This is a genomic window from [Actinomadura] parvosata subsp. kistnae, assembly GCF_900323885.1.
Classification (GTDB): Bacteria; Actinomycetota; Actinomycetes; order Streptosporangiales; family Streptosporangiaceae; genus Nonomuraea; species Nonomuraea composti.
On sequence record NZ_OOHJ01000015.1, the window covers coordinates 115344 to 173014 of the forward strand.

The window sequence follows — 57671 nt, forward strand, 5'->3', positions numbered from 1 at the left end:
CGCCGATCCCCGTTGAGCGCCGCGTTGACGGCCTCCTCCGGTGTGCCGAGCCGGTCCTTCAGCTCCAGGATAATGCGCTGCGCCCCCTTCTGCCCGATCCCCGGCACCTGCGTGAGCGCCTTGACGTCGCCGGAGGTCACCGCGACCCGGAGCGTGTTGGGCGTGTGCACCGCCAGCATCGCCAGGGCCAGCTTGGGGCCTACGCCGCTGGCGGTCTGCAGGAGCTCGAAGACGGCGCGCTCGTCCTCGGTGGCGAAGCCGTACAGGGTGAGTGACTCCTCGCGCACCACCAGCGACGTGGCCAGGCGGGCGTCCTCGCCCATCCTCAGCGTCGCCAGGGTGCCGGGGGTGCAGTGGGTGAGGATGCCGACGCCGCCCACCTCGATCACGGCTCCGTCCGGCGCTATCGCCGTCACCTTGCCCGCCACCGACGCAATCACAGCCGTCCTCCTGTCACTGACCCCACCACGATCCAGCTTCCATCACCGGCTCCTGTTCATAGCGCACTCCACGCCCCGAAGCCCACTCACGACGCGCCGCACCCCACGATCCGCCTCCCGCACCACCACGACCGCGGCCCAAGCCCTGTCCCGGGTCGTGGCCACGCACCACACCAAGCCGCGCCCTGCCACGCCGTGCCGGAGCGCGCCCTGCCGGACCGCGCCGTGCCGCGCCGCGCCCTGCCACGCCGCGCCCTGCCGAGGGTGCCGTGCCCTGCCGCGCTCCAGCAAAGCGTGCTCCGGCGAACCGGGGTGCCACGTCTTCCGGCCCGCAGCGCACGCCAACGGCGCGCGGATAGCGGCAGCACACCTGGCCGTGGCACGCGCATGACCCTGGCACGCACATGGCGACAGCGCGCGTGCGCAGCGCAGGTGACCGCACTTCGCGCCCTGGCCTTGGCGCAGGCGACGGCAGCTCGCGTAACCGCAGCACAGGTGGCCGCAGCACGCGCATGGCCGTGGCGCGCACGTGGCTGCGGCGCACGTGGCGGCAATGTGCATGGCGACAGCGCGGGCGTCCGTGGCATGCGTGGGCCTCGCGCACGTGGCCCTCGCGCACGTGGCCCTCGCGCACATGGCCGTGGCATACGTGGCCCGCAGTGTGCGTGGGCTTGCGTGCGGGCGCGGCGTGGGGTGAGAGGCCACGGGAGGTCATCGGGTGGGGTTTCGGCGGGTGGCGCGGGACAGGGCCTGGGAGAGGCGGTGCTGGGCGCCGCCGCGCCACACGTGGCAGATGGCCAGGGCGAGGGCGTCGGCGGCGTCGGCGGGCTTGGGCATCTCGGCGAGCCGCAGCAGGCGGGTGACCATGGTGCCGACCTGTTTCTTGTCGGCGGTGCCGCTGCCGGTGATGGCGGCCTTGACCTCCGACGGCGTGTGCAGGGCCACGGGCAGGCCGCGGCGGGCCGCGCAGAGGATCGCGATGCCGGCCGCCTGCGCGGTGCCCATGACCGTGCGGACGTTGTGCTGGCTGAAGACCCGCTCCACCGCCACCGCGTCGGGACGTATCTCGTCGAGCCAGCGTTCGATGCCGGCCTCGATGCCGACGAGCCGGGCCCCGAGCTCCTCGTCGGCCCCGGTGCGCACCACTCCGACAGCCACGAGGCTCAGTGGTGCGCCCGGGCGCCCCTCGACCGCGCCGACGCCGCATCGGGTCAGCCCTGGATCGACGCCCATCACCCGCACCGGCCCCGCCCTTCCGTCGCCGAACATCTGTTCGGCATGAGACTTTACTCCGGCGAGGGTGGGCGCGCAGCGGGCCGCGAAGATCCGGCGAGCGTCCGGCGAGGTCAGAAGTAGTCGAGCATGTACGGCTTGGCGGCGAAGGCGGCGTCGAGTGCCTGGTCGTATCCGTCATGTCCGGTCATGAGGCCGGCGAGGCGGAGGGTGCGGGTGGGGATTCCGGCGTAGAGGGCGGAGAATCCGTTCACTGAGAGCGTGACGCCGGGCTGCTCGACGGGCGTCGCGGCGCCCGATCCGCCGGAGATGTCCAGCCGCCACGTGCCTCCGCCCCTGATCGGGTCGTCCACGGTCACGACGGCCTCGCAGGTCACGTGCGAGGGGAAGCCGCGCCGGGCCACGGCGGTGGCCACGTCCAGCACGCGGAACATCCAGCGCACCTGCTGGACCTGCTCCTTCGTCCGCTCGCGCAGCAGCCACAGCACCGGGTCGTCCGGCGCCACGGAGGCGACGACCTCGCGGGCGATCGTGGACGCGCTGCCGACCAGGGACCACAGGGCCCGCAGGGTCTCGGGGGAGGCGGCGACGATGTTCTCGACCTCCATGGCGTCGCCCTTCCACCGGTAGACGGCATAGCCGTCGTCGGCGAGGTAGAGGAAGTCGTCCTCGTTGGCGAGCCACAGGTTCCAGGTGTCCTCGTCCCAGGAGATGGCCCCGCTCGACCGGGCCGCGCCGTGCGCGCGGTGCAGGACGGCCATCAGCTCGGCCGCGTCGCCCGGCCCCATTCGGCGCAGCTTGACCGGCGCCGCCGGCCGGATCCCGCGCAGCGACTCGGCCGGCAGGCGCACGTTGTACTGGGCCCCGGCGTGCTCGTAGCCGACCCCGCGGTAGATGGCGGTGGTGGCCGGGAAGAGCGCGGAGACGGCGTCGCCGAGCTCGGCGGCGCGGTTGACGACCGCGCGCATGATCGTGGTGCCGACGCCGAGCCCGCGGTCCTCCGGGTTCACGGTGACGCCCGCGACCCCGGCCATCGGCTGCGGCTTGCCGTGCCACCACTGCGTGAACCTGCGCAGACGCGCCGCCGCGGCCAGCCGCGTGCCGTCGAACGCCCCCAGGTAACGCCCCTCCCCCAGCGCCGGGAGGACGGCCTTGCGCCACCTCTCCCTGTCGTCGGCCGACAGCGGGCCGAACGAGCGCTTACGCAGGTCAAGGACGTCGTCGAGATCTTCGGGAGTCAGGTCGCGTATTTCCACAAGCCGTCACCCTACGCAGCCGATGTGCGGGCGTGCGAGCGGTTTGTCTGGATCGCGAGCCGGTCGAGGTAGAGGAGCTGCGCGGCCACGAGAGCGGCCAGCGCGACGGCGACCACGACCAGCGGCGTGGCGGCGCCCAGGTCGGGCGCGGTCCCGTCGTAGCCGCTGAGCTGCTGCACCTGCGCGACCGGCGCGGTGAACATGCCCGGCTTCTGGATGACCAGCAGCGGCCAGAGCAGGTCGTGGGCGTTCACGAGGGTGACGGCGCCGGCCAGGATGCCCGCCATGGGCAGGGACGGCAGGAACACGCCGCCGAAGAAGTCGCCGTCCGCCCGTTCGGCCAGGCCCTTGCACAGGAGCGTGAGCACCAACAGCGCCGGGACGCTCACCAGCAGCGGCGGGATGAGCGCGGGGAAGGAGTCGATGAGGCCGAGGTTGTGGACGTTCTGCCAGTTCGCGACGGTCAGCGGGCCGGCGCCGACGAACAGCCAGGGGGCGAACGGCAGCAGCAGCCACTCGCTGGCGCGGCCGAGCGGGCGCAGGCCGCCGATGCCGAGCGCCGCCAGGTAGGCCACGCCGACCGACACGACCGCTCCGGTGATCGCGGGCGCCCAGGTGGTGAGCTGGGTGGTGAAGCTCCCGGCGGGGGTGGAGGGGGGTGAGGCGAGCACGCCGTCCATCCAGGGCCAGGCGAGGACGAGGGCGATCGCGATGACGACCACGAGCGCCCCGACGCTGGCCGCCACCCTCCCGGGGGCGGGCGCGGGGCCGATGAGGTTCCGTCGGGCATCGGGGACGGGGTGCGGGGCGTCAGGGTGATGCGCAGGCGCGCCGTCACCGCGACGACCGTGGCGACGATCCCCAGCACGCCGAGGATCACCCCCGTGAGGGCCGCCACGGACGCCCCAGGCCCGAACTGGGCCTGCCGGAAGGCGAAGTCGTACTGCAGCCCCGCCAGCGTCTCTGTGGCCCGCTGAGGGCCTCCCTTGGTGAGCACCAGGCCGAGCGAGAACGTCTGGAGCCCCACGGCGACCACGGCGAGCGCGACGAGCACCCCGACGACCAGCGTCGCGGGCCCGGGCGTGCCTCCGCGCAGGGCGGGCAGGAACGCGATCACGGCCAGCGCGCACACCACCCCGAACGTGCCGGCCGCGACGATCAGCCGCATCGTCCCCGGGGCGGTGCCGGGCTCGGTCAGCCCTTCGGCCAGCGTGGCCAGGCCCGACGCGTTCGGCATGAGGCCGCGCAGCCAGGCGCCGGCGACCGCCACCGGCGAGAAGACGACGACGGCGAGGGAGAGCGCGATCCGGCCCGCGCGGCGCGGCCACGTGCCCGCCCGGTCCAGCGCCAGCGCGAGCAGCGGCCCCACCACCACGGCCACCAGCAGCGGGATCACAGTGAGCGAGAGCGTGAACCCGAGCGCCTGCCAGAACCCGCTGTCGCCCAGCAGCTTGCCGTAGTTCGCCATCCCCACGTAGGTGCTCTCCCGCAGGACGCCGCCGCTCTGGAAGCTGAGCCAGATCGTCTGGGCGGTCGGCAGCACCAGGGTGATGAGCGCGCCGAGCAGCGCGGGCACGGCCAGGAGCCAGCCGAGGGCGGGCGGGACGACGAAAGCCTGAGGAGGGGTGGGGGAAGTCACGTCGCCAGACCCTACGCTGCCCCGGCCCCTCGCGCACGCCACGAAACGCGTTGCGCGGAAGTGGCCGTCATATGCCCGGATGTGCGGCGATGCCGGGATGAGCACCTTCACTACGGGCATGAGCGCCCTTCACAGAGGGCGAGCACGACCACAGAGGCGAGCACGACGGAGGGCCCGGCGCCGGCCGGGCCCTTCGCGTGATCCGCGTCCGTACGGGCTAGTCGAGCGCCGCCAGCACCTCGTCGGAGACGTCGAAGTTGGCGAAGACGTTCTGGACGTCGTCGCTGTCCTCCAGCGCGTCGATGAGGCGGAACACCTTCTTGGCGCCCTCCTCGTCGAGCGGCACGCTCATCGTCGGCAGGAAGCTGGACTCCGCCGAGTCGTAGTCGATGCCGGCGTCCTGCAGCGCCTTGCGCACCGGCACCAGGTCGCCGGCCTCGGAGACGACCTCGAAGGTGTCGCCCAGGTCGTTGACCTCCTCGGCGCCCGCGTCGAGCACGGCCATCAGCACGGTGTCCTCGTCGAGCCCGTCGGTCTTGGGCACGATCACGACGCCCTTGCGGTTGAACATGTACGAGACGGACCCGGGGTCGGCCAGCGAGCCGCCGTTGCGGGTGAGGGCGACGCGCACCTCGGAGGCGGCGCGGTTGCGGTTGTCGGTCAGGCACTCGATGAGCACCGCGACACCGCCGGGCGCGTAACCCTCGTACATGATCGTCTGCCAGTCGGCGCCGCCCGCCTCCAGGCCACCGCCACGCTTGCGCGCCCGCTCGATGTTGTCGTTGGGCACGGAGTTCTTCTTCGCCTTGAAGATGGCGTCGAAGAGGGTGGGGTTGGCGTCCGGGTCAGGGCCACCGGTCCGGGCCGCCACTTCGATGTTCTTGATGAGCTTGGCGAACAGCTTGCCGCGCTTGGCGTCGAGCGCGGCCTTCTTGTGCTTCGTCGTCGCCCATTTGGAGTGGCCGGACATTACCTAGAGCTCCCTCACCATGTCTACGAAGTAACGGTGCACGCGTACGTCCCCGGTGAGCTCGGGATGGAACGACGTAGCGAGCAACGGCCCTTGACGGACCGCGACGATCCTATCCCCAGGCTCGCACCTGCCCAGCACTTCGACGTCCGCGCCGATGGATTCGACCCAGGGAGCCCGGATGAAGACCGCGTGCACCCGCTCCCCCGCGAAGTCGAGATCCGACTCGAAGGAGTCGACCTGGCGGCCGAACGCGTTGCGCCTGACCACCATGTCGATGCCGCCGATGGTCTGCTGCCCGGCGATGCCGTCCTCGATCCGGTCGGCCAGCATGATCATGCCGGCGCACGAGCCGTAGGCGGGCATGCCCTCCTTGACGCGCAGGCGCAGCGGCTGCAGCATGTCGAAGGTCTCGGCGAGCTTCCACATCGTGGTCGACTCGCCGCCGGGGATGACCAGGGCGTCGACCGCGTCCAGCTCGGCGGGGCGGCGTACGGCGGTGGCCGTGGCGCCTGCCTCCTGGAGCATGCGCACATGCTCGCGCACGTCTCCTTGAAGGGCGAGCACACCGATCGCGGGCACAGTCGATCCTTTCGTCCGGGTGTACGGGTTCCGAACATTCAACACCAGGAGGGCCGGACATCTTCCGGCCGGGGGACCGTCTCCGGGCGGAACGCCGCAGGCGGTGCACGCCTACAGGGCCATCTCGGCGTGGACGGGTTTGTGGTCCGACAGGGTGACGCCGCGGTCCACGTGGCAGCGCCGCACGCTGCCCTTGGGGGCGAAGAGGTAGTCGAGCTTCTTGCCCTCCCTGGTCCAGCCTCCGGTACGCCGCGCGCCCCGCTGGCCACACTCCTCGTACACGCGGTAGAAGGGGGCCACGGCGCGGCGGCCGGCGGCGCCGCCGTACCCGCTGTCGGGGGGTGAGACGTTGAGGTCGCCGCCGACGACGCTGCGGTAGCCCGGTTCGGCGGAGATCTCCAGCAGGCGTTCGAGCTGTTTGGTCCGGTACGGGGCGCCCGGCTGCCGGTCGTCGTAGGACGTGCCCGCGGACAGATGGGTGCCGCAGGCGCGGACCTTCCTGGCGGGCAGGTTCGCGCAGACGGCGGCGCGCCTGACGTACCAGGGCGGGGCGGGCAGCTCGTGGACCTCGAAGGCGACCCGCTCGCCCGCCACCGCGACCGCGACGCTCTGCGCGCCGCGCGGGCGGCCGAGCAGGTCGGGGTGGCAGGCGTACGGCTTGCCGTCGTGCGTGGTCAGGCCCCAGGAGGCGATCGACCAGGGCCTGCCCGTGTGCTGTTCGAGCCAGAGCTCCAGGGTGCCCGCCGCGCCCGTGCAGAACTCCTGGAGGAAGAGCACGTCGGTGCGGCGGGTGAGTGCCTGCCTGCCGATCTGCTCGGCCAGCTCGGCGGGGCCGGCCCGGTAGAGGCGGCACGCGGAGTTGGTGCCGGCGCAGACGTTCCAGGTCATCACGGACAGGGTCGCCCTCGCGGCCGGGTGCGGCTGCTGCGGTGCGGGCAGCATGCTCAGGCTCGCCAGGAGCAGCAGGACATGTCCCCACATGGTGGGACATGTTGTCACATGGTGGCTGCTGCCTGGGCGGTGTCGTGCACGACGTGATCCGCGTCAACGCGCGACAGGCTGCGCAGGTGGTGACGGCGGGCGTACAGGATGATCATGCCGACCGCGCAGCAGAGCGCCCCCAGCACGTACGGCACCGCCACCCCCACCTCCTCGCCCAGCTTCGTCGCGACGAACGGAGCCAGCGCGCCGCCCATCCAGCGCACGAAGTTGTAGCCCGCCGAGGCGACCGGCCGGGGAGCGTCGGAGACCTCCATGGCCGACTCGGTGAACACCGTGTTGTTCAGGCCGATCGGGATGCCGGACAGGATCGTGAACACGATGATCCCCGCGTGCCCCGACAGCGCGATGCCGATCTGGAAGACGGCCAGCAGGGCCAGCGCCAGGTGCAGCACGTTCACCGAGCCGATCCTGCGCTGCAGCGGCGGCGCCGCGAACACCGACGACAGCGCCACGCAGACGCCCCAGCCGAAGAAGACGGCGCCGATGCCGTACGCGGACATGCCGAGGATGAACGGCGTGAACGCCAGCACCGTGAAGAACGCGAAGTTGTAGAACAGCGCCGTGAACGCCGTCGTGGACAGGCCCCGTGCGCCAGCGCCCTGATGGGGGCGCTCAGGCGGGTCTTCCGCGCCGGCTTCGGCGTGGCCCTGAGCATCGTGGCGATCAGCACGAAGCCGACGGCCATGAGCGTGGCGGTGCCGAAGAACGGGGCCCGCCAGTTCCAGTCACCCAGCAGCGCGCCCACCAGCGGGCCCAGGGAGATGCCGAGGCCGAGCGCGGCCTCGTACAGGATGATCGCCGACTCCGCGCCCCCGCTGGCCGCACCCACGATCACGGCCAGGGCGGTGGCCACGAACAACGCGTTCCCCAGCCCCCAGCCCGCGCGGAACCCGACGAGCTCCGCGACGCTGCCGGACGTGCCGGCCAGCGCCGCGAACACGACGACCAGCACCAGCCCCATCAGGAGCGTGCGCTTGCCGCCGATCCGGCTCGACACCCAGCCGGTGATCAGCATGGCCACGGCGGTGACCAGGAAATAGCTGGTGAACAGCAGGGAGACCTGACTGGGGGTGGCCTTCAGACCCTGGGCGATGGACGGGAGGATGGGATCGACCAGCCCGATGCCCATGAAGGCCACGACCGCGGCGAACGCGGTGGCCCAGACGGACACGGGCTGGCGGAGGATTCCGCCGCCGGTTTGCATGTTGCTCCTTCTCCTACAGGCTCTCTTTATGAGCGGCCGAGCTTCGCCAGCACGGGCAGGGCGGCCGCGAGCGTGGCGCGCTCGTCCTCGGTGAGCGCCTCCAGCTCACGCGTGAGATGGGCGACCCTGGCCTGCCGTACGGCCCGCAGCCGGTCACGGCCCTCGACGGTGAGCTCGACCGTCCTGACGCGCGCGTCGGCCGGATCCGAGCCCCGCGCCACCAGGCCCGCGTCCTCCAGGCGGTTGATCTGGACGGTCATGGTGGGCAGCTGCACGGCATGCTCCTCCGCCAGCTCCGTCATCCGCCGCGGCCCCGCCTCCAGCGAGCCCAGGACGCCGTACTGCTGGCTGGTGACGGGCTGGCCGGCGACGGTGCGCCTGAGCAGGAGGACCAGGTGCCTGAGCACCGCCGAGACCTGCTCGGCCAGGTGGGTGGGATCGTCCCTCATACTTAGCCCAACTAACTTAGCCTGACTAATATTCCCCTCTTGCCGAAGCACGGAAGCCTGCGCCACCGACGCGACGGGCCGGCAATCGACCACACAGGAGAAGGGGCGCGGGAGGAGGCCGGGCGCCTGGGACAGGGCGCTGCGGGACGCGGCACGGGGCGCAGCGGGCATGAGGGCGAGCACGCAGAGCGGGGCGCAGGGCGGAGGGTGCAGCGCGGGGCGCGGGGCACAGGGCGCGGGGCGCGGGGCGCGGGGAAGCGTGGGCACGCACAGGAGGTGAGGCGTGCCCACGCTGGTCCGCCCTCCGCGAGCAGCCGAAATGCGGAGGAAAGGCGGAAGGAGAGGCGGAAGGAAAGGCGGACGAACCGGACGCCCCCTACGGCCGCTCGGTCTCCAGCCGCACCGTCTCCTCCACGGTCATGGCCCCCCGGCTGCGCAACGTCGGGTCCAACGGCCTCAGGTACGTCTGCTGCACCCCCGGCACCCGATCTTCGATGACGAACGTGGCCCGGGTGTAGACCGATCCCCCAGGCGTCTGCACCTGGGGCACGACCTTGAAGTCGGCCGACATCTGCGAGCGCTCGATCTTCGTCAGCACGTATCCCCGCTGGTTGTTGTAGAACTTCAGGTGCGGGTTGATGGCCAGGAACGGGTGGGATGCCGGGTCGGAGTCGGCGCCGTTGCCGCCGGTGGAGATCGACGTGGCGACCAGTTCGGAGCCGACGGTGGGCCCGGTGGGGTCGTCGTAGTCGAGTTTGAGGTCGCTGGCCCAGTGGGCGTGGACGTCGCCGGTGAGGACGACGGGGTTGCGGACCTGCGCGTCGATCCAGCCTTGGGTGATGCGGCGGCGGGAGGCGACGTAGCCGTCCCAGGCGTCCTGGGAGGTGACCTTGGCGGGGCCTTCGTTGTTGTCGCGCTGGGCGAAGAAGACCTGCTGGCCGAGGATGTCCCATTGGGCGCGGGAGTGGCGGAAGCCGTGCAGGAGCCATTCCTCCTGGGCGGCGCCGGTGATGGAGCGGGCGGGGTCGACGGCGGCGGGGCAGTCGCGGTAGCCGTCGCCGCAACCCTGGTCGTCGCGGTACTGGCGGGTGTCGAGCATGTGGAAGGTGGCCAGGCGGCCCCAGCGGATGCGCCGGTAGAGCTGCATGTCGATGCCGCGCGGGATGGAGGTGCGGCGCAGCGGCATGTTCTCGTAGTAGGCGCGGAAGGCGGCCTCGCGCCTGCTGAGGAAGTTCGGCTGGGGGATCTCCGGCTTTTCGGGCACCTCGTCGGCCCAGTTGTTGTCGAGCTCGTGGTCGTCCCACACGACGAGCCAGGGGGCGGCGGCGTGCGCGGCCTGGAGGTCGGGGTCGGCCTTGTACTGGGCGTGGCGCTGGCGGTAGTTGGCGAGGGTCTCGGTCTCGGGGCCTTCGTGGTGGCGGACGTTGCCGCCGGGGATGGTGTAGCTGTTCTTGGTGTATTCGTACTGGTAGTCGCCGAGGTGCAGCACGAGGTCGGGGTGCTCTTCGGCCAGGCGGCGGTACGAGGTGAAGTAGCCGTGCTCGTACTGGGCGCAGGAGACGAAGGCCATGGCGAGGGCGCCGCCGTAGGAGAGGGGGTGCGGCGCGGTGCGGGCGCGGCCGAGCGGCGAGACGTACGGGCCGACGCGGAAGCGGTACCAGTATTCGCGGTCGGAGCCGAGCCCCTGCACCTCGACGTGGACGCTGTGTCCCCATTCGGGGGCGGCGACGGTGGCGCCGGCGCGCACGACGCGGCGGGCGCGTTCGTCGGCGTAGATCTGCCACTGCACGGTGAAGGGCCGCTGCGGCATGCCGCCGAAGCCGTCCTCGGCGAGGGGCTGCTGGGCCAGTCTGGTCCAGATGACGAAGCCCTCGCTGTCGGGGTCGCCGCAGGCGACGCCGAGCGTGAAGGGGTCGGTGGTCAGGCCGCGCGAGGCGAGGCTCTGGGCGCTCTCGGCCTCAGGAGAGGGGTCGGCGTGCGCGGCACCCGCGGGGATCGCCGCGGCGGCGCCCGCGGTTAAGCCGGTGACGAGGAAGTGCCTGCGGTTCAGCTTGGACACGGGTGGCTCCCGGGACGATCAAGGGGGCGAGCAGAGGAAGATCAGGGGACGAGGGCTGCCCCGTAGCTTGACTGAGCATCATGACCACCCGGTGAACTCCACACAACACCAAAAAGGCGACATCCTTCGCGGATGCCGCCTTATCTGGCAATTTTCATCGTCAGCCCCCGCCGGGCCCTACCGGCCCGCCAGGGGTGATCGTCTCACGCGTCCAGCGCGATGACCTGCAACGACGCGCCCGGTTACCAGCCGCGCTCGGCCAGCCGGTGCGGCTGCGGGATCTCGTCGACGTTGATGCCGACCATGGCCTCGCCCAGGCCGCGCGAGACCTTGGCGATGACGTCGGGGTCGTCGTAGAACGTGGTGGCCTTGACGATGGCCGCGGCCCGCTTGGCCGGGTCGCCCGACTTGAAGATGCCCGAGCCCACGAACACGCCCTCGGCGCCGAGCTGCATCATCATCGCGGCGTCGGCGGGGGTGGCGATGCCGCCCGCGGTGAACAGCACGACCGGCAGCTTGCCGGTCTTGGCGACCTCGGCGACCAGCTCGTACGGGGCCTGAAGCTCCTTGGCGGCGACGTAGAGCTCGTCCTCGGGCAGCGAGGTGAGCCGCTTGATCTCGGCCCGGATGGTGCGCATGTGGGTGACGGCGTTGGAGACGTCGCCGGTGCCGGCCTCGCCCTTGGAGCGGATCATGGCCGCGCCCTCGGTGATGCGGCGCAGGGCCTCGCCGAGGTTGGTGGCGCCGCACACGAACGGCACGGTGAACTGCCACTTGTCGATGTGGTTGGCGTAGTCGGCCGGGGTGAGCACCTCCGACTCGTCGACGTAGTCGACGCCGAGCGACTGCAGCACCTTGGCCTCGACGAAGTGGCCGATGCGGGCCTTGGCCATGACGGGGATCGAGACGGCGTTGATGATGCCGTCGATCATGTCGGGGTCGCTCATGCGCGACACGCCGCCCTGGGCGCGGATGTCGGCGGGCACGCGCTCGAGGGCCATGACGGCCACCGCTCCGGCGTCCTCAGCGATCTTGGCCTGCTCGGGGGTGACGACGTCCATGATGACGCCGCCCTTGAGCATCTCGGCCATGCCGCGCTTGACGCGCGCGGTTCCGGTGACGGGGGTGCTTTCTGGCGTGCTGGTCGACACGGTCATCCTCACGGGCTCTCACGGCGATTCTGTAGGTCTTTCAAGCCCATCGTAGGTCCTGGAGGACCCCTCCCCCGACATGCCAAGATGTCAGGATTCGGCCACCGAGTTCTACGGAATGACAGGCTTGCGGCTGGCGAGGGCGACCCAGACCTGGCCGGGGGCGAAGTTCATCGGCTCGCCGCTCTCAGTGGTGAACGTCGTGCCGCTCTCCTCCGATTCCCGCTCCCACCGCGCCTTGAAAGCTTTACCGTCGCGCAGCACGATCGCCGAGCCCTTGCCGGTGGTGTGGACCAGCGGCGTGTAGCTCTGGTTCTTGTCGTGGAACTCCGAGCGCTCGGTCTTGGTGTACTGGACCACTATGGTCGGGGCGCCGAGCTGGCCGCCCTCGGCGGCCATGTCCTTCTTGCCGTCCTGCCAGATGAGCCACTGCTTCTTCTCCTCCGACCAGGCGAAGGTGAAGCGGGCGGCAGGCCACTTGACGGTGTACGACTTCTTGTCCACCCCGCCCTCGGCCGGGGCGTCGCCGAAGGTGAAGCCGATGTCCTTGGCCTTGGTCGCCTTGGGGGCCTTGGCCAGGAGCTGCTTGGTGTTGGCGAACAGGTTGTAGGGGGCGAAGCGGCCGGGCTGGCGGAAGTACGCGCCGGGGTTGCGGGTGTCGCCCACGTCGAACAGCGACGCCTGGGCGATGAACGGCAGCATCTTGGTCTGCGCGCCCGAGTACGAGAAGGCGGGCTTGCCGAACATCGGCGCGATGTGCAGGTCGGAGATGCGCGCGCTGCGCACGGGCCCCACCTTCGGCGGCAGCTTGGAGGAGAAGATCGCCATGAGCCGGGTCAGCCCGGCCTCGACCTGCTCGATGTAGACGATGTCGGCGCTCTTGAGCCCGAGCTGGGGCTTGCCGGCCGCGGTGTTCTCGATCTTCACGGCCAGTACGGGCTTCAGCGCGTCGTACGGCTTGCCGGTGAACGGGTGGGCCTTGACCTCTTCCTGCTCCTCGCTGGGCGCCGCCGTGGCGGACGGCGCGGGCGCCTGGCCGGCCGCGGGATCGTCCGAGGAACAGGCCGCCACCGGCAGCAGCACGGCCGCTCCGGCCAGGTAGACCGAGATCATCCGGGGTAGCCGCACGTGTAACTCTCCTCGCTTCAGCCCGAAAAACGGGATGAAGCTTACTGGCTTCCCCAAATCAGGTCATTCAGTTGCCATAGCTGCGGGCGGATTGTCATCAATCTCGAAGAATTGCGGGTATTCGGTGTGCCCGGCCAGGCGCAGCGTCCTGGCGAGCCAGCGGTCCTGCGCCGCCCGCGTCACCGCGACCGCGTTGTTGAAGAAGCGGCGCGAGTAGACCACCTTGGCCACCGCCGCGTCGAGCTCCTCCAGCAGCTCACGGCCGCCGGGCGACTCCGCCAGCTTCTCCCTGAACCGCTCCTGGTCCACCACCGCGCGCAGCGTGCGCGACAGGTCGCTCTCGGCGTGCTCGCGCTCCTCGGGGCCGGCCGACCTGGCCTCGTGCGCCGCCGCGGCCAGCACCAGGGACGTGGCCGGGTCGAGCAGCCGCGAGCCGGCCAGCTCCAGCACGACCGCGCGGCGCCGCATCAGCGCCGCGTCCAGCGACTCCTGGGCCAGCTCAAGGCGGATGTGCAGGCGGTCCAGCCGCCCGGCCCGCCAGGAGATGTAGACGGCCGTGAGCACGACCACGATGCCCACGATCAGCACGATCATGGTGGATGTCACAGATCTTCCTCCACGCGCCCCGCGCCGCTCGTGGTGACGGTCTCGTAGACGCGCACGACGTCGCGCGCCACCGTCGACCAGTCGTACTTGCGCACCGCGACCAGCGCCTCGGCGGCCAGCTTGGCGCGCCGCTCGGGCGCGTCGAGCAGCGCGGCGGCCTCGCGCGCCAGCGAGGCGGGGTCGCGGTTGGCGAACAGCGCGCCCGCCTGCCCGTCGCCCAGCACCTTGCGGAACGCCGGGATGTCGCTGGCCAGCACCGTCGCCCCGGACGCCATCGCCTCGGCCAGCACGATGCCGAAGCTCTCGCCCCTGGTGTTGGGCGCCACGAACACGTCGACGGAGTGGTAGGCGCGGATCTTGTCGGCCTCGCTGACCATGCCCAGCACGGTCACGCGGTCGCGGAACTCCTTGGGCACCTTGTCGTAGACGTCCTTCTCGTCGCCGGGCCCGGCGATGAGCAGCTTCACGTCGGGCCGCTCGGCCGCCAGCGTGCGGAAGGCGTCGAGCAGGATCGGCAGCCCCTTGCGCTCTTCGTCCATGCGGCCGAGGAAGCCGAGCGTGGAGCCGTCGGGGCCCCATCCGTCGAGCGGCTCGGCCTCGGTGTAGCGGGCGACGGTGACGCCGTTGGGGATGAGCACGGTGTCGCCGCCGAACTGCTCGACCAGGCTCTTGCGGGCCGCGTCGGAGACCGCGATGCGGCCGCTGAGCTTCTCCAGCGCGCTGCGCAGCAGCGGCTCGGCCACCGCGATGGCGCGCGAGCGGGTGAACGAGGCGTGGAAGGTGGCCACGATCGGCCCCTTGGCGGCCCAGCAGGCCAGCACGCCCAGGCTCGGGATCAGCGGCTCGTGGATGTGCAGCACGTCGAAGTCGCCCGTACGGACCCAGCGCCGCACCCGCGCGGCCGACAGGAACCCGAACGACATCCGGGCCACCGACCCGTTGTACGGCACGGGGATCGCCCGCCCGGCGCCGGTCACGTACGGGGGAAGCTCCTCGTCGTCGGCCGCGGGCGCGATGACCGACACGTCGTGGCCCTGCGCCATCAGGGCCTGGGCCAGGTCGTCGATGTGCTGCTTGACGCCGCCGGGGACGTCCCACGCGTACGGGCAGACGATGCCGACCCTCATCGGGGCTCCAGGTCGTCGAGCCAGAGCCGCTGCAGCATGTGCCAGTCTTCGGGGTGCTCGGAGATGCCCTTCTCGAACACGTCGGCCAGGCCCTGCGCCACGGCGGCGACCTTCTCCTGCCGGCTGCCCTCGGCGGGGACGGGCAGCTCGGGGTGGATGTGGATGCCCCAGTCGTCGCCGACGAAGTAGACGGTGGCGGGCAGCAGCGCCGCCCCGGTCTGGACGGCGAGCAGCGGCGGCCCGGCGGGGTATTTGGTGGTGGCGCCGAAGAAGGTGACCTCGATGCCGCTCTTGGTCAGGTCGCGCTCGGCGGGCAGGCAGACGACGCCGCCCTTGCGCACCCGGCTGGCCAGGGTGCCGAAGTTGTGGCCGTCGCCGCCGGTGAGCGGCAGCACCTCCATGCCGAGCCCTTCGCGGAAGGCGACGTACCGGCGGAACAGCGACTCGGGCTTGAGCCGCTCGGCGACGGTGGTGAACGGGTGGCCCACGCCCACCAGCCAGGCCCCCGCCTGGTCCCAGTTGCCCATGTGCGGCAGCGCTAACACCACGCCCCGGCCGGCGGCCACGTTGTCGTGGACGTGCTCGGCCCCGATGACGTGGGTGCGGCGGACGATCTCGCCGCGGTCCATGGACGGCAGCCGGAAGATCTCGTGGAAGTAGCGGAAGTAGGAGCGCATCCCGGCCCTGCTCAGCTCGCGCAGCTCGGGGCTGTCGGCGGGCAGCCCGGTCACCCTGGCGAGGTTGGACTCCAGCCTGCGCACGGACTTGCCGCGCCGGCTCCAGACCCGGTCGGCCAGGAAGCGGAAGACCGCCGCCGTCGGGCGCTGGGGCAGCAGCGGCACCAGCGTCCAGCCCGCCGCGAACCCGGCCGCCACGACCCGGTCACCGATGGACACCTTTTCGCTCATCGCTCCCTCGTCTGTGTCTGCTGGTACACGGCCACCACGCGCTGGCCGACGGTGATCAGGCTGGCCACCGCGAGCAGCCACATGCCCGCGGGCAGGATGTACGGCACGCCGAGCCCCGAGAAGCAGGCGGCGACGAGTGCCACCACCAGCCGCTCCGGCCGTTCGGCCAGCCCGACGTCGGCCGTCAGCCCGAGCCCTTCGGCCCTGGCCTTGGCGTAGGAGACCACGGCGCCCGCAATCAGGCACACCAGCGTCACGGCGGCCATCAGGGTGTCGTGGACGGAGATGAAGTACATGATCAGGCCGGCGAAGATGGCGGCGTCGGCGACCCGGTCGAGCGTGGAGTCGAGGAAGGCCCCCAGGTGCTGCCCCCCTTCCCGCCGAGCCGGGCCACCACGCCGTCGAGCAGGTCGAACAGCACGAAGACGGTGATCACGAGTGCCCCCCAGGTGAGGTGCCCCAGGGGGAAGAAGAGCAGGGCGGACACGACGGTGCCGAGGGTGCCGACCGCCGTGACGGCGTTCGGGCCGATCCCGCGGCCGACGAGGGCCCTGCCCAGCGGGGTGAGTATCCGGGTCATGGCCGGGCGCAGGAGTTTGAGCATCGCCGTCCGATCGTAGGCCATGGCGAGCCTGACAACTTTCTTTGCCCCGCCCCCCTTGTGATATCCGCCACACGGGTATTTGGTGAACACACCGCGTCCATGCGGTTGACAGCACCCTCCGCGCGGGCGCGGCGTCGAACGACAACCGACGACGCGGGAGGCCGATGTGGCGGAAAGAAACTCTGGTGGCGCCGTAGGAGCCGCGGGCAGGGCACCCGCGGCCGACAGGGCGGATGCGATACGCAATGTCGTGCTTGTCGGCCACTCGGGAGCGGGTAAGACGACCCTCGTCGAGCAGCTGCTTGCCGCGACGGGCACCATTCAGCGCCCGGGACGGGTGGAGGACGGCAACACGGTCAGCGACTTCGACGAGGTGGAGGTCCGGCAGCAACGCTCGGTCAACCTCGCCGTCGCGCCACTCGTGCACAACGGCATCAAGATCAACCTTCTCGACACCCCCGGCTACGCCGACTTCGTGGGCGACCTGCGCGCGGGGCTGCGCGCGGCGGACGCGGCGCTGTTCGTGGTGTCGGCCTCCGACGGGGTGGACGGCCTGACGCGGATGCTCTGGGAGGAGTGCGCGCAGGTCGGCATGCCGCGCGCGGTCGTGATCACCAAGATCGACCATCAGCGGGCGGACTTCGACGAGGTGCTCGCCACCTGCCAGGACGTCTTCGGCGACGGCGTCGCGCCGCTCTATCTCCCGGTGATCACCAACGGTCACGTGAACGGGCTGATCGGGCTGCTGACGCAGAAGTTCTACAACTACGCCACGGGCGCGCGCACGGAGAAGGATCCGGGCGCCGAGTACGAGGCGCAGATCGAGGAGCACCGCGGCACGCTGATCGAGGGCATCATCCAGGAGAGCGAGGACGAGTCGCTCATGGAGCGCTACCTCGAGGGCGAGCCGATCGACACGAAGGTGCTCATCGACGACCTGGAGAAGGCCGTCGCGCGCGGCAGCTTCTACCCGGTGCTGTGCAGCGGTCTCGGGGTGGGCGCGCAGGAGCTGCTGGAGCTGATCACGCAGGGCTTCCCGTCCCCGCTCGAACATCCCATGCCCGAGATCACCGACCTGTCCGGCAAGCCGGTCAAGGGCATCACGTGCGATCCGGAAGGGCCGCTCGTGGCCGAGGTCGTCAAGACCACCAGCGACCCGTACGTGGGCCGCATCAGCCTCGTCCGCGTCTTCTCCGGCACCCTGCGCCCCGACATGACCGTGCACGTCTCGGGGCACGGCCTGGCCGAGCGCGGGCATGAGGACCACGACGTGGACGAGCGCATCGGCACGCTGACCTGCCCGCTGGGCAAGCAGCAGCGCAACATCGCCAAGGGCTCCGCGGGCGACATCGTGGCGGTGGCCAAGCTGTCGCGCGCCGAGACCGGCGACACGCTGTCGGAGGTGGAGCGCCCGCTGCTGATGACGTCGTGGACGATGCCCGACCCGCTGCTGCCCGTGGCGATCAGGGCCAAGTCCAAGGCCGACGAGGACAAACTGTCGCAGGCGCTCGGCCGGCTCGTGGCCGAGGACCCGACGCTGCGGCTGGAGAACAACGCCGAGACCCGTCAGCTCGTCCTGTGGTGCATGGGCGAGGCGCACACCGACGTGCTCCTCGACCGCCTGGCCAAGCGGCACGGCGTGGAGGTCGAGCGGATCGAGCTGCGGGTGCCGCTGCGCGAGACGTTCGGCGGCAAGTGCCAGGCGATGGGCCGCAACGTCAAGCAGACCGGCGGCCACGGCCAGTACGCCATCTGCCACCTGGAGGTCGAGCCGCTGCCGTCCGGCGGCGGGTTCGAGTTCGTGGACAAGATCGTGGGCGGCGTGGTGCCGCGGCAGTTCATCCCGTCGGTGGAGAAGGGCGTGCGGGCCCAGATGGAGCGGGGCGTCGTCGCCGGCTATCCGATGGTGGACGTGCGGGTCACCCTGTACGACGGCAAGGCGCACTCCGTCGACTCCTCCGACATGGCCTTCCAGATCGCGGGGCAGCTCGCGCTCAAGGAGGCGGCCTCGAAGGTCCCGACCCTGCTGCTGGAGCCCGTGGACGAGCTGTCGGTGCTGGTGGCCGACGACTACGTCGGGTCGGTGATGTCCGACCTGTCGTCGCGGCGCGGGCGGGTGCTGGGCACCGAGCCGGTCGGCACGGGCCGCACCCTGGTCAAGGCCGAGGTGCCGGAGCTGGAGATCACGCGGTACGCGATCGACCTGCGGTCCATGTCACACGGCACGGGCACGTTCACCAGGACGTTCCTGCGCTACGAGCCGCTCCCGCCGAACCTCGCGAGCAAGGTGGCGGCCGAGGATTGAGGCCCCGTGGAAGAGCCGGGAGGGATTCGTCCCTCCCGGCCCACTTGTACGCATATATAACAAAAGTGTTGCGACTTGATTTCGGTTTCTCGTCCCGAGCATGCCGGAGCGGGTGTCACACTGGGTGGCACTATGCGAACTGGACGCCCACTCCTGGCCGCTGCCGCTCTGGCCGTCGCCACCACGACGGCCGCCTACGTCTTCGGCCCCGAGAGCCCCGCAGCGAGCGAGAAGAAGACGACCGTCGCCGCGCCCCCCGCCGCGGCCTGCAAGGCCGATGCCCGCTACCCCAAGCGTGAGCTGCGCGGGGTGTGGATCGCCACGACCCAGAACATCGACTGGCCCACCAAGGCGGGGCAGAGCGCCGACAGGCAGAAGGCCGACTACGTCAAGATCCTCGACAGCGCCGCGAAGCGGAATCTCAACGCGGTGTTCGTCCAGGTCAGGCCCGCCTCCGACGCTCTCTACAAGAGCTCGCTGGAGCCCTGGTCGCAGTATCTGACCGGCACCGCGGGCAAGGACCCGGGCTGGGACCCGCTGCCGTTCCTCATCGACGAGGCGCACAAGCGCGGCATGGAGTTTCACGCCTGGTTCAACCCCTACCGCGCCTCCTACGGCGACAGCACCGCCGCGCTGCCGGCCGGCCACCCGGCCCGCCGGCACCCCGACTGGACCGTCAAGTACGGCGGCCGCCTCTACTACAATCCCGGCCTGCCGGCCGTGCGCGAGCACGTGACCAAGGTCATCACCGACGTCGTCGACCGCTACGACGTCGACGGCGTGCACTTCGACGACTACTTCTACCCCTACCCGGTGGCGGGGGCGAAGTTCGACGACACCGCCGCCTTCCGCAAGTACGGCAAGGGCGAGAAGCTGGCCCAGTGGCGGCGCGGCAACGTCAACAAGCTCGTCGCGCAGGTCGACAAGGCCGTCCACGCGGCGAAGCAGCACGTCAAGTTCGGCATCAGCCCGTTCGGCATCTGGCGCAACAAGGCGCAAGACCCGACCGGCTCCAGCACGTCGGGCATGTCCGCGTACGACTCGATCTACGCCGACGCCCGCGCCTGGATCAAGGCGGGCACCGTCGACTACGTCCTGCCGCAGCTCTACTGGCCGCGCGGCCACAAGCTGGCCGACTACACCACGCTGGTGCGCTGGTGGTCCGACGAGGTCAAGGGCAGCGACGTGCAGCTCTACATCGGCCAGGGCCTCTACCGGGTCGGCGCCAAGGACGACAAGGCGTGGCTCAAGGCCGGCGAGATGGCCGGGCAGGTGGGCGTCAACCGCGCGAGCAAGCAGGTCGACGGCGCCGTCTACTTCAGCGCCAAGAACCTGATGGCCAACCCGCTCGGCTCGATGGACCGCGTCAGCAAGAGCTACTACAGCCGTCCGGCGCTGCTGCCGCTGAACGACTCGCTCGGCGGCTCGGCCCCGGCCGCGCCCGGCGGCGCCAAGGCCGACGGGTCCCGGCTGTCGTGGCAGCCGTCGGAAGGCGCCCGGTCCTACGCCGTGTACCAGGTGCCCAAGTCCGGCAAGGACTGCCACACCACCGACGCCCGCAACCTGGTGGCCGTGGTGAGCGAGCCGTCCTACACGGCGAAGTCGGCGGGCACGTACCTGGTCACCTCGCTCGACCGCCTGCACCACGAGAGCAAGGCCGTGAAGGTGAAGGTGGACTGAGGTCGGGCGGAAAGGCCGGTCGGAATCGACCGGCCTTTCCGCATTTTTCGGGCCATGCTGGATCTCATGCGGTTGATCCACCTTCTGTCCTCCGCCGTCGTGACCGTGCTCCTGCTGGCCTGGGTCGGCCTCCCGGGCGAGCACGTCACCACCACGCTCGCGAAACCCTCCTGGCCCTGGCGCCCGGACGGGCTGGGAACGCCGGCCATCGACGTCGTCGGCAAGGTCCCCTTCGCCGCCGAGGTCTTCGGCGACGTGGCGGTGGTCCCCCGGTACGGCCCGCGCGTGGGCCTGGCCGCCGCGCGGGTCACCGACGGGTCCCCGGTCTGGCGGTACGAGAACGCCTGGAGCGACGACAGCGTGGGGCACGTGCGGGTGGACGATCGCCGCATCGCCGCCGTCTGGCGCGACGGCCGGGTCACCCTGCTCGACGTGCCGGACGGCCGCGTAGTCTGGCGGGCCGACCTGCCCGACGGGCCCTACCACCAGGCCAACCGGGCCTACGACGAGGAGTGGGGCGCGGCCTGGGAGCTGTCCCTGGCCGCGGACGGCTCCGTCCCGATCGTGGTGGTGGCGCACGAGGGGCGGATCGACGCGGTGGACGGCCGCACGGGGGCGATCCGGTGGTCGTACCCGCCGCGCGGGTCCGCGGCGTGCTTCGACGGCGCCCGCGGCGAGGGCGAGGTCGTGATGGTCTTCCAGCGTTGCCCCGGGCCGACGCCCCACGTCATGCTCGACGCCGGCGACGGGCGGCCGCGGTGGCGCTTCGACGGCGGGGAGTGGTACCACGCGCGGGCGCTCGGCGCCGGCCGCCTGGCGTGGGTGGACGGATCCGGCGGCCTCAACGTCAGCCGGGCCGCGGACGGGCGGCTCCTCTGGCGCGTCCCGTCGGCCGGGCTGAAGGACAACCCGTACGGGACCGACATGGGGGTGTCGGCCGAGCTCGTGACCGTGGTCGCGGACCGCCGGGTGACCGCCTACCGGATCGCCGACGGCGCCGTCGCCTGGCGGCGCGACCGGGTGGGCGGTGACTCCGCCGTGCTGACGGACGGCACGTACACCTACGTCGCCGAGGACGCGACGACGCTGCTCAAGCTCGACGCCCGCACCGGACGGGTCGTCGACCGCCACCGCTTCGCGGCCGACATCACCCTGGAGTGGCTGCGGGGCGGCCTGGCGGGCATCAACGTGGGCGTCGGCGACGACGTGCTGGTCGGCTGATCTCCCCGCCTCCGCGAACGCACCGGCCGCTGCTTCAGCGTTCGCAGGCGCGCCACGCCCGGCCCAACGCGGCCACCGCCTGGTCGGTGAGGTCGGGCGGCAGGGCGAAGCTGAGGCGCAGCCGGTCGCGGTGGCGGCCGTCCGGGGAGAACAGGGAGCCGGGCGCGACCGCCACCCCGTGCTCGCGGGCCGCCACCGCGAACCGGTCGGTGTCCGTGCCGGGCAGCCGCGCCCACACCGACAGGCCGCCCGCCGGCCGCTCCCACGCCCACTCGGGCAGGTGGGCCGACAGCGCGGCCAGGCAGTGCTCCCTGCGCCGGGCCAGCTCGGCCAGCCATGGCTCGACGGGGTTGCGTTCGAGCAGGTCGGCGGCGAGCCGCTGGGCGACGGCGCTGGTGGCGAGGTCGGCGTCCACCTTGGCCTCGGTCAGGCGGGCCAGCAGCGGCTCCGGCGCGCTCACCCAGCCCACCCGCAGCCCGCCCCACAGCACCTTCGACAGGGAGCCGACGGTGACGGTGCCGTGCGGGTGCGCCAGGGCCAGCGGCCCGGGCGGCGGCGCGCCGTCGAACACCAGGTCCGCCAGCGTCCGGTCCTCCACCACGGTCACGTCCGCGTCCCTGGCCAGCTCGGCGACGTGCCGCAGCGGCGACACCGTGCCCGTCGGGTTGTCGACGCAGGAGGCGTACACGGCGGCGGGCCGGTGCCGGGCGATCGCCTCCTCCACGGCGGCGGGGACGGTCAGGTCCACGGGCACCGCGTGCGCCCCCGCCCGCCGGAACGCGCTCAGCGCGCCGCCGTAGGCCGGATCGCCCACCAGCACGCGGTCTCCGGCGCGCAGCAGCACGCGGGCGGCCAGGTCGATGCCCTGCTGCGCCCCGGCGGTGACGAGGATCCGCCCGGGGCCGGCGATCCCCGAGGTGCCGGTCGCCAGCAGGGCCCGCAGCCGGGGGTCGCCCATGGCGTCGTACCCGTGCCCGCTCGGGGCCCGCAGCAGGTCGGCCGGGTCGATCGGGGGCAGCACCAGGTGCGAGGGGTCGGGGACCACGGAGGTGGACAGGTCCGCGCCGACGGCCCCCGCCTGGAGGAGGCCGCCGAACGAGGGCGTGCCGAGCACGTACGTGCCGCTGCCGTGCCGCCGCTCGCACAGCCCCTCCTCGCACAGGGCGTTGAACGCCGCCGCGACCGTCCCCCTGCTGACCCCGACCGCCTGGGCCAGGTCGCGCTCGGACGGCAGGCGGGTGCCGGGGCTGATGAGGCCCGTCTGGGCGAGGTCGGCGAGCGCGCCGGCCAGCCGCCGGCTGGGCGGACCCTGGTGGAGGCGCAGGCGGTCGCGGACGAGCGTGACGAGGGTGTCTTCCCTTCCCATAGCCACCATTATCCCGATACTGTGCCACTTACCGCGCAATTGGCCCAATCTAATGTCGCTGAGCCGGGCCACTGGAGGAAGGAGTGCGGGTGGAGGAGTCCAAGTTCATCTGGATGGACGGCGAGCTCGTGCCGTGGGGCGAGGCCCGGGTGCACGTGCTGTCGCACGCCCTGCACTACGGCACCGCCGTCCTCGAGGGCACCAGGGCGTACGAGACGGCGCGGGGGCCGGCCGTGTTCCGGCTCGACGACCACCTGCGGCGGCTCATGGCCAGCGCCAGGATCATCGGGCTGGCGATGCCGTACCCGGTGGAGGAGCTGCGCGAGGCGACGCTGCGCACGGTCGCCGCGAACGGCCGGCCGTCCTGCTACATCCGCCACCTCGCGCACCGCGGCTACGGCGAGATGGGCATCGCCGCGCGCGGCTGCCCGACCAGCGTGTCCATCGCCACCTGGGAGTGGGGCGCGCTGCTCGGCTCCGGCGTGCGGCTGATGACCAGCTCCTGGCGGCGCAACGACCAGACGGTCGTGCCCACCGCCGCCAAGGCCACCGGCCCGTACCTGAACTCGGTGCTGGCCAAGCAGGAAGCGCTCGACGCCGGCTACGACGAGGCCGTGCTGCTGAACGCGGCCGGCTACGTCAGCGAGTGCACGGGGGCGAACCTGTTCGTCGTCCGCGACGGGGTGCTCGCCACGCCGCCCGACAGCGCGGGCGCGCTGGCCGGGCTCACGCAGGACACCGTGGAGCGGCTGGCCGCCGACCTCGGCCTACCCGCCGTCAGGCGCGAGCTGATGCGCTCCGACCTGTACGCCGCCGACGAGGTCTTCCTGTGCGGTACGGCCGCCGGGATCGTGCACGTGTCGTCGGTCGACCGGCGGGAGCTCGGCGAGGGCCCCGGCCCGGTGACGGCCAGGCTGAGCGACGCCTACGACGCCGTCGTGCACGGCCGGGACGACCGTTACCAGCACTGGCTCACCCCGGTGGCCGCCTGAGAGCACCGCCGGGCGGCGAAAGACGGCTTCCCGCACCCTCCGCACATGAGAGGGTAGTCGCGTCTGGTGGCGCCGGAGCATGACCTTGCACTACCCCGCTCGGCCGTGCCACAGGAACGCTGCGATCACGGGAGGTCATCGGAGTGAGGCGCGCGCTGGTCGTGCTGGCCGTGCTGGTCGGTCAGGCGATACTGGGTCACGCCCTGTTCATCGGCCCCGCCTCGGCGGGGTCCGCGCGGGCGGAGGGGCGGGTGGCGCTGCTCGGGGTGCCCGGCCTGCACTGGAACGACCTGACCCCGTCCGACACGCCCAACCTGTGGGCCCTGGCCAGGTCCAGCGCGATCGGCTCCCTGTCGGTCCGCACGGTCGGCAACGTGACCTGCCCCTACGACGGCTGGCTCACCGTGTCGGCGGGCACGCGGTCGGCGGCCGGCTACGCGTGCGGCGCGCCGCCACGGCCGGAGCAGCGCGGCGCGGGCGCCGTCATCCCCGACTACCGCTACCTCATCGACGTCGCGGGCCAGCGCACCGCGGGCACCCTGGGCGAGACGCTGAAGGCGGCCGGGCGGTGCTCGATCGCGATCGGCCCCGGCGCGGCGCTGGCGCTGGCCGACCAGCAGGGCGCGGTGGCGCGCTACCACGCCTCGCCGCTCCAGGTGAAGACGGCCGATCTGGAGCAGTGCCCGATGGTCGCGATGGACGTGGACGACCTCGTCCAGCCGTACCTGGCGGGCGAGCCCGACCGGCTGCCCAAGGTGCCGGAGAAGCTGCCCGCCGCCGAGCGCCGCGACGCGCTGCGGCTGGCCGACACCAAGGCCGGCGCGCTGCTGTCGGTGCTGCCCGCCGGCACCACCGTGCTGCTGGCGGGCCTGGCCGACCACGGCTCCGTGCCGCACCTGCGGGTGGTGGCGCTGCGCGAGCCGGGCGCCGAGGGCCGGGTGCTGGGCGCCGCCTCCACGCGCAGGGACGACATCTCCATCCTGACCGACCTGACCGCCACCGTGCTCGACAAGCTGGGCGTGGCGGTGCCGAGCACGGTCGTGGGCGCGCCGCTGCGGCTGGGCGAGCGGGCCGCCACGTTCGAGGCGCTGGTCGAGCGGCTGCGCAGCGCCGACGCCACCGCGCAGACCATGCGCTCGGCCAAGGCCGCCTACTTCACGGCCCTGGCGGTCTTCCAGGTGCTGTTCTACGTCCTGGCGTTCCTGCTGCTGCGCCGCCGCAAGGGCCTGCCCTGGGTGCGCCGCGCGGCGGTGGCGCTCGCGGCCCTGCCGGTCACCTCGTTCCTGGTCAACCTCCTGCCTTGGGACAACCACCTGGAGCTGTTCGGCGGCATGGTGGCCTGGTGGGCGGCGATCACCGCGCTGGCGCTGGCCGGGCCGTGGCGGCGCCGGCCGCTCGGCCCGCTGGCCGTGGTCGCCGCGGTCACCGCCCTCACGCTCGTCGGCGACCTGCTCACCGGCACCACCCTGCAGCTCAACAGCTTCATGGGCTACAGCGCCGAGCAGGGCGCCCGCTACTTCGGCCTGGGCAACATCCCGTTCGCGCTGCTGGCCACCGGCACGCTGCTGGCCACCACGGTGATCGCGCACCGCTGGCCGGGCAAGATCGGCATCGCGGCGATCGTGGTACTCGGGGCGTTCGCGATGGTGCTGGGCGGGTCCGGCATGGGCAGCGACTTCGGCGGCGTGATCGCGTTCGTGCCGGGCATCGCCGTCACCGCGCTGATCCTGTCGGGCAAGCGGGTCTCGCTGTGGAAGCTGGGCGCGTTCTGCGTGGCGGGCGGCGTGATCGTGATGGGCTTCGCCTGGCTCAACTACCTGCGGCCGCCCGCCGAGCAGTCACACCTGGGCCGGTTCGTCGGGCAGGTGCTGACCGGGGAGGCGGTCGAGGTCATCTGGCGCAAGTTCCTCGCCATGATCTCCACGCTGGCCAACCCCAACCTGATGCCGATCGTGATCGCCGCCGTGGTGTTCCTCGTGTACGCGATCCTGCGTCCCGAGCAGGCCTCGGCCGGGGTCGTGCCGGCGGCGTTCGAGCACTCCCCCGCGCTGCGGGCCGGGCTGATCGGCACGCTCGTCAGCGGCGTCGTCGGCATGCTGGTCAACGACTCCGGCGCGGCCGTGCTGTCGATGGCACTGGCGCTGGCCGTGCCGCTGCTGCTGGCCACCGGCATCGGCGCGCTGCGCCGCGACGGCGAGTCAGCTCCAGGCGTCGGCGAGCAACTGGCGGGTGTCGCGAAGTAGCTGCGGCAGCACCTTGGTGCGGGCGACGACCGGCATGAAGTTGGTGTCGCCGCCCCACCGGGGCACCACGTGCTGGTGCAGGTGGGCGGCGATGCCGGCGCCGGCGACGTGGCCGAGGTTCATGCCGACGTTGAAGCCCTGCGCGCCGCTGGCCTTGCGCAGCGCGCGCAGCGCCTTCTGGGTGAACGCGCCCAGCTCCGCCACCTCGGCCTCGTCGAGCTCGTCGTAGTCGGACACGTGCCGGTAGGGCACCACCATCAGATGGCCGGAGTTGTACGGGTAGAGGTTGAGCACGGTGTAGACCGTCTCCCCGCGTTTCACGATCAGGCCGTCCTCGTCGCTCATCTTCGGGATGGCGTCGAACGGGCAGCCGTCGCCGGGGCCCGAGCCGGTCGGCTTGTTCTCGCCCTTGATGTAGGCCATGCGATGCGGGGTCCACAGACGTTCGAAGTTGTCGGGGGACCCGGCCCCTGCCTGATCGTGCATAACTAGCAGCATAGGACCCCGGGTGCTCCCGGCGTGGCCCGGAGCACCCCTTGCCGGCGCCGCGGCCGGGCGGTCAGCCGACGCGGGTCATGTTCGACTCGTAGCCGCCGCCTCCGGGGTAGACCCAGGCGCCGGTGACGCTCGTCCCGTCGGCGTTGAACGTGCCCCGGTAGTAGGCGCCCGAGTCTCTCTTGTGCGCCCAGATGGTCAGCGTGTCGCCCTCCACCTCGTACACGTAGGCCAGGGTGCTGCCGTCGCTGTCGAAGTACCAGGAGTGCACGTCCTCGCTCGGCTCCTCCGCGCCGAACGGCCGCTTCCTGCCGATGAACTCGGTGCCCTTGACCGAGCCGCCGTCCTGGGTGAGGTCCACGTCCTGGATGAGGAAGTGGCCGCCCTCCATCCAGCGGTAGGTGACGGTGCCGGCGGCGCCGCCGGTGACCTTCCAGGTGCCGACGAGCCGGTCGAGGGCCTTCAGCTGGGGGTCGTTGATCTCGGTCATGGCGGGTTCCTTCCTTCAGTGAGCGGGTGTACGGCCATATGACGGCGCGGCTCCCGGAAAGGAATCGGTCCGCGGCGGGATTTTTTCTCAGAGTTCGGCGGGCAGGCCGAAGGCGGCGTGCAGCTCCGGGCCGAACGTGGTGATCTCGGCGATCAGGCCGTCCTCGACGCGCAGGACGTCGATGTTGACGGCCGTGTAGCGGTCGTGCCCGGGGCGGCGGACGTAGTTGGCGACAGCGGGCTGCCGGTTGGCGCGCGTCGGCAACGCCTGCCACTCCCCCCACGCCTGCGGGCCGATCATGACGGGCCGCCACATGTCGAGGATGGCCGCCCGCCCGTCGAACACCTGCGACGCCGGCGGCATCGTCTGCCGCGCGTCCTCGCGCAGCAGCGCGGCCAGGGCCGACAGGTCGCCCGCCACGGACGCCTCCATGTAGCGGCGCAGCACCGCCCGCTCCTCCTCGCTCGGCTCCGTGGCGGGCCCCCACTGGGAGCGCCGGGCGGGCAGGTGCATGCGCAGCGTGGCGCGGGCCCGCTGCACCGCGCTCTTGACGGCCGCCACGCTCAGCTCCAGCGCCTGCGAGGTCTCCTCGGCCGACCATCCGGCCACGTCCCGCAGAATCAGCACCGCCCGCTGGCGCGGCGGCAGGTGCTGGATCGCGGCCAGGTACGCCAGCTCGATCGTCTCCCTCTCCACCGCCACCGCCTCCGGCCGCCCCTCCCCCGGCGCGGCCAGGTCGAGCAGCCGGTCCGGGTACGGCTGCAACCACGGCACCTCCGCGAACGGCGAGCGCGCCGCGCCGTGCACGTCCACCGTGATCTCGCGGGAGCGCGCGGGCCCCGACAGCAGGTCCAGGCACGCGTTGGTGGCGATGCGGTACAGCCAGGCCCGCAGCGTGGAGCGCCCCTCGAACGTCTCCCGCCGCCGCCAGGCCCGCATCATGGTCTCCTGCACCATGTCGTCGGCGTCGGTGTAGGAGCCCAGCATCCGGTAGCAGTGCACCCGCAGCTCGTGCCGGTACGCGTCGACCAGCTCCCCGAACGCGGCCGGCCCGCCGTGCCTGACGGCCGTGACGGCCTCGCTCTCGTCGCCCACGTCGCCTCCCTGGCCCACGTGCCGCCTCCCGTAGCCCCGTGTCGCCCCGTCGCTCTGTCCGTCGTCCCGTCGTCGCGCGGTCGCCCGTCGTCGCGCGGTCGCCCGTCGTCGCATTGTCCCCCCGGACCCGCGTCCGCCCCTTGGGGCCGCCGCGCAAGCCTCGCACGAGTGCCCGCCCGCCGTGAAGCCCGCCGTGAAGCCCGCTGTGAAGCCCGCTGTGAAGCCCGCCGTGAAGAGTGCGCCCCGGACGGCGGACGGGCCGTGGCCGCTGCCAGGATGGCGGGCATGACGGATCAGTTGGAGCCCATGCCGGAGGACTGGCGGCGCGCGCTGGCGATCGTCGCCCACCCGGACGACCTGGAGTACGGCTGCGCGTCCGCGGTGGCCGTGTGGACCGCCGCGGGACGCGAGGTCGCCTACGTGCTCGCCACCCGGGGTGAGGCGGGCATCGACACGATGGAGCCGGCCGAGGCGGGGCCGGTGCGCGAGCGCGAGCAGCGGGCCGGCGCCGCCGTGGCCGGGGTGACGGAGGTGGAGTTCCTCGACCACCGGGACGGCGTGATCGAGTACGGCGTCGCGCTGCGCAGGGACATGGCCGCCGCCATCCGCCGGCACCGCCCCGAGCTGGTGATCACGCTCAACCACGAGGACACGTGGGGCGGCGGCACGCACTGGAACACGCCCGACCACCGCGCGGTGGGCCGCGCCGTGATGGACGCGGTCGCCGACGCCGGAAATCGATGGATATTTCCGGATATCGAGGCCGAGCCCTGGAACGGCGTCCGCTACGTCGCCGTCGCCGGCACCGACACCCCCACCCACGCCGTGGACGTCACGACGGGTCTGGAGCGGGGCGTGCGCTCGCTCCTGGAGCACCGCGCCTACATCGAGGCCCTGACCGACGAGGACCCGGAGACGTACGTCCGCACCTTCGTCGAGGGCATCGCGAGGGATCAGGCGGCCCGCTTCGGCGGCCGTCCCGCGGTGACGTTCCGCCTGTTCAGCCGCTGATTTCCACAAAGCGGATACAACGGAAGTATCCCCTTTTTCATGGATATTAGACGCATCTCCAAAAAGCGGCCGCGCCGAGCCTGAGGAGCTTGCTAGGGTTTCGTCCCCTGCGGTTGATCCTTCCCGCAGAAGCCGGTCGGGCGCGTCGGAGACACGCGCCCGGCCCACCCCTCACGCGAAAGGCATTTCCCATGCAGAAATCGTGGATCGTCGCCGTCTTACTGTGCTTCTTCCTCGGCGCCCTCGGCGTGCACCGCTTCTACGTCGGCAAGATCGGGACGGGCATCCTCCAGCTCGTCACGCTCGGCGGCCTCGGCGTCTGGGTGCTCATCGACTTCATCATGATCCTCATCGGCAACTTCACCGACAAGCAGGGTCAGCCGCTGGCCAAGTGAGCGGCGAAACGGGAGCGGGCCGTGCCATCCGGCACGGCCCGCTCCCGCTCGCTGGAGCCGGTCAGACCTGGACGCGCCGCTCCACGGCGCTGACGATCTCGCCGATCGCCTCCTCCACGGGCACGCCGTTCTTCTGCTCGCCGTTGCGGTAACGGAAGGACACCGCGCCGTTGGCGATGTCGTCGTCACCGGCCAGCAGCATGAAGGGCACCTTGGCCTTCTGCGCGTTGCGGATCTTCTTCTGCATGCGGTCGTCGGCCGCGTCGACCTCGACGCGGATGCCGGCGGCCCGCAGCCGCTTGGCCACGTCTTGCAGGTAGGGCACGTGGGCCTCGGCGATCGGGATGCCCACCACCTGCACCGGGGCCAGCCAGGGCGGGAAGGCGCCCGCGTAGTGCTCGGTGAGCACGCCGAGGAAACGCTCGACGGAGCCGAACAGCGCCCGGTGGATCATGACCGGGGTCTGCCGGGAGCCGTCGGCCGCCTGGTACTCGAGGCCGAAGCGCTTGGGCTGGTTGAGGTCGAGCTGGATGGTGGACAGCTGCCAGGTGCGCCCGATGGCGTCTTTGGCCTGCACCGAGATCTTGGGGCCGTAGAAGGCGGCGCCGCCCGGGTCGTCCTTGAGCGTCAGGCCGGACTCGGTGGCCACCTGGCGCAGCGCCTCGGTGGCCTCCTCCCACTCGGCCGGGTCGCCGATGAACTTCTCGGAGTCGTCGCGGGTGGACAGCTCCAGGTAGAAGTCCTCGAGGCCGAAGTCGCGCAGCACGCTGAGCACGAACCGCAGCAGCGACTTGATCTCGTCGGCCATCTGCTCGCGGGTGGTGTAGATGTGCGCGTCGTCCTGCGTCATGCCGCGCACGCGGGTCAGCCCGTGCACCACGCCGGACTTCTCGTAGCGGTAGACCGAGCCGAACTCGCACAGCCGCAGCGGCAGCTCACGGTAGGAGCGCCCGCGCGACCGGTAGATGAGGTTGTGCATCGGGCAGTTCATCGGCTTGACGCGGTACTCGATGCCCTCCAGCTCGAAGGCGGGGAACATGTCGTCGGCGTACCACGGCAGGTGGCCGGAGGTCTCGAACAGCGAGCTCTTGGTCAGGTGCGGCGTGTTGACGAACTCGTAGCCCGCCTCCGCCTGCCGCCTGCGCATGTAGTCTTCCATCTCCTTGCGGATGATCCCGCCCTTGGGATGGAAGATCGGCAGGCCGCTGCCCAGCTCCGGCGGGAAGCTGAACAGGTCGAGCTCGGCGCCCAGCTTGCGGTGGTCGCGCTTCTCGGCCTCTTCGAGCAGCTTGAGGTATTCGTCCTGCTTGTCGCGGGACTCCCACGCGGTGCCGTAGATGCGCTGGAGCTGCGGGTTCTTCTCGCTGCCGCGCCAGTAGGCGCCGCCGGAGCGCATGAGCTTGAACGCCGGGATGGACCGGGTGGAGGGCACGTGCGGGCCCCGGCACAGGTCCTTCCAGCACAGCTCGCCGCTCTTGGGGTCGAGGTTGTCGTAGATGGTGAGCTGCCCGGCCCCCACCTCGACGGACTCCTCGTCGGCGGCGCCGCCCTTGAGCCCGATCAGCTCCAGTTTGTACGGCTCCGCCGCCAGCTCCGCCCGCGCCTCGTCGTCGCCGACCGGCCGGCGGGAGAAGAGCTGCCCCTGCTTGACGATCTCGCGCATGCGCTTCTCGATGCGCTTGAGGTCGTCGGGGTTGAACGCCTGCGGCACGTCGAAGTCGTAGTAGAAGCCGTTCTCGACGGGCGGCCCGATGCCCAGCTTGGCCTCGGGGAACAGCTCCTGCACCGCCTGCGCCATGACGTGCGCGGTGGAGTGCCGCACGATCGCCCGGCCCTCCTCGCTGGAGATCTCGATGGGCTCGACGGCGTCGCCGTCGGCCAGCGGATGGGCCAGGTCGCGGGCCTCGCCGTTGACCTTGGCGGCGATGACGGTGCGGCCGTCGGCCTCCAGCGCCTCACCGGCCGTCGTGCCGGCCGCGACCACACGCTCGGCTCCGGCGAGGGTGATGCGTAGCTCGGCTGACACGGTGACTCCTTGAAGGTCGCGCTCGATGCCCGGCACCGAGGCAGGTTCGACGGTAGGCACCGATGCTATCGCGGGTGAAACCCCAGCTTTGTCAGCTCCTGCCGGGTGCCGTGGAAGACGTTGCGGTCGATGGGGCTGTTGGCGTACTGGTGGATGGTCCAGTCGCGCCAGGGCCTGGGCACCGGGGGGTTGCCGCGCGGGCTCTCGGGGCTGGCGATCCAGAGAGGGTATTCGGCCAGCCCCGCGCAGTGCCCGCCGCGCGCGAACGCGTGGAAGGTGTAGATGAACGGCCGCACGCCGCCGTGCCGCTCGACGTGGTGGCACCAGCGGCGGGCGTACCGGGCGACCTGCTCGGGGCGCAGGCCGTCGTTGGTCTCCAGGTCGAGGGCGACCAGGTCGCCGCGGCGCAGCCCGCCCGCCGACCTGATCGCGCCCAGGAAGTGCCGCGCCTGCTCGACGGGGTCGCCCTTGGGCCGGGCGAAGTGGTAGGCGCCGCAGACCAGCCAGCTCTCGCGCATGCCGGCCCAGTTGCGCCCGAACCACTTGTCGGTGTAGTCGCCGCCCTCGGTCGCCTTGGCGAACGCGAAGGCCACGCCCGCCTCCGCGTGGCCGGCCCAGTCGACGGTGCCCTGCCAGTTCGACACATCGATGCCTAGTAGCACGCGCTTCACCTTGCCGGATTTTATGGAGATGTACGCGGATCAACCCTTCGCCGCGCCGATCAGCAGGCTTCTGGTGCGTTCCCGGTTCGCGAACACCGAGCCGACGAAGTCGGTCACCCCCGCCCGCTTCAGCTCCTCCAGCCGGGCCAGCACGGTGTCCTCGTCGCCGACGATCGCGACGTCACCGGGCCCCGCGGCCCCTTCCCTGTCGAGCATGGCACGGTAGGAGGGGAGCTGGCCGTAGATCTTGAAGATCTCGTTGGCGCGCTCGACGGTGGCGGCGGGGTCGTCGGTGACGCTGACGGGCAGCGCGCAGACGATCCTGGGCGCCTGGCGGCCCGCCTCGGCCGCGGCGGCCGTGATGGTGGGCGCGACGTGCTCGGCGACCGTCTTCGGCCCGGTCATCCAGAGCACGGTGCCGTCGGCGACGGTGCCGGCGAGCTTGAGCATGCGCGGGCCGAGCGCGGCCACGAGCACGGGGAAGCCGGCTCCCGGCGCGGTCAGCCGTACGTTCGCCTTGAGCGTCTCGCCCTGGTAGTCGACCTGCTCGCCGCGGGAGGCCGGGATCAGGATGTCGAGGTACTCCTTCATGTGCCGGCCGGGCCGCTCGAAGCTGTAGCCGAACATGTTCTCGATGACCATCTTGTGCGACAGGCCGATGCCCAGCGCGAAGCGGCCGCCGAGCGCCGCGTTGGCGGTCATGGCCTGCTGCGCCAGCACGGCAGGGTGGCGCGGGTAGGTGGGCACGACGGCGGTGCCGAGCTCGATCGGCGGCGCCTGGACGCCGGCCGCGGCCAGGGCGGTGATGGCGTCGAGGCCGAAGATGTTGGAGAGCCAGGCCGAGGTGAAGCCGTCCGCCGCCGCCTGGGCGATCTGGTCGCGCAGGCCGGCGATCGCGTCGGGTCCTTGGGGCTCGCTGAGGAAACATCCGTAACGCATCGGAACAGAACTCCATTCTGGTGACTGACGCGAATGTATCTCCCCACACCGCAGTGCGGTCACCCGCCGGGCCGGAGGCGATTTGTAAAGTGACCTCCATGACGCATGAACGCGCGGGACAGCCCGCCCGGCCTTCCGACCTGGTCGACGTCGCCAGGCTGGTGACGTCCTACTACGCGCTGCACCCCGACGCCGGCGAGGTGGCGCAACGGGTGGCGTTCGGCACGTCGGGGCACCGGGGGTCGTCGCTGAAGTCGGCGTTCAACGAGGACCACATCGTGGCCACCAGCCAGGCCATCTGCGAATACCGGCAGGCGCAGGGCACCGACGGGCCGCTGTTCCTCGGCATCGACACGCACGCGCTGTCGGAGCCCGCCCGGGTGTCGGCGCTGGAGGTGTTCGCGGCCAACGACGTCGCCGTGCTCATCGACTCCCGCGACGGCTACACCCCCACGCCCGCCGTCTCCCACGCCATCCTGCGGCACAACGCGGGCCGCACCAGCGGCCTGGCCGACGGCGTCGTGGTCACCCCGTCGCACAACCCGCCCGCCGACGGCGGCTTCAAGTACAACCCGCCGCACGGCGGCCCCGCCGACACCGACGCCACCGGGTGGATCCAGGACCGCGCCAACCGGCTGCTGCAGGACGGGCTCAAGGGCGTGCGCCGGGTGCCGTACGCGTCGGCCCTCGACCGGGCCGGGCGCTACGACTTCCTCGGCACGTACGTGGACGACCTGCCCTCTGTCGTGGACCTCGACGCGATCCGCGCGGCCGGCGTGCGCATCGGCGCCGACCCGCTGGGCGGGGCGAGCGTGGCCTACTGGGGCGAGATCGCCGAGCGGCACGGGCTGGCGCTGACCGTGGTCAACCCGCTGGTCGACCCGACGTGGCGGTTCATGACGCTCGACTGGGACGGCAAGATCCGGATGGACTGCTCGTCGCCGTACGCGATGGCCTCGCTCATCGCCGGCCGCGACACGTACGACATCGCCACCGGCAACGACGCCGACGCCGACCGGCACGGCATCGTCACCCCCGACGGCGGCCTGATGAACCCCAACCACTACCTCGCCGTCGCCATCTCCTACCTCTACACCCACCGCGACGGCTGGCCGTCCGATGCCGGGGTGGGCAAGACCATGGTCAGCAGCGGCATCATCGACCGGGTCGCCGAGTCGCTGGGCCGGCGGCTGTACGAGGTGCCGGTGGGCTTCAAGTGGTTCGTGCCGGGGCTGCTCGACGGGTCGCTCGGGTTCGGCGGCGAGGAGAGCGCCGGCGCGTCGTTCCTGCGCCGCGACGGCTCGGTGTGGTCCACCGACAAGGACGGCATCATCCTGGCCCTGCTCGCCTCCGAGATCCTGGCCGTCACCGGCGAGTCGCCGAGCGCCCGCTACCGGGACCTGGTCGGGCGGTTCGGCGAGCCCGCGTACGCGCGCGTCGACGCGCCCGCCACCCGCGAGGAGAAGGCCGTGCTCGGCAGGCTGTCGGCCGAGCAGGTCACGGCCGGCACGCTGGCGGGCGAGCCGATCACGTCCGTGCAGACGGCGGCGCCCGGCAACGGCGCCAAGCTGGGCGGGGTGAAGGTCGCCACGGCCAGCGCCTGGTTCGCGGCCCGGCCGTCGGGCACCGAGGACGTCTACAAGATCTACGCCGAGTCCTTCAAGGGGCCCGACCACCTGGCCGAGGTGCAGGAGGAGGCCCGCTCGCTCGTCTCGGACGCCCTTTCCGGGGGCTGAGCGGGCGCACGTGCGCGGCCGGATCGCCCCCGTGCGCGGCCGGATCCGTGCACGCGCCGGGCGGGGCTGATGGGCTGGGCTGCCGGGCGGGGGCTCAGGTGAGCTCGCGGGCCGTCGCGGTGCCCATCCCCATGCGTCCGAGGTCGGCCCTGCGGCCCGCCGCCACGCCGTCGCGGTAGCCGGTGCCGCTCGTCCTGGGCACGCTCATGCGGATGTCGGGGTAGTGAGCGGCTACCGCCCGCTCCACCTCGGCCCTGCGGTCGGCCAGGACGAGCGCGCTGCCCGTACCGGCGGACTCGGCCTCCGCCCGCGCCTCGGCCGCGCACAGCAGCCGGTAGACCTCGTCGGTGAACCCCAGCAGCCACGACCGGCGATAGGCCCGCACGGCCGGCACGCCCTCGGGCGGCTCCACCCGGGCCAGGCCCGAGGCCATCTGCAGCAGCAGCGAGGTGGCCAGCAGGTCGGCCCGCTCCAGGTCGGCCGCGAAGCCGAACACGTGCACCCGCTGCCCGCCGTCGCCCCGCCCGATCAGCAGCGGGCGGCAGCGCAGCGCCTGCGCCACGAGGCTCACCAGGCGGGCCTTCTCCCTGGCCCACGGGGCGGGCAGGGTGACGATCCGGTCGCCGGGAACCTGCCGGGTGCCCGCGGGCGGCAGCGAGTCGATGCCGTACTTGGCCATCAGCGCCGAGGCGGCGGCCATGAACGTGGCGCGCTCGTGCTCGTTGTCGGTGCGCTCGGCCTTGGCCAGCAGCTTCCTGACGCGCTCCAGCGTCCGCTCCCGCACCCGCACTCCCCCGCTTCCGTCGCCGCCGGCGGGCACCCAGCCTACGGCTTGCCGGCCAGGATCCGCCCGTCGTCGGCGATGGCGGGGAAGGCGCCGGTGTCGACGATGCCGTGCTGCTGGTACAGCGCCTCGATGAGCGCGTGCGCCTGCGGCTCCAGCTTCCACAGCGCGCGGTACTCGCGCGCGGTGGGCAGCGGGATGCCGATCTCCTGGGCGATGTCCACGGTGCGCGGCACGATGCCCTTGGCGATCTGCCGGTCCCAGAACTCGCGGGCGGCCCGCATGCGCGCGGCCCGCTCGGCGGTGCTGACGACCTGCGGCGTCGTGTCGAACACCACGGCGTCCTCGTCCTCCTCCTCGACCAGCTCGGCCAGCGCGGCCGGCAGCGCGGGGCGGGCGGGCACGGGGTGGTGGTCGGCCTCGGGCTCCCAGGGGACGCGGGGGTCGGCGTCGATGAGCGCGGAGGTGTTGTAGAGGGCGGCGATCTGGGCCAGCAGGGCCTCCTGCCGCTGCGGGTCCACGGCCAGGCCGGTGTGCTCGACGGCCTGGTCCATGGCCTTGTCGAGCTTGGCGAGCGCGGCGCGCATCTTGCGCTCGGACGCGCCCGCCTCGCGCAGCGCCTTGGCCCTCTTGGCGGCCAGCGCGACCCGGGTGAGCCTGCGGTGGGCGTCGACCTCGCTGGCCGTACGGTCGCTGACCTCGGCCAGCCCGAGCCGGACCAGCAGCCGCTCGGGGGTGAGCCGCCAGTTGATGCGGCCGGTGCCGCGGATGCGGTGGCGCTCGATGGCCATGCCGCGCTCCCACAGCCAGGCGGCCACCAGCGGGGCGGCCAGGCGGAAGACGGCTTCGGGCAGGCTGCGCGCGTCCATGGAGGACAGCACGGCGGTCAGGCAGGTCAGGGCCCACACGGCGATGCCGTCGATGCCGGCCGAGAAGTTCTCCCGCATGTTGCGGCGGGCGCGTACGGCGGAGGTGATGATCGCGACCTCGATGAACGCGAACAGCAGTAACCGCAGCGGCCCGTTCATGCCCAGCACGTCCCCGGAGAAGCGCCACATGCCCTGCGCGGAGACGCCGGTGGCGATGGAGGCGGCCACGATGGTCAGCACGTCCTCGACGGGCCGCGGGGCGACGTACCTGCTGAACAACCAGGACACGGCGCGCCAGGCGACCCTGAGCACCAGGACCGCGAGCACCAGGCCGATCAGGCTCAGCAGCGTGATGACGGCGGTGGCGAGCGGCTTCTCGGTGATGAAGGCTGTTATTTCCTCAAATGTCGGCATCAGTCACTATCCGTGAGGCTCAAACTCCGGCTCTATGCGACGAGATCATCGCAGAATGTCGCCATCTTGTACGCCAAACGCCGTCTGCTGCCCCACTTTGCCCACCTTTCACCGCAGTTCAGGGGACTTGACGGCGCGTGTATCAGGCTCGCGCCCCGCCCCTCTGCGGTCACAGGGGGTCCGACTCTGGGAGGGGGTTCCATGAAGATCTTCGGCCGCGAGCCCGCGCTCGCACTCGGCCTGCTGAGCGCGGGCCTGCAAATGCTCACAGCGCTCTTCCTGCCGCTGACGACGGCGCAGGTGGCGGCCATCAACTCGATCGCCGCCGCGGGCCTGGGCGTCTGGACGGCGTTCGCCACCCGCAACCTGGACGGGGGGCGCACCATCAAGGCGGCGGCCCTGGGCTTCGCGCAGGCGGCCGTCACGCTGGGGCTGGTGTTCGGGGTGTCGCTGACGGACCAGCAGACGGCCTCGATCATGGCGTTCGTCGCCCTGCTGGGCGCCGTACTCGTGCGCCAGCAGTCCACCCCGACCGCCACCGCCACCACTCCGGCGGAGGCCGGCGGGACGGGAAACAGCACAGCTCCGTCCATCTGACGAATATCAAAGAACGACCTTCTCGGGCAAAACGAGGTTCGCACGTTCCAGCCGCGCGATTGACAATCATGGAACCACAACTCATCATTCTGAATCAGTCGCCCACGAATGGCCGCTATCCAGGGGGGAGTCGGCGTGCCTTTCGTACTGGAAATGAGAGATGTCCGCGACCGGGGGACTTGGACATGGGTACTCACCACGAAGCAGGGTGAGCCGCTGGCCGAAGCCTGCATACGACTGGGCAGAGATCACCTTCCGTACCTCTACCAGCAGATCCGTGAGCTTCGTAGTGGAGGTGCGCTGCTGGCCCAGAGCCGGGCGGTCGAGGAGATCAGTAAATTCCTCACCCAGGAGATCTTTCACCCGCGGATCATCGAAGTACTGGCGCGCAACGCGCCCGCCACCGTCCGAATCAAAATTCCGCCGGCTGGAAGATTTCTCGCCGACTATCCACTCGAGCTCACCGGCGTGGGACAGGAGATATTCGCCAGGCGCGGAATCGTGCTCGTCCACGAGTTCGACCTCCGCGCCGGACCGCGGATCAAGAAACAAGCCGGTGGACCACTTCGCATGCTCGCCGTCTTCTCCGGGCCGGACGCCGCCGGGCTCGGCCCCTACGAGCAGCGTCACGAGCTCGCCGCAGCGGTACGGCACGCGGCCACGTCCACAGGCAAGAGCATCGAGCTGAGAATTCTGCACTACGGCACCACACGTGACAGCCTGCGGCGGACCATCGAGGAGTATCCCGGCTGGGACGTGCTGCATCTGGCCGGCCACGGCACCGCGGGCCGGCTGGTGCTGGAGCGCCCGGACGGCTCCCCCGACCCGATCTCGATGGAGGACCTGACCGAGCTGCTGTTACCGACGCGCGGGCGGCTCAAGCTCGCGGTGCTGGTCTCCTGCGACCGCGGCAATGGGGTCGCGGTGTCCGCGCTGCAGGAGCTGGGCCTGGCGAAAGCGGCCGAGCAACTGCCCTCCGGCCCGCACGATGTCGTCGAGCCCGGCAGGGGTAAGGCCGTGGAGCTGGCCGTCCGGCTGGCCGATGAGCTGGATGTGGCCGCGGTGGCGACCCGCTACCCGGTCAGCGACGAGTATGCCGGCGCCCTGGCGCGTGAGCTGTACTCTCGGCTGCTCGGCTGGGGCATGCCGCTGCGTGAGGCGTTCGGCTCGGCGGTGGCCGAGGCCAGCCGCCCGGTGAGCTCCACCAGACCGCCGCTCTCCGCGGGCGCCGCGATGCTGATCGGCGCCCGTGGGGCGAAACTCAGGCTGATGCCTCCGCGCGGCGAGCTCGTGCACGAGCCGTTCCGGTCCCGGCTGGGCTCACCGCCGCCCAAACCGCTACGGTTCGTGGGCAGGACCGACGTGCTCGGCGAAGTGAGCCGGGCGCTGGCCGCCGCGAGCAAGCGCTGCGCCGTCATGTTGACCGGGGGCACCGGAGTCGGCAAGACCGCCTGCGCTCTGGAGCTGATCCACCACCAGGCCGACGCGTTCTCACGGATCGCCTGGTGGTCGGCGCCACGTCCGGCCACCGAGGCGGACATCGTGGACGTGCCTGCCCAACTCGCCGGCGCCTGGCAGGACCGGCTCGGACTGCCGCTCGTTCGAGCCATGAGCAACGAGAGGGAGTTACGTAGGCTCTTGCCGCGATTGTCCGACGCGCTGCGGAAGCAGCGACTGCTCCTGGTGCTCGACGGTGCGGAGACACTGCTCAGCGCAGACGGCACCTGGCTGGATGAACGCTGCCGCATGCTGATCGAGGCGATCGGCTCACACGGAGGCGAATCGCGGTTGCTCATGACGAGCAGGCGAGCGCTCGACGCCCTCCCCGGGCTGGAGATGGACACCGTGCGAGTTGGCCCCCTGGGAGTAGCGGAGTCCGTCATGCTCGCCGCGCGCCTGCCGAACCTGCGCCCTCCGCTGCTCGGAGCCCGGCCGGAGGCCTGCCCACAACCCAAGGCCCCGGTGAGCGGCGCGGAGCTGGCCTGGCTCCTGGAGGAGGCCCAAGGCAACCCCCGGCTGCTCGAACTGGCCGCCGAGGGAGTGGCGGAGCCGGAGGACCTGCCCGCGGGGGACGGCTACTTTCTGCTCGGTCACGGCGGCGACCGCAGCGAGGAGGCCACGACGAAGTTGCTGCGGCGGTGGACGGGCGAGATCGTCGCCCGGCTGGAGCCTCTTCCCCGTCGTCTCCTGGCCCTGCTGTCACGCGCGCGCGACGCCGACAGATCCCCGGCGGTGCTCGAACCCCTCTGGGACAGGCTCGGCACAGGGTCGCGGTTGAAGAGCGTCGCCAACTCCCTCATCCTGGCGAATCTGGCGGACATCGTCACGGGGGACGACGGCGCGATGGCGCTGCGCCTGCTGCCCGAACTTCCCACCGCCGCCGGCGACGAGCCGCGCGATGACGACGTCCTGCTGGCGGATCACTGGTTACGCATCCATGCCGAGGCCTTACGACGAGACGGGGAGGGCGCGAAGCCGAACGCCGTGCGCGCGGGTCTGGCCGCGGTGCCTTACCTGGTGCGTAGAGGCCGATGGGCCGAGGCCGGCAGGGTGCTGGCACAGGCCGTCCGCCTGGACGACAGCCCGGGGATGACCAGGCTCGCACTCGACTACCTCTCTCTGGCACCGGACGGCGCGGACGGTGGGCGGATCAACGCCACGATCCTGCTGATCCGCACCAACGAGCAGGCGAGAAGTGATCCTGATCTGGCCGGCGACCTTCTCCGCCATGCGCTTCACCAGGTGCGTGAGGAGGGTGACGAGGAGATCAGGGCCGAACTCACCGGAGAGCTGATCGACCTGCTGGCGAGGTACCGCAGCCCCGGCGAGGCCCTGCCGTGGGCCGTCGGCGCCGTCCACCAGGTGGAGTCCGAGAGACTGAGGCTGGCCGCGGAGGCACGCAGGCTGCGCCTGCTCACCGCCATGCGGCGGCACCATGAGGTGCAGGAGCTGGCCCGGGTCCTCGTGCCCGAGCACGATCCGGTGCCGGTCGAGCTGGAACGGTCCTACGAGGAGATTCTGCAGGCCGCCCGCTCATCGGCGTTGGCGTGGGAGCGGTGGTCGACCGCCATCGCGTGGACCCACCGCATGAGCCGGCACCGGCAGCACCAGGGCGTGCAGCCATGGGCGCTGGCTCTCATCAAGATGGCTGATTGGGTGCCGCTCTTTCGGCTGGGCCGCCTCAGCAAGGCGGAGCGGCTCCTGGACGAGTGCCAGCACGTCTTCATGGCGCACCGCGCACTGCCGGAACTGCGGCTGGCCGTGAGTGCCAGAGCTGAGATCTGCGCCAGGCTGGCGCGCCCTGACGAGGCGGCGATGTACGAGGAGATCGCTCTGCGGATCGGCTACGACGCGTACAACGACGCCGAGGACATCGCCCGCCACCACCACAACCTTGCCGGGCACCTGCGCGACGCGGGCCGGCCGCGTCTGGAGGTCGTCGCACACCGGCTGGCCGCGGCGATGTTGTACTCAGCCGCCGATTGCCCGCACCAGCTCGGTGCAGTCGTGCGGGCGCTCGCCGAGAACCTGAGTGAGGGCGGCGCGCCCCTGCCACGTGATCCGCACCTGCTGGTGGTGCCCGTGGAACACGGGGCGGGGATGCGCTTCACGAGCCTGTTCAGCACCCTGGTGCCGGCCGAGCAGAAGCGCGTGGCGCTGTTGAAGGGCGTGCTGGACGCGGTGGGGCAGGTGGCGGCCAGGGAACGTATGGCGCCCGCGGCATTCTGGACCTGGGACCCATCCGGTCCCATAGGCGCTGCCTCTGCCGGTGACGCCGCTCATGGCGCCGTGTCGTTCATCGGGCTCGACGAGCAGACGGACTGGACGCCTCTGGCGGAGGCGCTACGGCGAGTCGTACACGGCGAACGGGACGAACGGGAACTGGCAACCGGGCTGGACAAGATCGACAGAGACATCGTGGGGGCGGTGCTGCGCGGTCTTTGATTCATCGAGCGGTGGGTGGAGACGATGGTACTGCTCTTGAGGGCCACGAACATCGAGGGCGCGGGAAGCTGGCGCTGGGAGCTGACGGGCGCCAGCCAGCCATGGGATCGGAACGTCGGCCTCGATTCCAGGGCCGACGAGTACCAGGGATTCCATGACACCTACGCGTACCTGAACCACAGCACCGCCGCGGAGCGCACGTTCCGCGACGACGAGGCCAGGATCAAGCGGCTTGGCGACTGGATCGGCAACCATGCCTACGACAACGAGCTGCCTGTCCTGATCCAGGACAAGCTCGTGCGCGTCCAGATCCAGCAGAACAGCACCTCGCTGCTGGGACACGCCATGGACCTGGCCCGCATCGGCGACAGATGGCTGTTCGATCATCTCGCCGCGTTCGTGCACCAGAGCGACTCCAGCGGTGCGAAGCCTTTCGCGGGGGACAAGAGGAAAGCCGACACCGCGCGGGTGCTCGCCTGGTTCGCGGAGCCTGACCCGTCCTCTCCCTTCACCCTGCACAGGGAGCGGCGGCAGCTCGAGAAGGTGATCGACGATGCCTCCCAGGTGCCGATCGAGCTGAAGGTCCTGCAGTACGGCGTGACCCGGGACAGGCTCTTGGCTGTGATCCAAGAGCACCCCCACTGGGACGTGGTGCACATCGCCAGTCGCGGCAGCGGGGACGTGCTGCCCCTGGTCACGGCAGATGGCCGCGCCGATTCCATCCGGCTGGACGAACTGGCAGACCTGCTCGCGCCGACCCGGTCACGGTTGAAACTGCTCGCCCTCTGGCTCAACCGCAACAGCGCGCGCACCATCGCGCGGACGCTGCGCCGGCTCGGGATCGGGAACACGGATTCGGCCGGACAGCCGAACGACCTGCCCGCTGGCTCGGCCAAGATCTGCGAGCTGGCGTGGAACCTCGCCAGAGATCTCGACACAGGAGTACTGGCGTTCAGGCACCCGACCACGGACGATTTCGCGGCCGAGCTGACGGAGCACTTCTACAGCGGGCTGCTCAACCAGATGAATCTCATCGATCGAGCGTTCGTCTTCGCCATGCGTCTGTGCGGCGGCGCCGAGAGCTCCCATCGCTCGCCTTGCTCGATCGCCGCACCCGTGCTGTTCGGCGCGATCAGCGAGAACGAGGACCGACGGGTGTGCCGCGCCAGGATGGCGGCCGGCCATCGCCATGAAGTGCCCGGATACCTTCCCCCGGTGCCCGATCGCCTGTTCGGGCACGCGGACACGCTCCTCGAAGCCAGCGCGGCCCTGTTGCCCGGCTCGTCCCGTAGCGGCGTCCTGCTGCACGAGCGTCCGGGATCAGGGGCCACCACATGCGCGAAGGAGCTGGCCTACCAGCATCGTCAGTGGTTCGACCTGGTCCTGTGGTGGCAGGCACGACCGGATTTCGAGCAGCCGCGAGAGGCGATGCTGGACCTGATCGGGTTCTGGTCCGAGGAGCTGTCGAACTACGGGATGAAGATGCCGGACCAGCCCACGAGCAAGCGGTTCGTGCATGAGCTGCTACGCGCGATGGCAGCGGGCAAGTTCCTCCTTGTACTAGACAACCTGGACGAGCTCTTGGACGGGGACACCTGGGAGGACGAGGGCTTCGGCATCTTCCTCCAGCGCCTGGTCTCGGCCGCGGGCCGGAGCAGGATCATCCTGGTCAGCCGCCGCGTACCGGCCGATCTGGACACAGTCCGCATGTCCGTGGTTCCGGTAGGGCCGCTCAAGGCCACGGAATCCGCTCTCCTGCTGCGCAGCCTCCCGAGCCTGCGAAAGCTGATTCATGAAGACAGACCGATGCCGTCGTTCGCCTCGGAGGCGGCGGTCACGGGAACGACTGCAGGGCCGATGGACACGCTTGAGGCGATACAACGGGAGCTGGCGGGGCAGATCCACTGCCTCGCGGGTGGCCGGCCCAAACTGCTCGTCGCCGCCGACGTACTGGCCGGGCAGCCCGAATTCGCGCTCCACGCCAGGTCGAAGCCGCACCTGCTGCCACGCGTCTGCGCGGCTCTCCAGCACGACCCGGATTCCGAGGTCTGGACCGCTTTCATCGAGATCGCCGCGCTCCTGGAGCGCTGGGCAGAGAGGCAGGCAGACATGAAAGATCTGATCTCGCGCATCGACGGCCTCGGTGACCTCGAAGCCGCCCGGGCCCTCGCGTACGTCCTGGAGATCGAGGACATGTCTGACGCGGAACGCACCAAGCTGGAGCGGGAAGGCAAGGAGAAGGCGGCCGTGGTCGCCGGCGACGGCACGCTGCCCGAAAGCCCTGGCGGGGATCCGGTTCATGAGGGCGAGCTGGCCCGCGGCACGCTGCGTTTCCTGGCCACTAAGGACGCCACGATGGCGAAGGTGGAGCGGGCCGTGGCCATGCCGAGCTCGCCTCTTCGCCACGATCCGCTGATCGTCGCGGCCGTTTGCGGGCTTGCCTTCCTCGCGCTGTCCCGCTTCGGCTTCAAGATCCGCAAGGATGAGCAGAGCGGCCGTTCCTACGAGATCGAGTACCGCCCCGTGCCCGACGACGCGATGGACAAGCTCCTCGCCTTGATCAAGAACTTCATCCCCCAATGATCGACAAGTACGGGCAGCGGCACCTGGTGCTGGAGGCCTCCGACTACCGCGCTCCCGGACAGTGGCGCTGGTCGCTGCTCGACGAGACCACTCCCGTCGGGGATCACCAGGTGAATCTCGCCCCCGAGGATGCGTGCCTCCTGCACGGCCGGCGGCTGTACCACCACGTACGACACGACACCGATCTCGACGACCTGCTCGGCAGCGAGGCACGGCTCGTCGCCGAAGTCGGCAGATGCATCGGGGACAAGTTGCTCGGCGACCTGCGCCAGGAGCTGATCAGGCACACCCCTGCCCTGGTGGAGGTGCGGGTGCCGGCCAAGGCCCGCGGGCTGCACGACCTACCGCTGGAGATCGGCCACGTCCGCGGCGAGCCGCTCATCACGCAGGGGGTCACGCTGGTGCACGCGCCGACGGGCGCGCCCCCGCTGCCCGACAAGTCGGGCGTCGATGAGCCGCTCCGGGCACTGGCTGTCTTCAGCCTGCCTTACGACGAGGATCTCCTGGAGCTTCGTGCGCAGCGCAAGGAGCTGGTCGAGTTGTTCTCCGGCCTGCAAGCGCAGGGCCGCCAGGCCACGCTGAAGGTGCTGCAGTGGCGCGTCACGGAGAAGTCGCTCGACGACGCCATGCAGCAGGCCTTCGGGTGGGACGTCGTGCACTTCTTCGGCCACGGGCTGGTCGACGCGCTGGTGATCCAGCAGGACGACGGGAGCCAGGCCAGGCTGCGCTACACCGAGCTGCGCAAGCGGCTGGAGCCGACCAGGCACCGGCTGAAGCTGGTCGTCCTCTCATCCTGTTTCTCCGCCGGCACCCCAGATCCCGGCATGCTGCCGATCGCCGAGCAACTCGCCGCCGAGTTCGGCTGCGCGGTAATCGGCATGCGGTACGACCTGGGCGGGGATTTCTCCCAGCGGCTGACCCGGCGGCTCTACGACGCCATGCTGCGCCTGGGGCAGCCGCTCACCAGGGCCCTCCAATGGGCCGTCAAGGAAGCCGCGGCCCCGCCGTACGGCAGCGCCTCCCCGCCCCGGTCGGTGGCGGTTCCGGTCGTGTACGGCACGCGGGCGCTGAACCTCGTGCTGGCGCCGACGGTCGAGCCGCCGTCGATGAGGATCAACGTGCCCATGGCGTACTTCGAGCGCCAGCCCCCGTCCTTCGTGGGCCGGGCCAGGGAGATGGCACTCGCCGACCGCGCCATCACGGATGACGCCTCCGCGGGAGTGCTCTTCTACGGCTCGCCCGGGGTGGGTACGACGGCGTGCGCGCTGGAGCTGGCCTACAGCCACCCGGCCACATTCGGTACGCTGTTGTGGCACTCGATCGACTTGCCGGGCAACCGCATCGCTGGCGCGCTCGACCGCCTGGCCGAGCACCTGGACGGCCAGTTGGAAGCGCTCGAGTTGCGTGCGGCGCTGCGCGAGCCCGGCAAGCTCGCTGCGCGGCTGCGCCTCATCGAGGCCTTCCTGCGCGACCAGGTGGCGGTCCTCACGGTCATCGACAATGTCACCGCCCTCCTTGACGAGCCCAGCGGCCAATGGCGGGACAAGCGCTGGCCGGCCATTATGAACGCCCTCAGCGGCGGTGGACGGTCCCGTCTGCTGCTGACCGGCGGGGCCCTGCCACCGGGGCTCCCGACAGGGCTCCTCCCCATACAGATCAAGCCGATGACCCGGCGGGAGGCCGTGCTGTACGCGCGCGGACTCGCCCCTCTCAAACCGCTCTTCCACTCGGACCCCAGCGGACTGGCCACCATCCTGACCACCGCAGCAGGCAATCCGAAGACCATCGCCGACGCGACACTTCCCATCAGCGGTACCTGCGATCCGGAGTACCTTCGAATCATCAGGGAGTTCGCCCACTGAACCCTCTGGCCTCTTGGTGACAGCCTCGATTCTCGCTGGTCGTGCCCGAGGGGCGGGCGCACAATGGGACGCGAGGAGGGGATTGTGAGCAAGCGATCGCGAAGACGCCGTGCTCTCTCCAGTGGCGCGCCCGCGTGGCCGCCCGGCTTCGGCCCCGGCGAACCGCACTGGACCGAGCGTGACTACCCCCCGTTCGAGGATCCACCCGGAGGGACGGGCGGCGTGCGGGAGCCGCGCAGGCCCAAGCCCTCCCCGCCCGCCCTGGCGGCCGAGGCCGTGCCGCCCGAGCCGCCGGTCCGCGCCCGCGACCGCACGGAGCCGCCGCCCGAGGAGGTGACCAGGGCGTTAGCCGGAAGGTGAGCCTCCCCTGCCGTTCGCAAGGGCGGCGAGGGTGAGATGTAAATTCGTCCTTTCGGAGGGCTCCATTCACGTTTCCGGATGGGACCATCTATGCAGGGATTTATCCCGACATGGTGTGATGCATCCCAGCCAGGACGGATATCGATGTCAGAGACAGAAGAGTTCCCGCTCGTCCAGTTCATGCGCGACGGGTTCGACCCCGTGGGCGAGCTCGCGCGCATCCGGGCCGAGCACCCGGTCTTCCCCATGCAGATCCCGGGCGACCAGACCGTGTACCTCGTCACCCGCTGGGAGGACGTCCGCGCGGTGCTCGGCGACCACGAGCGCTTCAGCAACGACTTCGCGGGCGTGATCGGGCTCGGCTCCAACCAGGAGGACCCGGGCGGTCTCGGCTTCCGCGACCCGCCCGAGCACACGCGGCTGCGCAAGTACCTCACGCCCGAGTTCACCATGCGCCGCCTGCGCCGCCTGGAGCCGCGCATCGAGGCGATGGTGGCCGAGCACCTCGACCGCATCGAGGCCAAGGCCGCGGCCGGCGGGATGCCGGTGGACCTGGTGGAGGAGTTCTGCCTGCCGATCCCGTCGCTGGTCGTGTGCGAGCTGCTCGGCGTCCCGTACGAGGAGCGCGCCGACTTCGTCAAGATCAGCAAGGACCGCTTCGACTTCACCGCCGGGCCCGAGGCGTCACTGCAGGCCATCAACGACGCGATGACGTACCTGGTGGACCTCGTCGCCAGGGAGCGCCAGAACCCGGGCGACGGGCTGCTCGGCCAGCTCCTGCGCGAGCACGGCGACGACCTCGACGACCGCACGCTCGCCAGCATGGCCGACGGCCTGCTCACCGGCGGCCACGACACCAGCACCAGCATGCTCGCGCTCGGCACGCTGTGGCTGCTGCGCAACCCCGAGCAGGCCGCCAAGGTGCGCGAGGTCGACGGCTACGTCGTGGACGTGGTCGAGGAGCTGCTGCGGTACATGACCGTCGTCCAGGTCGCCTTCCCGCGCTTCGCCCGCGACGACCTGGAGCTGCACGGCGTCCCCATCAAGAAGGGCGAGATGGTGCTGTGCTCGCTCACCGGCGCCAACCGCGACCCCGCGCTCGGCGGCGACATGGACGAGGTGCGCCCCGGCCGCGAGACGGCGGGCTCGCACCTGGCGTTCGGCCACGGCATCCACCGCTGCATCGGCGCGCCCCTGGCCCAGATGGAGATGCGCATCGCCTTCCCGGCGCTGCTGCGCCGCTTCCCCGGCCTGCGCGTCGCCGGCGAGGTGCCGTTCAGGGAACTCGCCATCGTGTACGGCGTCAAAGAGCTACCCGTCGCCTGGTAGAGCGGTTACGTTCGCTGTGTGACCGTCATCGACCTGACCGCGATCAGCGCCGTCGTCCTCGACACCGACGGCGTGGTCACCGACACTGCCCGCGGGCACGCGGCCGCCTGGAAACACGTCTTCGACGCGTTCCTGCGCGGCCGCTCGGCGCCGTTCGACATCCGCGGCGACTACCTGCGGCACGTCGACGGCCGCCCGCGCCTCGACGGCATCCGTACGTTCCTCGCCAGCCGCGGCATCACCCTGCCCGAAGGCTCGCCCGACGACGAGCCGGGCGCGCCCACCGTGCACGGGCTGGGCCTGGCCAAGGACCGCCTCTTCATGGAGCAGGTGGACAAGTACGGCGTCGCCGCCTTCCCCGCCACCGTGGCGCTGCTGCACGAGCTGCGGCACCGCGGCGCCCGCACCGCCGCCGTGTCCGCCAGCCTGCACGGGCGCAAGCTGGTCGGGTCCGCGGGGGTCATGCACCTGTTCGACCTGATGGTCGACGGCAACGACGCCGCGCTGCTGAACCTGCCCGGCACGCCCGACCCCGCGCTCTTCCTGGAGGCGGCGCGGCGGCTCGACCTGCCGGCGGCCAAGGTCGCCGTGGTGGCGTCGGCGCTGCCGGGGATCGAGGCCGGCAGGAAGGGCGGGTTCGGGGCGGTGATCGCGGTGGACGCCGAGAGCGGTGACGACGCTCCTGGTGCTGAGGGTGCTTGTGCCGTGGTGTCCGATCTGGGGGCGATCGAGGTGCGTGGGCGGGTTCTACCCTTGACGTCGTGACCGTTCTCATCGATCCGCCCAACTGGCCCGGGCCGCGCGGCCTCATGTGGTCCCACCTCGTCAGCGACCACTCGCTGGAGGAGCTGCACGCCTTCGCGGTGCGGCTCGGGGTGCCGGAGCGGGCGTTCGACCGCGACCACTACGACGTGCCCGAGACCGTGCACGCGCGGGCCGTCGCCCTGGGGGCCGAGGCGGTCGGGTCGCAGGAGCTCCTACGGCGTCTCGTCGCCGCCGGGCTGCGCCGCCGCAAGCGCCGCCCGCAGGCGCGCTAGCTCGCCCGTCATGTTGGCGCGGGCACGCTCCTCCCACAGGGCGCGGGCGCGGGGCGTGCGGTAAAGGGCGGGGGTGGCGAGCAGACGCCGCAGCACCGCCGACCGGCCCTCGGCGAACGCGACGTCCGGCACGTGGGCGTACTCCTGGCGGATCGCGCGCGCGTAGTCGTCGTAGGTGAGGGCGGCCGCGCGCCTGAAGTCGCCGGACGCCGCGCCGATCGCGCGCGTGCGGTCGCCGGAGGGCGGGGCGGCGAGGATGGCCAGGTCGGCGTCGCACAGGACGGCGCCGTTGCGGTCGCCGGGGCGGAGCGTGTCGTGGGCGGCGGTGAGGCGGACCAGCCTGGCCACCTCCGCCACCCGCCCCGCCGGGACGCCGCAGGCCGGCAGGCGTGCCTGGGCGAGCTGGGCGCTGCGCTCCTCGTCCCAGCCGGGACGGCCGTCGTAGACCGCGTCGTGGAACCAGGCCGCCAGGCGTACCGCCGCCAGGTCGGCCGCCTCGTCGGCGAGGTCGTCGATCGCGGCCAGGACGGCGGCGAGGTGGGTGCGCGTGTGGTAGCGCCGGTGCGGCTCCGCCCAGCGCGCGACCAGCTCGGCCCCGAGCGCGAGCGCGGCGGCCGACCCACCCGCCACCACGACCCAACCGCCCAGGAGCCCGCCCCAAGCACCGCCGGGGGCAGCGCGCCGTCGGCTGTGGGTGCGCCGCCCTGCGCACACGCGCCTACTGAGTCGAGCACACCGTCATGGGCAGGCACAGCACCGGGCCCCGGCGCACCCCCGTGCACATGCGCAGCCCCGGGCCCCGGCGCACCCCCGTGCACATGCGCAGCCCGGGCTCCGGCGCACCCCCATGCGCAGCAGCGGCATCACGTGCGGGCGCGCGGCCCTGAGCGGGCGAGCCGGGCGCAGGCGCGGTGACCGGCGCGGGCGGGCCGCCGTCCCGGGGCGCGGTGCCGGGCGTGGGCGAGGGGACGTTGGGGATCACGGTCCCACCGTACGTGGGCCGCGTGATGTTATCGTCCGAGGCATCGGGACGAATGCGGACAAGGAGCCACGGCGCCTGCCCCGTTGGCGGGAGCTGCGCAGGATCGTGCCCGCGCGCCCCGCTGGTCCAGGGCGGCGCGGGTGGCGGTGGCGGCCGATGTGGGGGAGCTGCGGCGGCTGGCGCGGCGGCGGACCCCGCGCATGGTGTTCGACTACGTGGACGGCGCGGCCGAGGGTGAGCGGTCGATGGCCCGGGCGGTGCGGGCGTTCGACCGGGTGGAGTTCGCGCCGCACGTGCTGCGGGACGTGGCGGAGGCGCCGACGTCGGTGGAGGTGCTGGGCAGGCGGGTCGCGATGCCGGTGGTGCTGGCGCCGACGGGGTTCACGCGGATGATGCATCGCGGGGGCGAGCGGGCGGTGGCGCGGGCGGCGGAGCGGGCGGGGGTGCCGTACACGTTGTCGACGATGGGCACCACGACGGCGGGTGACGTGGCCGCGGCGGCGCCCGGCGGGTGGAACTGGTTCCAGTTGTACGTGGTGCGCGACCGGGCGCGGAACCTGGAGCGGCTGGCGCTGGCCGAAGCCGCGGGCATGGACGTGCTGGTGGTGACGGTGGACGTGCCGGTGGCGGGGCGCGGCTGCGGGACGTGCGGCACGGCCTGACGATCCCGCCGTCGTTGCGCTGGCGGGGCGCGCTGGAGGCGGTGCGGCATCCGGCGTGGTGGTTCGATTTCCTGACGGGTGAGCCGCTCCGGTTCGCGACGGTGGAGGGCGCGCCGGAGGACATGGCGGGGCTGACGAACCTGATGTTCGACCCGTCGGTGACGGTGGCGGACCTGGAGTGGATCAGGGCGGCGTGGCGGGGGAAGCTGCTGGTGAAGGGCGTGCAGCGGGTGGACGACGCGAAGGAGCTGGCCGCCGTGGGGGTGGACGGGCTGGTGGTGTCGAACCACGGCGGGCGGCAGCTCGACCGCGCCGCCACCCCGCTGGAGCTGCTGCCGGAGGTGGTGGCGGCGGTCGGCGGCCGGACGGAGGTGTTCCTCGACGGGGGTGTGCGCAGCGGGGCCGACGTCGCCGCCGCGGTCGCGCTGGGCGCCCGGGCGTGCTTCGTCGGCCGCGCCTACCTGTACGGGCTGATGGCGGGGGGCGAGCCGGGCGTGACGCGGGTGCTGGAGCTGTTGCGCGCCGAGCTCGTCCGGACGGTGCAGCTGCTGGGGGTGAGCGGTGGTGTCGAGGGGCTCACCCCCGATCTGGTGCGGCTCAGGGGAAGCTGACGATCTTCACGGGGACGGTGGCGGTGCCCTGGGCGGCGGCTCCGGTGTTGTTGATGACGTGGTTGATGGTGCCGTTGCCGCCGAGTGAGACGGTGAGCAGGGAGTGGAAGCGCACGTTCGGGTTGACGGGCGCCTCGAAGCCGCGCTCGGCGACGATGCTCGGGTCGACGTTGAAGTAGCAGTAGGCGCCCAGCCCCCACGCCTCGTGGGCGGTGACGGAGTCGGCGACCTTGTAGGCGGCGTAGCCGCGGGTGGAGCCGTTCATCCAGGCGGCCTGGCCGGGCGGGTCGTAGGGCATCTCGTTCTGGAAGAAGACGGTGCGCCCGCGCTGCCCGTTCCAGATGACCTGGTACTTCTGGTAGTGCTCGACGAACAGCCCGTACGCGGTGACGTCGTCGCCGTTGACGATCAGGCCGGTGTCGGCGGTGTTGACGGTCCAGCCGATGCCGGTGCCGTGGTCACCGCGCCAGGCCCAGATGTGGTCGATGAGGGCGTGGTCGCTGTTGACGACGAGGCTGGTCGTGGCCTTGCCGGCGTGGGCGCCGCCGATGCGGAAGAACACGTCCTGGACGGAGATGGGGTTGGCGGCGTGGGAGGCGGCGGATCCGGGCGGGCCGACCTCCATGAGGACGGGCGAGTTGACGGCGCCGGCGTCGAACAGCAGCCCGGCCACCCGGACGCCGTCCACGTCGGCGACGCGCAGGGGCACGGCGCCGTTGTCGGGGATGATGGTGGCGTAGCCGAGGCCGAGCACGACGGTGTTCGGCCTGGTGACGTTGATGGTCTGGCCGACGTGGTAGATGCCGGGCGTGAAGAGCAGGTTCAGGCCGCCGGCGAGGGCGGCGTTGATGGTGGCGGCGGTGTCGGTGGGCTTGGCGACGTAGAACTGGGTGAGCGGGATGGAGGTGCCGGTGCCGGGCCAGCTCGCGCCGCGCGTGTTCTGCCGCAGGGAGGGGACGAAGACCTGGTAGGCGCCGGCGGCGTCCACGTACAGGTAGGGCTTCTCCCTGGTCACGGGGCTGTTGGCGAGCGTCGTGTACGGCGGCTCGGGGAACGACTGGGCGGGCGCGCCCTCGACGCCGGAGAACACCATGTTCCACACGCCGTTGAGCCAGCCGCCGATGGTGCTGTCGCGGGTGAACCACTGCTGCTGGGAGTAGGGCTGCACGGTGCCGTCGATCCTGCTGTCGGCGATGTAGCCGCCGCTGGCCCAGCCGTACCCGGTGGGGGCGAGGTTGAGGTTGCCCCGGACGTGCATGCGGCGGAACGGCGCGGCCTGCGAGACGGCCCACTGGTTGGTGCCGCCGGGCGGGGTGATGGACAGGTTCTCGGCCGAGCGCCAGAAGTTCTGGGTGGCGTTGCCGCCGAACCAGCCGGCGTCCACCCGGACCTGGCCGTTGATGGTGACGTCGTCGGGGTTGCGGCCGAGTCCCATGATCGAGGTGTAGAAGCCGATATTGGCGTTGACGTTGTAGCTGCCCGGCTTGAACAGCAGGGCGTGGCGCTGGGTGCCGAACTGGTTGGACTCCATCTGGGAGAAGACGGAGTCGAGCGTGGACTGGATGCTCGACGCGGGCATGGACGGGTCGAAGACGTGCACGTTGGGGCCGAGGTCGCCGCCGCCGGGCGGGGTCGTGGTGGTGGTGCGCACGGTCAGCTCCCACAGGGAGTAGCCCCAGCCGGTCGCGCGGGCGGTGCCGTGGACGCGGACGTAGCGGCCGGTGCCGGTGACGTCGAGGGTCTGGGTGCCGCCGGTGCCCGTGGTGGTGGCGTAGACGTCGGTCCAGGTGGAGGCGTCGGCGGAGACCTGGACGCGGAACGCGGTGGCGTAGGCGGTCTCCCATTGGAGCACGACCTGGCAGACGTCCTGGGGCGAGCCCAGGTCCACCTGGAGCCACTGGGGGTCGCTGAAGGCGCTGGACCAGCGGGTGCCGGTGTTGCCGTCCACGGCGGCGGAGGCGGGGGTGCCGGCGTTCTCGGTGGAGGAGGCGGTGGCGGGGCGGCCCTGCGCGGCGTTGGCGGTGCCGCAGGCCAGTGCGGCCTGGGCGGGCGCCGTGACCAGGCACGACAGGAGTAACGCGGCCAGGGCGGCGAGGATGAGGGCGGGGCTTCTGCGGGGGTGCACTGCTGGACTCCTCACGAACAGGGGGGTGGTGAGAGAGCGCTCTATCGAGCAGAGCGTGCCTGCGGCCCGGACTTATGTCAATGCTTGATTTAACTTCTACGCAATAGCGGGCGACGGGTAAGCGGCGTCCCCGAAGAACGGCTCGATCACCAGCGTCGCCGCGCCCAGCGCCACCGCGTCGGGCCCGAGCCGCCCGAGCACCACCGACTCCGGCTGGAACGGCTGCGCCTGCGTGTTGGCGGCGGTGGCGGCCCGGATCTCGCCGAGCAGCCGCCCGCCCAGCATCAGCCCCGCCCAGCCGCCGATCACGATGCGCTCGGGGTTGAACAGGTGCACCAGCGACGACAGGCCCGCGCCCAGCAGATCGACGGTCTCCCCGATCACCGGCGAGCCCGACTCCAGCAGCCGGGCCAGCGCCGCCTCCTCGTCGGCGGAGTCGGCCTCGACGCCGGCGCGTTCGAGGATGGCCTCGGCCCCCAGGTACGCCTCCAGGCAGCCGCGCGCCCCGCACCGGCACGCCCGCCCACCGGCGATCACCTTCAGGTGCCCGACCTCGCCCGCCGCCATGCCCGCCCCCCGGTAGATGCGCCCGCCGGTGACGATCGTGCCGCCCACGCCGGAGCCGACGAGCAGGATGACCGCGTCGCCGGTGCCCCTGCCGGAGCCGAACCACAGCTCGGCCTGCCCCATGGTCTTGGCCCCGTTGTCGAGGACCAGCGGCAGCGAGGTGCCGGCCCGCAGCAGCGCGCCGAGCGGCACCGCCTCCCAGCCGAACGTCTTGGCCCGCACCAGCCCGTCGGCTCCGGGCTCGACGATGCCGGGGACGCCGACGCCCACGCCGAGCACCTGCCCGGCCGGCACCTCGCCCTCGGCGATGACGGCGTCCACGCCGGTCAGGATGTGGCGGGCGACCAGCTCGGGGTCGTGCTTGGCCGAGCGGACCGCGTAGTGGGCCCTCGCCCGCACGTTCATCTCCAGGTCGAACAGCTCGACCTTGACCTGCGTCTCCCCCACGTCCACGCCGACGGCGTAGCCGTAGGCGGGGTTGACCTTGAGCAGGACGCGGGGCCGGCCGCCGTCGGAGTCGACCTGGCCCGCCTCGACGATGACGTTGTCGGCCAGCAGGTCGCCGGTCATCGTGCTGACGGTGGCGGCGCTGAGCCCGGTCTGGGCGGACAGCTCGTTGCGGCTGGCGGGGCCGCCGAAGTAGAGCGCGCGCAGCAGCATCGCCCGGTTCCCCCGGCGGAGGTCTCGTACGGTCTTCCGCCCCGGCGTGCTCATGCTCGTCCCCGTTCCCTCGGCAGTCCGCCGCCATGTTAGTTCACGGCCCGAAGAACCTGCGCGGCCGGTGTTACACAAACGTTTCCTGACTTTCTTCGAGGCTTAGATTATGGTCTGGCCATCCCCCCGATGAGGAGATGGCAATGAGCCGAGGACTTGTGCGAGGCGCCGTCGTGGCGGCCCTCGTGAGCGGGCTGGCCGCGTGTGGCGGCGGCGGCACCGGTGGCCAGAGCGGCGGCAAGGAGCTGACGTTCTGGATGTACCAGGACCGCACCCCGCAGGCGGGCCAGGTCATGGAGAAGGTCCGCGAGGACTTCGAGAAGGCCAACCCCGGTGTCACCGTCAAGCTCGTCAAGATCCCCAAGGACGACTACAACACCAAGCTGGGCAGCGCCGTGGCGAGCAAGAGCGCCCCCGACGCGGGCATCCTCGACCAGCCGCTGGTCTCCAAGTACGCCCTCGACGGCACGATCAAGGAGGTCCCGGCCGGGCTCATCCAGGAGGCCGACTACTACAAGGGCGCGCTCGACACCAACCGCGCCGGCGGCAAGCTCTACGGCCTGCCCCAGGACCAGACCACGGTCGCCCTCTTCTACAACAAGAAGCTGGTGCCGAACCCGCCGAAGACCTGGGACGAGCTGAAGCAGGTCGCCGCCCAGGTGCACGCCGCCGACGCGAACGTGGCCGGCATGAACGTGCCCAAGGGCGACGGCTACGGCGCCTGGATGTTCCCCGGCATCGTGCACGGCGCGGGCGGCGAGATGGTCGACGACGCCGGCAAGAAGGTGCTGTTCGACCAGCCGCCGGCCGTGGAGGCGCTGCAGCTCTGGGTGGACCTGCAGAAGTCGTCGCCCAGAAAGATCACCGACTCGGACAAGCCGTTCGAGAACGGCCTGGCGGCCATGACGATCTCCGGGCCATGGGACGTGCCGACGATCCGCGAGCAGTTCCCCGACCTGGACTTCGGCGTGGCGCCGCTGCCGTACAAGACCGAACCGGCCGGCAACATCGGCGGCGAGGACTCCGTCGTCTTCTCCACCAGCAAGAACCCGGACCTGGCGTGGAAGTGGCTGGCGTTCCTGTCCGATGCGGCCAACAACGGGGCGGTCGCGGACGCGTTCGGCGGGTTCCCCGTCCATCTGAAGGCGCAGGTCGTCGCGGGCGGCCCCGAGCAGGCGGCCTTCCTGGAGCAGCTCAAGGTCGCGCACGCCCGGCCCGCCGTGCCGCAGTGGATCCAGGTCAACGACGAGATCATCGCCCCGGCCATCGAGTCGGCGCTGACCGGCAAGGCCACCGCGCAGCAGGCGCTGAGCGACGCGGCGGCCAAGACCCGCTCCCTGCTCGGCTGGAACGGCTGACGTGGCCGCTCCCGTACTCGAACGGGTGACGACGGGACCCGGGAGGCGCGCCAGGCGCCGCCCGGGGGCCCGGCGCCGCGACCACCTGACCGGCTGGCTGCTGATCGCCCCGGCGCTGGCCTACTTCGTGGTCTTCCTGCTGTACCCGGCCCTGTCGGCGCTCTACTACAGCTTCACCGACTGGAACCTGCGCACCGAGGCGAGCTGGGTGGGCCTGGCCAACTACGCCGACCTGCTGTTCGACGACGTCAAGTACCCGCACTTCTGGAAGTCGGTGAGCGTCACCCTGCAGTACACGCTCGTCGCGGTGCCGCTGACGCTGGTCTCCGCGCTGGCGCAGGCGCTGCTGCTGAACGCGATCAGGCGCGGGGCGAACCTGTTCAGGCTGCTGCTGTTCCTGCCGGTCGTGACGGCGGAGGCGGCGGTGGGCGCGATCTGGCGCTGGCTCTACGACCCGCAGTACGGCCTGATCAACACGCTGCTCGGCCTGGTGGGCATCCCCGGCCAGAACTGGCTGAACACCCCGGAGCTGGTCATCCCGGCGCTGGCGTTCATCGCGGCCTGGCAGTGCGGCATCTCAATGATCATCTATCTGGCGGGGCTGAAGGGCATCCCCGGCTCCATCCAGGAGGCGGCGATCATCGACGGGGCCGGGCCGTGGCAGCGGTTCTGGCGGGTGACGTTCCCGATGCTCCGGCCGACCACGTTCTACCTGCTGGTGACGGGCGTGATCGCGGCGCTGCAGGTGTTCGGCCTGGTGTACGTGATCTTCTCGGGGAACGGGCGCAGCGTCACCGGCGGGCCCGAGCAGTCGGGGCTGACGTACGTGCTGCACCTGTATTTGTTCGCCTTCCGCTACGACGCGATGGGCGCGGCCTGCGCGATGTCGTTCATCCTGCTCGTCTTCATCATGATCGTCACGGCGCTGCAGTTCCGGTTCGTCAAGCAGGAGGCGGCGTGAGGAAGGCTTCGATCTACGTCGCGCTGGTGCTGCTGGCCGCCGTGTCGGTGGTGCCGTTCCTGTGGATGCTGGCCACCTCGCTCAAGCACGGCCCCGACATCTACACCAAGGTGCCCAACCTGCTGCCGCTGGACAAGCGGACCGGCGAGTGGGCGGCGACCCTCGACAACTACGCCTACGTGCTCGACGTCGGCGGGCTCGGCGACGCCTTCGTCAACAGCGTCTGGGTGTGCGCGATCCTCGTGCCGGCCAAGCTGCTCATCGACGCGCTGGCCGCGTACGCGTTCGCGCGCATCCCGTTCCCCGGCCGCGACAAGCTGTTCGTGATCATGCTGGGCGGCATGATGGTGCCCGCGATCACGCTGCTGGTGCCGCGCATCCACGTCACCCAGTCGCTGGGCATGTTCGACTCCGGGTGGGGGCTGATCGTGCCGAACATCGCCTCGGTGCTCGACATCTTCCTGCTGCGGCAGTTCTTCCTGTCGCTGCCCGGCGAGCTGGAGGAGGCCGCGCTCATCGACGGCGCCGGCCGGATGCAGATCTTCTGGCGGATCGTGCTGCCGCTGTCGAAGCCCGTGCTGGCGGTCGTCACCATCACCAGCTTCCTGTTCCACTGGAACGATCTGGTGTGGCCGCTGCTGGTCACCAACGACCCCGAGCTCTACACGCTGCCGCTGGCCCTGCAGCAGCTCGTCGCCAGCCCGGACGGCGGGCGCGCGTACTACATCATGGCGGGCGCCACGCTCGCCGTCCTGCCCGTGATCGGCGTGCTGCTCGTCTTCCAGCGCCGCATCCTCCAGGGCATCGCCTTCACCGGTCTCAAGAGTTAGGAACCCCACTGTGCTGATCGACGGGGTCGCCGTCATCGACGGCGTGCCGCGGGTGCTCGTCACCGCC

General features: G+C 71.4%; 50 protein-coding genes and 2 pseudogenes (2 of these 52 cut by a window edge). 21 read left to right on the plus strand and 31 right to left on the minus strand.

Translation table 11 applies throughout. The features are described 5' to 3' along the window. The 18 genes and pseudogenes from ruvA to KIS93_RS68350 form a co-directional block, all read right to left on the minus strand. Positions 1 to 440, minus strand: the 5' portion of a protein-coding gene (gene ruvA / locus KIS93_RS15210) for a Holliday junction branch migration protein RuvA (protein ID WP_080036953.1). 181 nt of this gene lie to the left of the window's left edge; 440 of the gene's 621 nt are visible here — the first part of the coding sequence; its start codon is at positions 438 to 440; its stop codon lies beyond the left edge, outside the window. Between the two features lie 711 nt (positions 441 to 1151). Continuing rightward, positions 1152 to 1682 carry a crossover junction endodeoxyribonuclease RuvC gene (ruvC, locus tag KIS93_RS15215; protein ID WP_080046503.1) on the minus strand — a complete coding sequence of 177 codons (531 nt, stop codon included), beginning with the start codon at positions 1680 to 1682 and terminating at the stop codon, positions 1152 to 1154. A gap of 104 nt (positions 1683 to 1786) precedes the next feature. Further along, positions 1787 to 2929 (minus strand): GNAT family N-acetyltransferase, encoded by a 1143-nt coding sequence (locus KIS93_RS15220; protein ID WP_230465998.1) that lies wholly within the window; start codon positions 2927 to 2929, stop codon positions 1787 to 1789. Positions 2930 to 3392: 463 nt separating this feature from the next. Then, positions 3393 to 4568 (minus strand): carbohydrate ABC transporter permease, encoded by a 1176-nt coding sequence (locus KIS93_RS15225; protein WP_186404244.1) that lies wholly within the window; start codon positions 4566 to 4568, stop codon positions 3393 to 3395. Between the two features lie 217 nt (positions 4569 to 4785). Next, positions 4786 to 5538 carry a YebC/PmpR family DNA-binding transcriptional regulator gene (locus KIS93_RS15230; protein ID WP_080036950.1) on the minus strand — a complete coding sequence of 251 codons (753 nt, stop codon included), beginning with the start codon at positions 5536 to 5538 and terminating at the stop codon, positions 4786 to 4788. A 3-nt stretch (positions 5539 to 5541) separates the two neighbouring features. Then, the gene (gene pdxT, locus KIS93_RS15235) at positions 5542 to 6120 is read right to left on the minus strand and encodes a pyridoxal 5'-phosphate synthase glutaminase subunit PdxT (RefSeq protein WP_080036949.1); all 579 of its coding nucleotides are present in this window, start codon (positions 6118 to 6120) and stop codon (positions 5542 to 5544) included. Positions 6121 to 6231: 111 nt separating this feature from the next. Further along, the gene (locus KIS93_RS15240) at positions 6232 to 7101 is read right to left on the minus strand and encodes an endonuclease/exonuclease/phosphatase family protein (protein WP_080036948.1); all 870 of its coding nucleotides are present in this window, start codon (positions 7099 to 7101) and stop codon (positions 6232 to 6234) included. A gap of 14 nt (positions 7102 to 7115) precedes the next feature. Next, positions 7116 to 7652 carry an MFS transporter gene (locus tag KIS93_RS65165; RefSeq protein WP_246005327.1) on the minus strand — a complete coding sequence of 179 codons (537 nt, stop codon included), beginning with the start codon at positions 7650 to 7652 and terminating at the stop codon, positions 7116 to 7118. Positions 7653 to 7786: 134 nt separating this feature from the next. Next, positions 7787 to 8326 (minus strand): annotated as a pseudogene (locus KIS93_RS65170) (MFS transporter); the annotation flags it as partial. 26 nt (positions 8327 to 8352) lie between these two features. Then, positions 8353 to 8775, minus strand: coding sequence for a MarR family winged helix-turn-helix transcriptional regulator (locus KIS93_RS15250; RefSeq protein ID WP_080036946.1), 423 nt, complete (start codon positions 8773 to 8775; stop codon positions 8353 to 8355). Positions 8776 to 9151: 376 nt separating this feature from the next. Continuing rightward, a complete protein-coding gene (locus KIS93_RS15255; RefSeq protein ID WP_080036945.1) occupies positions 9152 to 10834 on the minus strand; it encodes an alkaline phosphatase D family protein in 1683 nt (560 codons plus the stop codon). A 242-nt stretch (positions 10835 to 11076) separates the two neighbouring features. Further along, positions 11077 to 11991, minus strand: a complete 915-nt coding sequence (pdxS, locus tag KIS93_RS15260; protein ID WP_080036944.1) for a pyridoxal 5'-phosphate synthase lyase subunit PdxS — start codon at positions 11989 to 11991, stop codon at positions 11077 to 11079. Between the two features lie 105 nt (positions 11992 to 12096). Next, complete coding sequence (locus KIS93_RS15265) at positions 12097 to 13113, minus strand: DUF3048 domain-containing protein (protein ID WP_230465996.1); 1017 nt, start codon at positions 13111 to 13113, stop codon at positions 12097 to 12099. Between the two features lie 63 nt (positions 13114 to 13176). Further along, entirely contained in the window at positions 13177 to 13719 is a 543-nt protein-coding gene (locus tag KIS93_RS15270) for a hypothetical protein (RefSeq protein ID WP_080036942.1), read from the minus strand. Next, a complete protein-coding gene (locus KIS93_RS15275) occupies positions 13716 to 14846 on the minus strand; it encodes a glycosyltransferase family 4 protein (protein ID WP_080036941.1) in 1131 nt (376 codons plus the stop codon). Before KIS93_RS15275 ends, KIS93_RS15270 begins: the two co-directional genes overlap by 4 nt. After that, positions 14843 to 15754: a phosphatidylinositol mannoside acyltransferase gene (locus KIS93_RS15280; protein ID WP_080036940.1), complete on the minus strand. Its 912-nt coding sequence runs from the start codon at positions 15752 to 15754 to the stop codon at positions 14843 to 14845. The genes KIS93_RS15275 and KIS93_RS15280 overlap by 4 nt, the downstream gene beginning before the upstream one ends. Continuing rightward, positions 15751 to 16050, minus strand: coding sequence for a hypothetical protein (locus KIS93_RS68345; protein ID WP_335673891.1), 300 nt, complete (start codon positions 16048 to 16050; stop codon positions 15751 to 15753). Before KIS93_RS68345 ends, KIS93_RS15280 begins: the two co-directional genes overlap by 4 nt. 2 nt (positions 16051 to 16052) lie before the next feature. Continuing rightward, the gene (locus KIS93_RS68350) at positions 16053 to 16379 is read right to left on the minus strand and encodes a CDP-alcohol phosphatidyltransferase family protein (RefSeq protein ID WP_335673892.1); all 327 of its coding nucleotides are present in this window, start codon (positions 16377 to 16379) and stop codon (positions 16053 to 16055) included. A 145-nt stretch (positions 16380 to 16524) separates the two neighbouring features. Between KIS93_RS68350 and KIS93_RS15290 the strand changes: the two genes are divergently transcribed. The 3 genes from KIS93_RS15290 to KIS93_RS15300 all read left to right on the plus strand — a co-directional run bounded on the left by KIS93_RS15290 (position 16525) and on the right by KIS93_RS15300 (position 21564). After that, positions 16525 to 18663: an elongation factor G-like protein EF-G2 gene (locus KIS93_RS15290; RefSeq protein ID WP_080036938.1), complete on the plus strand. Its 2139-nt coding sequence runs from the start codon at positions 16525 to 16527 to the stop codon at positions 18661 to 18663. A 132-nt stretch (positions 18664 to 18795) separates the two neighbouring features. Continuing rightward, positions 18796 to 20343 (plus strand): glycoside hydrolase family 10-like protein, encoded by a 1548-nt coding sequence (locus KIS93_RS15295; RefSeq protein ID WP_080036937.1) that lies wholly within the window; start codon positions 18796 to 18798, stop codon positions 20341 to 20343. A 66-nt stretch (positions 20344 to 20409) separates the two neighbouring features. Beyond that, positions 20410 to 21564 (plus strand): outer membrane protein assembly factor BamB family protein, encoded by a 1155-nt coding sequence (locus KIS93_RS15300; protein WP_186404245.1) that lies wholly within the window; start codon positions 20410 to 20412, stop codon positions 21562 to 21564. A gap of 34 nt (positions 21565 to 21598) precedes the next feature. On the opposite strand, the gene KIS93_RS15305 is transcribed toward KIS93_RS15300, so the two are convergent. After that, positions 21599 to 22930: an aminotransferase-like domain-containing protein gene (locus KIS93_RS15305; protein WP_080036935.1), complete on the minus strand. Its 1332-nt coding sequence runs from the start codon at positions 22928 to 22930 to the stop codon at positions 21599 to 21601. 89 nt (positions 22931 to 23019) lie between these two features. Between KIS93_RS15305 and KIS93_RS15310 the strand changes: the two genes are divergently transcribed. Beyond that, on the plus strand, positions 23020 to 23922 hold the full coding sequence (locus tag KIS93_RS15310) for a branched-chain amino acid transaminase (protein ID WP_230465995.1): 903 nt from the start codon (positions 23020 to 23022) through the stop codon (positions 23920 to 23922). 143 nt (positions 23923 to 24065) lie between these two features. Then, the gene (locus KIS93_RS15315; protein WP_230465994.1) at positions 24066 to 26165 is read left to right on the plus strand and encodes a hypothetical protein; all 2100 of its coding nucleotides are present in this window, start codon (positions 24066 to 24068) and stop codon (positions 26163 to 26165) included. On the opposite strand, the gene KIS93_RS15320 is transcribed toward KIS93_RS15315, so the two are convergent. The 3 genes from KIS93_RS15320 to KIS93_RS15330 form a co-directional block, all read right to left on the minus strand. Beyond that, positions 26121 to 26651 carry an HIT family protein gene (locus KIS93_RS15320; RefSeq protein WP_230465993.1) on the minus strand — a complete coding sequence of 177 codons (531 nt, stop codon included), beginning with the start codon at positions 26649 to 26651 and terminating at the stop codon, positions 26121 to 26123. The two genes, KIS93_RS15315 and KIS93_RS15320, sit on opposite strands and share 45 nt — an antisense overlap. A 73-nt stretch (positions 26652 to 26724) precedes the next feature. Beyond that, on the minus strand, positions 26725 to 27150 hold the full coding sequence (locus KIS93_RS15325; RefSeq protein ID WP_080036931.1) for a hypothetical protein: 426 nt from the start codon (positions 27148 to 27150) through the stop codon (positions 26725 to 26727). Between the two features lie 87 nt (positions 27151 to 27237). Then, a complete protein-coding gene (locus KIS93_RS15330; RefSeq protein WP_230465992.1) occupies positions 27238 to 28245 on the minus strand; it encodes an RNA polymerase subunit sigma-70 in 1008 nt (335 codons plus the stop codon). 285 nt (positions 28246 to 28530) lie between these two features. Between KIS93_RS15330 and KIS93_RS15335 the strand changes: the two genes are divergently transcribed. Next, positions 28531 to 29256: a PIG-L deacetylase family protein gene (locus KIS93_RS15335; RefSeq protein ID WP_080036929.1), complete on the plus strand. Its 726-nt coding sequence runs from the start codon at positions 28531 to 28533 to the stop codon at positions 29254 to 29256. Between the two features lie 191 nt (positions 29257 to 29447). Next, positions 29448 to 29651, plus strand: a complete 204-nt coding sequence (locus KIS93_RS15340; protein WP_080036928.1) for a TM2 domain-containing protein — start codon at positions 29448 to 29450, stop codon at positions 29649 to 29651. Positions 29652 to 29712: 61 nt separating this feature from the next. Here the strand turns inward: KIS93_RS15340 and thrS are convergent, their stop codons facing one another. The 3 genes from thrS to KIS93_RS15355 form a co-directional block, all read right to left on the minus strand. Continuing rightward, on the minus strand, positions 29713 to 31677 hold the full coding sequence (gene thrS, locus KIS93_RS15345) for a threonine--tRNA ligase (protein WP_418114100.1): 1965 nt from the start codon (positions 31675 to 31677) through the stop codon (positions 29713 to 29715). A 65-nt stretch (positions 31678 to 31742) separates the two neighbouring features. Beyond that, complete coding sequence (locus tag KIS93_RS15350) at positions 31743 to 32339, minus strand: glycoside hydrolase family 25 protein (protein WP_186404246.1); 597 nt, start codon at positions 32337 to 32339, stop codon at positions 31743 to 31745. Between the two features lie 39 nt (positions 32340 to 32378). Continuing rightward, positions 32379 to 33278: an LLM class F420-dependent oxidoreductase gene (locus tag KIS93_RS15355; protein ID WP_080036926.1), complete on the minus strand. Its 900-nt coding sequence runs from the start codon at positions 33276 to 33278 to the stop codon at positions 32379 to 32381. 98 nt (positions 33279 to 33376) lie between these two features. On the opposite strand from KIS93_RS15355, the gene pgm reads away from it, so the two are divergent. Next, positions 33377 to 35014, plus strand: coding sequence for a phosphoglucomutase (alpha-D-glucose-1,6-bisphosphate-dependent) (gene pgm, locus KIS93_RS15360; protein WP_080036925.1), 1638 nt, complete (start codon positions 33377 to 33379; stop codon positions 35012 to 35014). A gap of 94 nt (positions 35015 to 35108) precedes the next feature. Here pgm and KIS93_RS15365 read toward each other — a convergent pair whose 3' ends face one another. Both KIS93_RS15365 and KIS93_RS15370 read right to left on the minus strand, forming a co-directional pair. Then, a complete protein-coding gene (locus tag KIS93_RS15365) occupies positions 35109 to 35798 on the minus strand; it encodes a DUF2786 domain-containing protein (protein ID WP_080046500.1) in 690 nt (229 codons plus the stop codon). 41 nt (positions 35799 to 35839) lie between these two features. Beyond that, positions 35840 to 37081, minus strand: coding sequence for a hypothetical protein (locus KIS93_RS15370; RefSeq protein ID WP_080036924.1), 1242 nt, complete (start codon positions 37079 to 37081; stop codon positions 35840 to 35842). Between the two features lie 201 nt (positions 37082 to 37282). On the opposite strand from KIS93_RS15370, the gene KIS93_RS15375 reads away from it, so the two are divergent. The 8 genes from KIS93_RS15375 to KIS93_RS15410 all read left to right on the plus strand — a co-directional run bounded on the left by KIS93_RS15375 (position 37283) and on the right by KIS93_RS15410 (position 48794). Then, on the plus strand, positions 37283 to 37678 hold the full coding sequence (locus KIS93_RS15375; protein ID WP_080036923.1) for a hypothetical protein: 396 nt from the start codon (positions 37283 to 37285) through the stop codon (positions 37676 to 37678). Between the two features lie 108 nt (positions 37679 to 37786). Then, positions 37787 to 41623 (plus strand): CHAT domain-containing protein, encoded by a 3837-nt coding sequence (locus KIS93_RS15380; protein WP_080036922.1) that lies wholly within the window; start codon positions 37787 to 37789, stop codon positions 41621 to 41623. 15 nt (positions 41624 to 41638) lie between these two features. Further along, a complete protein-coding gene (locus KIS93_RS15385; RefSeq protein ID WP_080036921.1) occupies positions 41639 to 44206 on the plus strand; it encodes a hypothetical protein in 2568 nt (855 codons plus the stop codon). Next, the gene (locus KIS93_RS15390) at positions 44203 to 46068 is read left to right on the plus strand and encodes a CHAT domain-containing protein (RefSeq protein WP_080036920.1); all 1866 of its coding nucleotides are present in this window, start codon (positions 44203 to 44205) and stop codon (positions 46066 to 46068) included. Before KIS93_RS15385 ends, KIS93_RS15390 begins: the two co-directional genes overlap by 4 nt. A gap of 84 nt (positions 46069 to 46152) precedes the next feature. Then, positions 46153 to 46428 (plus strand): hypothetical protein, encoded by a 276-nt coding sequence (locus tag KIS93_RS15395; protein WP_155126543.1) that lies wholly within the window; start codon positions 46153 to 46155, stop codon positions 46426 to 46428. Positions 46429 to 46572: 144 nt separating this feature from the next. Further along, positions 46573 to 47757 (plus strand): cytochrome P450, encoded by a 1185-nt coding sequence (locus tag KIS93_RS15400; RefSeq protein WP_080036919.1) that lies wholly within the window; start codon positions 46573 to 46575, stop codon positions 47755 to 47757. Positions 47758 to 47775: 18 nt separating this feature from the next. Further along, a complete protein-coding gene (locus KIS93_RS15405) occupies positions 47776 to 48522 on the plus strand; it encodes an HAD family hydrolase (protein WP_080036918.1) in 747 nt (248 codons plus the stop codon). Continuing rightward, positions 48519 to 48794 carry a DUF4031 domain-containing protein gene (locus KIS93_RS15410; RefSeq protein WP_080036917.1) on the plus strand — a complete coding sequence of 92 codons (276 nt, stop codon included), beginning with the start codon at positions 48519 to 48521 and terminating at the stop codon, positions 48792 to 48794. The genes KIS93_RS15405 and KIS93_RS15410 overlap by 4 nt, the downstream gene beginning before the upstream one ends. Here KIS93_RS15410 and KIS93_RS15415 read toward each other — a convergent pair. Together KIS93_RS15415 and KIS93_RS15420 are read right to left on the minus strand one after the other, a co-directional pair. After that, on the minus strand, positions 48735 to 49427 hold the full coding sequence (locus tag KIS93_RS15415; protein ID WP_246005287.1) for an HD domain-containing protein: 693 nt from the start codon (positions 49425 to 49427) through the stop codon (positions 48735 to 48737). The two genes, KIS93_RS15410 and KIS93_RS15415, sit on opposite strands and share 60 nt — an antisense overlap. Before the next feature lie 85 nt (positions 49428 to 49512). Beyond that, positions 49513 to 49776, minus strand: a complete 264-nt coding sequence (locus tag KIS93_RS15420) for a hypothetical protein (RefSeq protein WP_186404348.1) — start codon at positions 49774 to 49776, stop codon at positions 49513 to 49515. Positions 49777 to 49976: 200 nt separating this feature from the next. On the opposite strand from KIS93_RS15420, the pseudogene KIS93_RS15425 reads away from it, so the two are divergent. After that, positions 49977 to 51049, plus strand: a pseudogene (locus tag KIS93_RS15425) (alpha-hydroxy acid oxidase). Here KIS93_RS15425 and KIS93_RS15430 read toward each other — a convergent pair. Both KIS93_RS15430 and KIS93_RS15435 read right to left on the minus strand, forming a co-directional pair. After that, positions 51036 to 53174, minus strand: a complete 2139-nt coding sequence (locus KIS93_RS15430; protein WP_222107481.1) for a discoidin domain-containing protein — start codon at positions 53172 to 53174, stop codon at positions 51036 to 51038. The pseudogene KIS93_RS15425 and the gene KIS93_RS15430 sit on opposite strands and share 14 nt — an antisense overlap. A gap of 96 nt (positions 53175 to 53270) precedes the next feature. Next, on the minus strand, positions 53271 to 54455 hold the full coding sequence (locus KIS93_RS15435; RefSeq protein ID WP_080036916.1) for an ROK family protein: 1185 nt from the start codon (positions 54453 to 54455) through the stop codon (positions 53271 to 53273). Positions 54456 to 54598: 143 nt separating this feature from the next. Here KIS93_RS15435 and KIS93_RS15440 point away from each other — a divergent pair, with 143 nt between their 5' ends. The 4 genes in view from KIS93_RS15440 to KIS93_RS15455 are tightly spaced (at most 25 nt apart) and all read left to right on the plus strand, a layout consistent with a single transcriptional unit that may run on beyond the window. Beyond that, a complete protein-coding gene (locus tag KIS93_RS15440; RefSeq protein WP_186404247.1) occupies positions 54599 to 55813 on the plus strand; it encodes an ABC transporter substrate-binding protein in 1215 nt (404 codons plus the stop codon). 25 nt (positions 55814 to 55838) lie between these two features. Then, positions 55839 to 56774, plus strand: coding sequence for a carbohydrate ABC transporter permease (locus tag KIS93_RS15445; protein ID WP_186404248.1), 936 nt, complete (start codon positions 55839 to 55841; stop codon positions 56772 to 56774). Next, a complete protein-coding gene (locus tag KIS93_RS15450) occupies positions 56771 to 57604 on the plus strand; it encodes a carbohydrate ABC transporter permease (protein ID WP_080036913.1) in 834 nt (277 codons plus the stop codon). Before KIS93_RS15445 ends, KIS93_RS15450 begins: the two co-directional genes overlap by 4 nt. A 10-nt stretch (positions 57605 to 57614) precedes the next feature. After that, positions 57615 to 57671, plus strand: partial view of a beta-galactosidase gene (locus tag KIS93_RS15455; protein ID WP_080036912.1) — the 5' portion only. It continues 1905 nt past the right edge of the window; the window shows 57 of its 1962 coding nt (coding positions 1–57); it begins with the start codon at positions 57615 to 57617; its stop codon lies off the right edge, out of view.

Coding starts and splice junctions, on each gene's coding strand:
- KIS93_RS15230 (WP_080036950.1), bottom strand. CDS start 5,538: ATGTCCGGCCACTCCAAATGGGCGACGACGAAGCACAAGAAGGCCGCG.
- KIS93_RS15240 (WP_080036948.1), bottom strand. CDS start 7,101: ATGTGGGGACATGTCCTGCTGCTCCTGGCGAGCCTGAGCATGCTGCCC.
- KIS93_RS15250 (WP_080036946.1), bottom strand. CDS start 8,775: ATGAGGGACGATCCCACCCACCTGGCCGAGCAGGTCTCGGCGGTGCTC.
- pdxS (WP_080036944.1), bottom strand. CDS start 11,991: ATGACCGTGTCGACCAGCACGCCAGAAAGCACCCCCGTCACCGGAACC.
- KIS93_RS15275 (WP_080036941.1), bottom strand. CDS start 14,846: ATGAGGGTCGGCATCGTCTGCCCGTACGCGTGGGACGTCCCCGGCGGC.
- KIS93_RS15280 (WP_080036940.1), bottom strand. CDS start 15,754: ATGAGCGAAAAGGTGTCCATCGGTGACCGGGTCGTGGCGGCCGGGTTC.
- KIS93_RS68345 (WP_335673891.1), bottom strand. CDS start 16,050: ATGTACTTCATCTCCGTCCACGACACCCTGATGGCCGCCGTGACGCTG.
- KIS93_RS68350 (WP_335673892.1), bottom strand. CDS start 16,379: ATGGCCTACGATCGGACGGCGATGCTCAAACTCCTGCGCCCGGCCATG.
- KIS93_RS15295 (WP_080036937.1), top strand. CDS start 18,796: ATGCGAACTGGACGCCCACTCCTGGCCGCTGCCGCTCTGGCCGTCGCC.
- KIS93_RS15300 (WP_186404245.1), top strand. CDS start 20,410: ATGCGGTTGATCCACCTTCTGTCCTCCGCCGTCGTGACCGTGCTCCTG.
- KIS93_RS15305 (WP_080036935.1), bottom strand. CDS start 22,930: ATGGGAAGGGAAGACACCCTCGTCACGCTCGTCCGCGACCGCCTGCGC.
- KIS93_RS15320 (WP_230465993.1), bottom strand. CDS start 26,651: ATGCACGATCAGGCAGGGGCCGGGTCCCCCGACAACTTCGAACGTCTG.
- KIS93_RS15325 (WP_080036931.1), bottom strand. CDS start 27,150: ATGACCGAGATCAACGACCCCCAGCTGAAGGCCCTCGACCGGCTCGTC.
- KIS93_RS15335 (WP_080036929.1), top strand. CDS start 28,531: ATGACGGATCAGTTGGAGCCCATGCCGGAGGACTGGCGGCGCGCGCTG.
- KIS93_RS15340 (WP_080036928.1), top strand. CDS start 29,448: ATGCAGAAATCGTGGATCGTCGCCGTCTTACTGTGCTTCTTCCTCGGC.
- KIS93_RS15355 (WP_080036926.1), bottom strand. CDS start 33,278: ATGCGTTACGGATGTTTCCTCAGCGAGCCCCAAGGACCCGACGCGATC.
- pgm (WP_080036925.1), top strand. CDS start 33,377: ATGACGCATGAACGCGCGGGACAGCCCGCCCGGCCTTCCGACCTGGTC.
- KIS93_RS15370 (WP_080036924.1), bottom strand. CDS start 37,081: ATGCCGACATTTGAGGAAATAACAGCCTTCATCACCGAGAAGCCGCTC.
- KIS93_RS15375 (WP_080036923.1), top strand. CDS start 37,283: ATGAAGATCTTCGGCCGCGAGCCCGCGCTCGCACTCGGCCTGCTGAGC.
- KIS93_RS15380 (WP_080036922.1), top strand. CDS start 37,787: ATGGCCGCTATCCAGGGGGGAGTCGGCGTGCCTTTCGTACTGGAAATG.
- KIS93_RS15390 (WP_080036920.1), top strand. CDS start 44,203: ATGATCGACAAGTACGGGCAGCGGCACCTGGTGCTGGAGGCCTCCGAC.
- KIS93_RS15400 (WP_080036919.1), top strand. CDS start 46,573: ATGTCAGAGACAGAAGAGTTCCCGCTCGTCCAGTTCATGCGCGACGGG.
- KIS93_RS15435 (WP_080036916.1), bottom strand. CDS start 54,455: ATGAGCACGCCGGGGCGGAAGACCGTACGAGACCTCCGCCGGGGGAAC.
- KIS93_RS15440 (WP_186404247.1), top strand. CDS start 54,599: ATGAGCCGAGGACTTGTGCGAGGCGCCGTCGTGGCGGCCCTCGTGAGC.